The sequence below is a fragment of the Geodermatophilus sp. DF01-2 genome, from assembly GCF_004571065.1.
Classification (GTDB): domain Bacteria; phylum Actinomycetota; class Actinomycetes; order Mycobacteriales; family Geodermatophilaceae; genus Geodermatophilus.
This window is the reverse complement of sequence record NZ_SPQN01000027.1, coordinates 1-42,723: the sequence shown is the minus strand read 5'-3', so window position 1 is coordinate 42,723 and position 42,723 is coordinate 1. Positions and strand designations below refer to the sequence as shown.

At 75.6% G+C, this 42,723-nt stretch carries 38 protein-coding genes, 4 tRNA genes and 1 other RNA gene; 20 read left to right on the top strand and 23 right to left on the bottom strand.

What is annotated here, in order from left to right; genetic code table 11:
* On the bottom strand, nt 1–1,361 hold a 1,361-nt coding region (locus E4P41_RS09720; protein ID WP_135140966.1), incomplete at its 3' end, for a DNA polymerase III subunit gamma and tau.
* 139 nt (nt 1,362–1,500) lie between these two features.
* Nucleotides 1,501–1,596: signal recognition particle sRNA small type (gene ffs / locus E4P41_RS09715), an RNA gene on the bottom strand.
* Between the two features lie 204 nt (nt 1,597–1,800).
* Between ffs and E4P41_RS09710 the strand changes: the two genes are divergently transcribed.
* Nucleotides 1,801–2,742 (top strand): EamA family transporter, encoded by a 942-nt coding sequence (locus E4P41_RS09710; protein WP_135140964.1) that lies wholly within the window; start codon nt 1,801–1,803, stop codon nt 2,740–2,742.
* A 115-nt stretch (nt 2,743–2,857) separates the two neighbouring features.
* Here E4P41_RS09710 and E4P41_RS09705 read toward each other — a convergent pair.
* Nucleotides 2,858–2,942, bottom strand: a tRNA-Ser gene (locus E4P41_RS09705).
* A 154-nt stretch (nt 2,943–3,096) separates the two neighbouring features.
* Here E4P41_RS09705 and E4P41_RS09700 point away from each other — a divergent pair.
* Nucleotides 3,097–3,444 carry a hypothetical protein gene (locus E4P41_RS09700; RefSeq protein WP_135140962.1) on the top strand — a complete coding sequence of 116 codons (348 nt, stop codon included), beginning with the start codon at nt 3,097–3,099 and terminating at the stop codon, nt 3,442–3,444.
* Nucleotides 3,445–3,475: 31 nt separating this feature from the next.
* Nucleotides 3,476–5,122 (top strand): serine/threonine-protein kinase, encoded by a 1,647-nt coding sequence (locus E4P41_RS09695; protein ID WP_135140960.1) that lies wholly within the window; start codon nt 3,476–3,478, stop codon nt 5,120–5,122.
* Nucleotides 5,123–5,195: 73 nt separating this feature from the next.
* Here E4P41_RS09695 and E4P41_RS09690 read toward each other — a convergent pair.
* From E4P41_RS09690 to E4P41_RS09670, 5 genes are all read right to left on the bottom strand, one after another.
* Nucleotides 5,196–5,283, bottom strand: a tRNA-Ser gene (locus E4P41_RS09690).
* Between the two features lie 10 nt (nt 5,284–5,293).
* On the bottom strand, nt 5,294–5,758 hold the full coding sequence (locus E4P41_RS09685) for a nucleoside deaminase (RefSeq protein ID WP_135140958.1): 465 nt from the start codon (nt 5,756–5,758) through the stop codon (nt 5,294–5,296).
* A gap of 151 nt (nt 5,759–5,909) precedes the next feature.
* Complete coding sequence (locus tag E4P41_RS09680; RefSeq protein WP_135140956.1) at nt 5,910–6,569, bottom strand: HAD-IA family hydrolase; 660 nt, start codon at nt 6,567–6,569, stop codon at nt 5,910–5,912.
* Nucleotides 6,566–7,063, bottom strand: coding sequence for a tRNA adenosine deaminase-associated protein (locus E4P41_RS09675; protein WP_135140954.1), 498 nt, complete (start codon nt 7,061–7,063; stop codon nt 6,566–6,568). The genes E4P41_RS09680 and E4P41_RS09675 overlap by 4 nt, the downstream gene beginning before the upstream one ends.
* Nucleotides 7,060–7,722 (bottom strand): O-methyltransferase, encoded by a 663-nt coding sequence (locus E4P41_RS09670; RefSeq protein ID WP_135140952.1) that lies wholly within the window; start codon nt 7,720–7,722, stop codon nt 7,060–7,062. The genes E4P41_RS09675 and E4P41_RS09670 overlap by 4 nt, the downstream gene beginning before the upstream one ends.
* 43 nt (nt 7,723–7,765) lie before the next feature.
* Between E4P41_RS09670 and E4P41_RS09665 the strand changes: the two genes are divergently transcribed.
* Genes E4P41_RS09665 through E4P41_RS09655 form a run of 3 tightly spaced genes read left to right on the top strand, consistent with a single transcriptional unit; the run spans nt 7,766 to nt 9,391 of the window.
* Nucleotides 7,766–8,206, top strand: a complete 441-nt coding sequence (locus E4P41_RS09665; RefSeq protein ID WP_135140950.1) for a hotdog fold thioesterase — start codon at nt 7,766–7,768, stop codon at nt 8,204–8,206.
* Nucleotides 8,203–9,120, top strand: a complete 918-nt coding sequence (locus tag E4P41_RS09660; RefSeq protein ID WP_135140948.1) for a prephenate dehydrogenase/arogenate dehydrogenase family protein — start codon at nt 8,203–8,205, stop codon at nt 9,118–9,120. Before E4P41_RS09665 ends, E4P41_RS09660 begins: the two co-directional genes overlap by 4 nt.
* A gap of 37 nt (nt 9,121–9,157) precedes the next feature.
* Nucleotides 9,158–9,391: a DUF2630 family protein gene (locus tag E4P41_RS09655; protein WP_135140946.1), complete on the top strand. Its 234-nt coding sequence runs from the start codon at nt 9,158–9,160 to the stop codon at nt 9,389–9,391.
* 113 nt (nt 9,392–9,504) lie between these two features.
* Here E4P41_RS09655 and E4P41_RS09650 read toward each other — a convergent pair whose 3' ends face one another.
* Entirely contained in the window at nt 9,505–10,725 is a 1,221-nt protein-coding gene (locus E4P41_RS09650) for a PucR family transcriptional regulator (protein WP_135140944.1), read from the bottom strand.
* 248 nt (nt 10,726–10,973) lie between these two features.
* Here E4P41_RS09650 and E4P41_RS09645 point away from each other — a divergent pair, with 248 nt between their 5' ends.
* The 7 genes from E4P41_RS09645 to E4P41_RS23145 all read left to right on the top strand — a co-directional run bounded on the left by E4P41_RS09645 (nt 10,974) and on the right by E4P41_RS23145 (nt 18,331).
* On the top strand, nt 10,974–11,768 hold the full coding sequence (locus E4P41_RS09645) for an ABC transporter ATP-binding protein (protein ID WP_135140942.1): 795 nt from the start codon (nt 10,974–10,976) through the stop codon (nt 11,766–11,768).
* 1 nt (nt 11,769) lies between these two features.
* A complete protein-coding gene (locus tag E4P41_RS09640; RefSeq protein ID WP_245177227.1) occupies nt 11,770–12,540 on the top strand; it encodes an ABC transporter ATP-binding protein in 771 nt (256 codons plus the stop codon).
* A 36-nt stretch (nt 12,541–12,576) separates the two neighbouring features.
* Nucleotides 12,577–13,455 carry a branched-chain amino acid ABC transporter permease gene (locus E4P41_RS09635; protein WP_135140938.1) on the top strand — a complete coding sequence of 293 codons (879 nt, stop codon included), beginning with the start codon at nt 12,577–12,579 and terminating at the stop codon, nt 13,453–13,455.
* A gap of 4 nt (nt 13,456–13,459) precedes the next feature.
* Complete coding sequence (locus E4P41_RS09630) at nt 13,460–14,620, top strand: branched-chain amino acid ABC transporter permease (protein WP_135140936.1); 1,161 nt, start codon at nt 13,460–13,462, stop codon at nt 14,618–14,620.
* A gap of 62 nt (nt 14,621–14,682) precedes the next feature.
* On the top strand, nt 14,683–16,026 hold the full coding sequence (locus tag E4P41_RS09625) for an ABC transporter substrate-binding protein (RefSeq protein ID WP_245177226.1): 1,344 nt from the start codon (nt 14,683–14,685) through the stop codon (nt 16,024–16,026).
* Nucleotides 16,027–16,201: 175 nt separating this feature from the next.
* On the top strand, nt 16,202–17,179 hold the full coding sequence (locus E4P41_RS09620) for a UDP-glucuronic acid decarboxylase family protein (protein WP_135140934.1): 978 nt from the start codon (nt 16,202–16,204) through the stop codon (nt 17,177–17,179).
* Between the two features lie 507 nt (nt 17,180–17,686).
* On the top strand, nt 17,687–18,331 hold the full coding sequence (locus E4P41_RS23145; RefSeq protein ID WP_245177225.1) for a VWA domain-containing protein: 645 nt from the start codon (nt 17,687–17,689) through the stop codon (nt 18,329–18,331).
* A gap of 274 nt (nt 18,332–18,605) precedes the next feature.
* On the opposite strand, the gene E4P41_RS09610 is transcribed toward E4P41_RS23145, so the two are convergent.
* From E4P41_RS09610 to E4P41_RS09570, 9 genes are all read right to left on the bottom strand, one after another.
* The gene (locus E4P41_RS09610; protein ID WP_245177224.1) at nt 18,606–19,520 is read right to left on the bottom strand and encodes a glycosyltransferase family 9 protein; all 915 of its coding nucleotides are present in this window, start codon (nt 19,518–19,520) and stop codon (nt 18,606–18,608) included.
* Nucleotides 19,521–19,648: 128 nt separating this feature from the next.
* Nucleotides 19,649–21,037: a D-glycero-beta-D-manno-heptose 1-phosphate adenylyltransferase gene (gene rfaE2 / locus E4P41_RS09605; protein WP_245177223.1), complete on the bottom strand. Its 1,389-nt coding sequence runs from the start codon at nt 21,035–21,037 to the stop codon at nt 19,649–19,651.
* On the bottom strand, nt 21,034–21,717 hold the full coding sequence (locus E4P41_RS09600; RefSeq protein WP_135140932.1) for an SIS domain-containing protein: 684 nt from the start codon (nt 21,715–21,717) through the stop codon (nt 21,034–21,036). Before E4P41_RS09600 ends, rfaE2 begins: the two co-directional genes overlap by 4 nt.
* Nucleotides 21,714–22,928 carry a glycosyltransferase gene (locus E4P41_RS09595; protein ID WP_135140971.1) on the bottom strand — a complete coding sequence of 405 codons (1,215 nt, stop codon included), beginning with the start codon at nt 22,926–22,928 and terminating at the stop codon, nt 21,714–21,716. The genes E4P41_RS09600 and E4P41_RS09595 overlap by 4 nt, the downstream gene beginning before the upstream one ends.
* Entirely contained in the window at nt 22,928–23,908 is a 981-nt protein-coding gene (locus E4P41_RS09590; protein WP_135140930.1) for a glycosyltransferase, read from the bottom strand. Before E4P41_RS09590 ends, E4P41_RS09595 begins: the two co-directional genes overlap by 1 nt.
* Nucleotides 23,905–24,975, bottom strand: coding sequence for a glycosyltransferase family 9 protein (locus tag E4P41_RS09585; protein ID WP_135140928.1), 1,071 nt, complete (start codon nt 24,973–24,975; stop codon nt 23,905–23,907). Before E4P41_RS09585 ends, E4P41_RS09590 begins: the two co-directional genes overlap by 4 nt.
* On the bottom strand, nt 24,972–26,471 hold the full coding sequence (locus E4P41_RS09580) for an HAD-IIIA family hydrolase (protein ID WP_135140926.1): 1,500 nt from the start codon (nt 26,469–26,471) through the stop codon (nt 24,972–24,974). Before E4P41_RS09580 ends, E4P41_RS09585 begins: the two co-directional genes overlap by 4 nt.
* Nucleotides 26,472–26,673: 202 nt before the next feature.
* Nucleotides 26,674–27,189: a MarR family transcriptional regulator gene (locus tag E4P41_RS09575; protein WP_135140924.1), complete on the bottom strand. Its 516-nt coding sequence runs from the start codon at nt 27,187–27,189 to the stop codon at nt 26,674–26,676.
* Nucleotides 27,190–27,214: 25 nt separating this feature from the next.
* Nucleotides 27,215–28,150 carry a hypothetical protein gene (locus tag E4P41_RS09570; RefSeq protein WP_135140922.1) on the bottom strand — a complete coding sequence of 312 codons (936 nt, stop codon included), beginning with the start codon at nt 28,148–28,150 and terminating at the stop codon, nt 27,215–27,217.
* 388 nt (nt 28,151–28,538) lie between these two features.
* Here E4P41_RS09570 and E4P41_RS09565 point away from each other — a divergent pair, with 388 nt between their 5' ends.
* Entirely contained in the window at nt 28,539–29,855 is a 1,317-nt protein-coding gene (locus E4P41_RS09565) for an alpha-hydroxy-acid oxidizing protein (protein WP_135140920.1), read from the top strand.
* A gap of 283 nt (nt 29,856–30,138) precedes the next feature.
* Here E4P41_RS09565 and E4P41_RS09560 read toward each other — a convergent pair whose 3' ends face one another.
* The 5 genes from E4P41_RS09560 to E4P41_RS09540 form a co-directional block, all read right to left on the bottom strand.
* Nucleotides 30,139–32,922 (bottom strand): penicillin-binding protein, encoded by a 2,784-nt coding sequence (locus E4P41_RS09560; protein WP_167761007.1) that lies wholly within the window; start codon nt 32,920–32,922, stop codon nt 30,139–30,141.
* A 217-nt stretch (nt 32,923–33,139) separates the two neighbouring features.
* Nucleotides 33,140–33,949, bottom strand: coding sequence for a GAF domain-containing protein (locus E4P41_RS09555; RefSeq protein WP_135140916.1), 810 nt, complete (start codon nt 33,947–33,949; stop codon nt 33,140–33,142).
* A 207-nt stretch (nt 33,950–34,156) separates the two neighbouring features.
* Nucleotides 34,157–34,229, bottom strand: a tRNA-Arg gene (locus E4P41_RS09550).
* 21 nt (nt 34,230–34,250) lie between these two features.
* Nucleotides 34,251–34,339 (bottom strand) — tRNA-Ser (locus tag E4P41_RS09545).
* 88 nt (nt 34,340–34,427) lie between these two features.
* Nucleotides 34,428–35,636, bottom strand: a complete 1,209-nt coding sequence (locus E4P41_RS09540; protein ID WP_135140914.1) for an MFS transporter — start codon at nt 35,634–35,636, stop codon at nt 34,428–34,430.
* Between the two features lie 151 nt (nt 35,637–35,787).
* Between E4P41_RS09540 and E4P41_RS09535 the strand changes: the two genes are divergently transcribed.
* From E4P41_RS09535 to E4P41_RS09510, 6 genes are all read left to right on the top strand, one after another.
* Nucleotides 35,788–36,321, top strand: coding sequence for a CGNR zinc finger domain-containing protein (locus E4P41_RS09535; RefSeq protein WP_135140912.1), 534 nt, complete (start codon nt 35,788–35,790; stop codon nt 36,319–36,321).
* A 64-nt stretch (nt 36,322–36,385) separates the two neighbouring features.
* Complete coding sequence (locus E4P41_RS09530) at nt 36,386–37,822, top strand: phosphatase PAP2 family protein (protein WP_135140910.1); 1,437 nt, start codon at nt 36,386–36,388, stop codon at nt 37,820–37,822.
* A gap of 285 nt (nt 37,823–38,107) precedes the next feature.
* Nucleotides 38,108–39,445 carry a hypothetical protein gene (locus E4P41_RS09525; RefSeq protein WP_135140908.1) on the top strand — a complete coding sequence of 446 codons (1,338 nt, stop codon included), beginning with the start codon at nt 38,108–38,110 and terminating at the stop codon, nt 39,443–39,445.
* A 123-nt stretch (nt 39,446–39,568) separates the two neighbouring features.
* The gene (locus tag E4P41_RS09520; protein ID WP_135140906.1) at nt 39,569–40,177 is read left to right on the top strand and encodes a sugar transferase; all 609 of its coding nucleotides are present in this window, start codon (nt 39,569–39,571) and stop codon (nt 40,175–40,177) included.
* Between the two features lie 213 nt (nt 40,178–40,390).
* Nucleotides 40,391–40,939, top strand: coding sequence for a DoxX family membrane protein (locus E4P41_RS09515; protein WP_135140904.1), 549 nt, complete (start codon nt 40,391–40,393; stop codon nt 40,937–40,939).
* The gene (locus tag E4P41_RS09510) at nt 40,936–41,988 is read left to right on the top strand and encodes a PHP domain-containing protein (protein ID WP_135140969.1); all 1,053 of its coding nucleotides are present in this window, start codon (nt 40,936–40,938) and stop codon (nt 41,986–41,988) included. Before E4P41_RS09515 ends, E4P41_RS09510 begins: the two co-directional genes overlap by 4 nt.
* The last annotated feature ends 735 nt before the right edge of the window (nt 41,989–42,723 follow it).

Sequence of the window (42,723 nt, the reverse complement as noted above, 5' to 3'; positions counted from 1 at the left end):
TCCGGGGCAGGCCGGGGCGCCGGCTGCGGCGCCGCCGGGGCGCTCGGCGCCTGGGCCGCGGCCTGGGACTTGCGCACGAACTCACGCACCGGGCGGGCGGGATGCTCGGGCGCGACGGCTGCGGGCCCCGGCCGCGCCTCGCGGACCGGCGCGTCGGAGCCGGACGGCTCGGCAACCGGGCGGCCGGCGTGCTCGCCGGCGATCGACATCCGCCGCTCGATGCGCTCCAGCCGCTGCAGGGTGGCCGCCGCCGAGCCGTCGGTGCCCGGCAGCAGCATCCGGGCGCACACCAGCTCGAGCAGCAGCCGCGGAGCCGTCGTCCCACGCATCTCGGTGAGGCCGGCGTGCACCGTGTCGGCCATCCGCGACAGGGTCGCCGACCCCAGCGCCTGGGCCTGGGAGCTCATCAGGTCCAGCCGGTCGGGCGGGCAGTCCAGCAGGCCGTTGCCCCCGGCGTCCGGGACGGCGTCGAGCACGATGAGGTCGCGCAGCCGGTCGAGCAGGTCGGTGGCGAACCGGCGCGGGTCGTGCCCGGCCTCCACCACCCGGTCGACGGCGCGGAAGACGCCGGGCGGGTCGTGCGCGGCGAGAGCGTCGATCGTCTCGTCGAGCAGCGCGTCGTCGGTGACGCCGAGCAGACCCACCGCGCTCTTGTAGGTGACGCCCTCCGACCCGGCGCCGGCGAGCAGCTGGTCGAGGATCGAGAGCGAGTCGCGGACCGAGCCGCCGCCGGCGCGCACCACCAGCGGGAAGACGGTCGGCTCGACCTGCACGCCCTCGGCGGCGCAGGTCTTCTCCAGCAGGCCGCGCAGCGTCGCCGGCGGCACCAGGCGGAACGGGTAGTGGTGCGTGCGCGAGCGGATGGTGGGCAGCACCTTGTCCGGCTCGGTGGTCGCGAAGACGAAGACGAGGAACTCCGGCGGCTCCTCGACCACCTTGAGCAGGGCGTTGAAGCCCTGCGTGGTGACCATGTGCGCCTCGTCGACGATGTAGACCTTGTACCGGCTGTTCACCGGGGCGAAGAAGGCGCGTTCGCGCAGGTCACGGGCGTCGTCCACACCGCCGTGGCTGGCCGCGTCGATCTCGATGACGTCGATCGAGCCGGGCCCGTCTGGCGCCAGCGAGACGCAGGAGGTGCACACGCCGCAGGGGGTGGACGTCGGCCCCTGCTCGCAGTTCAGCGACCGGGCGAGGATCCGCGCGGAGGACGTCTTGCCGCAGCCGCGTGGGCCGCTGAAGAGATAGGCGTGGTTGATCCGCCCGCCGTCGACCGCGTTGACCAGCGGGGTGGTGACGTGCTCCTGCCCGACCACCTCGGCGAAGGTCGCCGGGCGGTACTTCCGGTAGAGCGCCAGTGCCACGCGACGAGGTTACGTGCCGGGTCGGACAGCGACGGCGCCCTCCGCCGCACCTTGCGGCGACATCGGCGATCTCACACGCGGCGGTGGTGGCCGGGCTCAGCGACGGTCGGGACGCCTCCTGGGCGCGGTGTCGCGTACAGCGAAGGACCCCTCGCGCACCCGCCAGAGCCCGCTTATCCTTGCTGCCTTCCGGCCCTGGGGAGGTTCACGGGGTGACGCCACACGAGGGGTCTGCACTCACTGTAGAGGAAGCTCGCGGAAGGTGGGCGCGCCCCTCGCTACCCTCCGTGTCATGACGCCCCGGCGCGCCCGCGTGCTCCCCCCGCCCCGCTCCTGATCCGGAGCACCGCGGGCTGACCTCCTTCCGGCACCAGCCGCCGGGACGCTGCGCCGTGCTCCGGACCGCCACCTTCCCGATCCGGACCCGCCCAGGAGCGTCATGCCCACCGCCTCGACTTCCGCCGCCGCGTCGCGCGGCTTCCCGCTGGTCGTCCTGGCGGCCCTCTGCTGGGGCACCTCCGGCGTGAGCGGCCGCATCGTCGCCGACCGCACCGACCTCGGCCCGCTCGACATCGCCTGGCACCGCATGGCCATCGGCGCCGCCGTCCTCCTCACCGGCTACCTGCTCACCCGGCGCCGGCGGACCTCGCCGGCCGTCCCGCTGACCCGGCCGGTCGCCGTCCGGCTGACCCTGGTGGCCGCCGGGCTGGCCGCCTACCAGCTGGCCTACTTCGCCGCCGTGGCGACTGCGGGGGTGAGCGTCGCGACCCTGGTGGCGCTCGGCCTGGCGCCGCTGCTCATCGCGCTCGGGACGGCGGCGCTCGGGCACGGCCGGCCGGACCGCGCGACCCTGGTCGCCCTCGCCGCCGCGCTCACCGGGCTGGTCATGCTGGTAGGGCTGACCGCCGGGGCGTCGGCCGGGACGGCGGTGCTGCTGGGCGCCCTGCTGGCCTGCGGCTCGGCGCTGGGCTATGCGGTGGTCACCCTCGCCGGAGGGGACGTCCCGGCCGGGGTGCCGGTGACCCTCGCCGGGTTCGCCGGCGGCGCACTGCTGCTGACGCCGGTCGCCCTGGCCGTCGGGCTGCGGCTCACCACCGAGCCGGTCGCCCTGGCGACGCTGCTCTACCTGGGGGCGGTGCCCAGCGCCGCGGCCTACGCGCTGTTCTTCCGCGGGCTGAAGACGGTGCCGGGCGCGGTCGCGGGGATCGTGACCCTGCTCGAGCCGGTGACCGCGACGGTGCTGGCGACGGTCTTCCTCGGGGAGCGGCTGCCGCTCGGGGCGCTGGCCGGCGGGCTGCTCGTGCTCGCGGCCGTGGCCGGGCTGTACCTGCGGCGTCCGGCCCTGGCCGAGCAGGAAACCGCCGCGGAGCCGCACGCCTGAGAAAGGCCTCCCTGCCCCCCACCGTGGAAGGACCCCGTCCTTCTCACGCCTCGCACGCTCGGCGCGAGCCTCCGGACGGGGCCGGCGTCGGGACCCTGCAGGGAGGCCGTCCCGGCGGAGGATGGGAGATTCGAACTCCCGAGGGGTTGCCCCCAACCCGCTTTCCAAGCGAGCGCCATAGGCCACTAGGCGAATCCTCCTACTGCACCCGTGAGGATACCGGGCGCGGTGTCGAGGGTCGGCCGCGGCACCCGGCTCGGCGGCGGCACGGGGTGGTTATGTGTCCGCCGGGTAGGGAAGGCTGCGTCGGGACGTCGAAACTCACGGCGCGCGGACGACAGGAGACCAGCCCCCATGAGCGAGACCGACCGGCTCCGGCCCGACGTCGTGGAGGCCATCGTCGCGGTGCTGAAGGGCGCCGACCCCTCCGAGCTGCCGGCCACGGCCACCAAGGAGGAGAAGGACGCCGCCAAGGATCGCTACCTGTCGGAGTTCGTCGCCGAGCGGAGCAAGCGTGATCGGCAGACCCGCGCCTGGGAACTACTGCTGACCCGCAGCTACGACGAGCCCCCGACGTGGCAGCGTCTCTTCGACGACCTCTCCACCGACGTCGTCCAGGAGCTCGGCGAGCTCTACGACGTCCTGCCGGCCGGCGCCCAGGAGGAGTACGCCCGCCGGTACGGCGTCCCGACGGGCGTCTGACCGGCGCCGACGGCGCACACGGGGACGCGCCGTGAGCGGACCCGGCCACCTCGTCGCGGGGCGCTACCGGCTGCTCTCCCGCGTCGGCGGAGGCGGCATGGGCGCGGTCTGGCTGGCGTCCGATCAGATCCTGGGCCGCAACGTCGCCGTCAAGCAGGTCCTGCCGCCACCCGGCGCCGACGCCACCGTCGTCGACCAGCAGCGCCAGCGCGCGCTGCGGGAGGGCCGGATCGCCGCCCGGCTCTCGCACCCGCACGCCATCTCGGTCTACGACGTCGCGCTCGAGGACGGTTCGCCGTGGCTGGTGATGGAGTATCTGCCCTCCCGCAGCCTGGCCGAGGTGCTGCACGAGGACGGCGTGCTGCGGGTGGACCAGGTCGCGCAGATCGGCGCGCAGGTCGCCGACGCGCTGGCCGCCACCCACGCGGCCGGGATCGTGCATCGCGACGTCAAGCCGGCCAACGTGCTCATCGGGCAGGGGCCGCGGGTCGAGGGCCTGGTCAAGATCACCGACTTCGGCATCTCGCACGCCCGCGACGACGTCACGCTGACCCAGACCGGGCAGATCACCGGGACCCCGGCCTTCCTCGCCCCCGAGGTGGCGCGTGGCGGGGAGGTGACTCCGGAGAGCGATGTCTTCTCCCTCGGCGCGACGCTCTACACCTGCCTGGAGGGACGGCCGCCGTTCGGGATGGACGACAACGCGCTGCGCCTGCTGCACCGGGTCGCGGGTGGCGAGCCCATCCCGCCGCGTCGGGCCGGCTCGATGACCGGCGCCCTGACGCGCATGCTGGCCACCGACCCCGCACGGCGGCCGACGACGGCCGAGGTCCGCGACGAGCTGGCGCGGCTCGCGGCCGGACGGGACGGCGACCCGACCACCGTGCTGCTGGCGCGGACGAGGCTGCGGTCGTCGGCCGACCGGGAGCGGACGGAGGAGCTGGGCACCGGGGCGCTCCCGGCCGTGGGTGGTGGAACCGTGCGCACGGGAGTCGTGGGCGCCGGGGCCGCCGCCCACGGCCGGAACCGGGACAACGCCGTCCGGCGCGACCCGGCCGCGGCCTCCACGCCGCCTTCGGCTCACGCTCCCCGGCCTACGCCGGCCGTTCCCCCGCGGCGACGCCGCCGTGAGCCGCTGATCGCCGCGGTACTGCTGCTCGCCGTGCTCCTGGCCGGCGGCGGGACGCTGTGGCTCACCACCCGCAGCGACGGCACCGGGACGAGCGCCGACGCGCCGGCCCCCTCGCCCGCGCCCGCCGGCGACGAGCAGCCCGACGACGCCTCTCCGCCGGAGACCTCGGACCCCGGGCCGACCACGGACGACGGTGCACCGGACGGCGACCCGCCGTCCGACGACCCGGCCGCCGTCGTGGAGACGACGCTGGACCGGTACTACGGCCTGCTCCCCGACGACCCCGACGCCGCCTACGCGTTGACCGGGCCCTACCTGCGGTCGGTGGCCAGCCTCGGGTACTACCGCGACTTCTGGGAGCCCTGGGCAGAGGTGGAGCTGCAGGAGGTGCGCGAGGTCCAGCAGCCCGAGGACGGTGTCATCACCGGCACGACCGAGGTCGCATTCACCGGCGACGACGGCGGCCGGCAGGTCGAGGTGCACGACATCCGCCTGCTGCAGGACGACGACGGCGACTGGCTGGTCGACCTGGACCTGATCGCCTGACCACCCGCCCGGACGACGTCGGCGGCGCCCGGCCGGGCCACCTGCCCGGGCGGACGCCGCCGTCGGATCCTGCTGGCGGTGGCGGTGGGATTTGAACCCACGGAGGCTTGCACCTCACACGCTTTCGAGGCGTGCTCCTTCGGCCGCTCGGACACGCCACCGTCGATGAGACTACAGGCCCCGCTGGCGACGGAAGAATGCACGTAGCAGCGTGGCGGACTCCTCGGCCCGGACACCGCCGGTGACCTGTGGCCGGTGGTTGAGCCGGCGGTCGCGGACCACGTCCCACAGCGACCCGGCCGCGCCGGCCTTCGGGTCGTCGGCGCCGTAGACGACTCGCTCGACCCGGGCCAGCACGCTGGCGCCGGCGCACATGGTGCAGGGCTCGAGGGTGACGACGAGCGTCGTCCCGGTCAGCCGCCAGCCGTCGCCGTGCGCATGGGCCGCGGCGCGCAACGCCAGCACCTCGGCGTGCGCGGTCGGGTCGCCCCGCTTCTCCCGCTCGTTGGCCGCCTCCGCGAGCACGGCGCCGTCCGGACCCAGGACGACGGCGCCGATCGGCGTGTCCCCCCACCCGACGGCGGCCGCGGCCAGCTCCAGCGCGCGGCCCATCGCGGCGTCGACGTCCACGGTCACCGGATGTCCCCCGACACGCTCGTGCTTTGCCCACCGCCGTGGGCAGAGCACGAAGAGAGGGGCGGGCACCTCTCCCGCGGATGCTCGTGCTCTGCCCAGCAGGGTGGGCAGAGCACGAGCATCCGCAGGGAGAGGTGTGCCGGGGACGGGCTCACGGCGCCGGACCGTCCAGCAGGTCGAGGCCCACGAGTGCGGACAGCTCGGCCAGCGCGGCGGCCGGGTCGACCACCTTGATGGTGTGCATGCCCATCCCCCGGGCCGGCTTGAGGTTGATGCCGAGGTCGTCGAGGTAGGCGCAGTCCGAGGCCTGCACCGGGCGGCCGGCTGCCTCCGACAGCCGGGTCAGCGCCCGGCGGTAGATCTCCGGCTCCGGCTTGCGCACGCCCTCGACCGAGGACTCCACCACGGCGTCGAACAGCTCCAGCAGCTCCCCCAGCCGGCCGGTGCGCTCCATCGGCGCGACGTTGTTCGACAGCAGCGCCAGCGGCAGCCCCGCGGCCCGCAGCCGCCGCACCGCCTCGACCATCGCGGGCCGCACGTCGCCGGCCAGCGCGGCCAGCACCCGTCGGGCGTCCAGACTGTGACCGGCGGCGAGCGCCTCGGCCTCGAACGCGTCGGCGAACCCGGCGGCGTCCAGCTCGTTGCGCTCGAACCGCGCCCAGGCATTGGTGTCCGGGTCGGTGCTGTTCAGCCGCCGGATCAGCCCCTCGGGCAGCCCGGCCTCCGCCTCGTAGGCGGCGAACGCGAGCATCGGGCTCTCGGTGATCACCCCGCCGAGGTCGAAGACGACGGCGGTGGCCGCCGCGGTCACGGCCCCACCGCCGAGGCCAGCTCGTCGGCGAAGCCCAGCCGGGCGGCGATCGCGGCGACCATCTCGTCGGCCCACAGGTCGTCGGCGGTCACGATCGGCCGGAGCTGCTCGGCGGGCAGCCCGTCGTCGGCGAACACGTCCAGATCACCGCCGGGCCAGCCGGTCTCGTCGTCGTCGAAGGCCCCCTCGGCGTCGACCGCGATGCCGTAGCGCTCCACCACCTCGGCGGCGAGCAGCCACTCCTGCATGGTGGCGTCGGAGATCAGCGCCCGGACCAGCCCGCCGGGCCCGTGCCGCAGGACGACGAAGTACAGCCGGGAGTCCACGACCACGACGAAGGGGCCGGGCCAGCTCTCGGCGGCCGGGTCGCCCAGCGCCCGCTCCAGCACCGGAAGCTCGTCGCCGGCGTCCGCGGCCAGCAGCTCCACCTGCCAGCCCCCGCCCGGCCGGCTGACCCGTACCGCCCAGCTGGCCTGCCCGGCCGGATCGCTCATCGCCTGCGGAGCATGGTCAGGCCGTCGGCGAGCGGCAGCAGCACCGTCTCCCAGCGCGGGTCGGTGGCCAGCGCGACGTTGAGCTCGGCGATCGCCCGCTGCGCGTCGGTCTCCGGAGCAAACACGTGACCACTGGCCAGGGTGTTGTCGAGCAGGACGACGCCGTTCCCCGTCATCCGGGGGTGCAGCTGCTCGACGTAGTCGGCGTAGCCCTCCTTGTCGGCGTCGACGAAGGCGAGGTCGAAGGTCGGCTCGGCCGGCAGCGCGCGCAGCGAGTCGTGCGCGTCGCCCAGCCGCAGCTCGATGCGGTCGGCCAGCCCGGCGCGCGCCCAGTACCGCCGGGCGACCGCCGTCCACTCCTCGCTGACGTCCAGGCAGAGCAACCAGCCGTCCGCGGGCAGCCCGCGGGCGACGCACAGCGCCGAGTAGCCGGTGAAGGTGCCGATCTCGACGGCCCGGCGGGCGCCGAGGGCGCGGGTCAGCAGCTGCATGAACGCTCCCTGCTCGGGAGCGATCTGGAAGGTCGGCGACGCCTCCCCCCGGTCGGCGAGGGCCGCGGTCTCGGCCAGCAGGTCGGCGGCCACGTCGTCGGGCGGCTCGGAGGCGGCCCGGACGTAGTCGCCCAGCTCCGGGGTGAGGAGGAAGGATCGGGGCGTCATGGGACGTGGGGACGCAGGAGCGCGGGGGACATAGCCTCCGATCATGGCCGATCCCGCTCCGGACGACGGATCCGACGTCGCCCCCGCGCTCTTCTCCCGGCTGGCCGCCGACCCGCTTGCCGGCCTCCTGGGGATCGTCCTGGAGCAGGTCCGGCCCGGGTACGCCCGCGCCGTGATGACCGTCGGCCCGCAGCTGCTCAACGCCGTGGGCATGGCGCACGGCGGCGCGACGATGGCGCTGCTCGACGTCGTCCACGCGGCGGTCAGCAACAGTCACGGCACGGTCGCCGTGGCCCAGGACGTGCACACCGAGTTCCTGGCCGCCGGCCGACCGGGCGACGTGCTCACCGCCGAGGGCATCGAGGTGCACCGCAGCCGCCGCACCGCCGTGTACCGCATCGACGCCCGCGCCCAGGACGGCCGGCTCGTCGCGACCGCCCTGGCCCGGGTCTTCCGCACCGAGCGCGCGTGGGAGCCGGCATGATCTCCTTCCCGGTGCCGACGATGCCCGCTCCCCCGGTCGGCGTCATCGGGCTCGGCCAGCTCGGCGGTTCGCTGGCCGCCGCGCTCGCCGCGGCCGGGCGAACGGTGACCGGCTGGGACGTCGACCCCGCCGCCCGGGAGGCCGCCGCCGCGCGCGGGGTGCGGATCGCCCGCGACATGACCGGCGTCGTCGTCCTCGCCGTTCCACTGCCGGCGATGGTCGGCGCGCTCGAGGGGCTCGGCGTCGACCCGGACGCCACCGTCACCGACCTGGGCTCGGTCAAGGGGCCGGTGCTCACCGAGCTGGGGCCGGCGCTGGGCGGCCGCTACGTCGGGGGGCATCCCATGTGCGGCACCGAGCGCTCCGGGCACGAGGCGACCGACCCCGGCCTGTTCACCGGCGCCCGCTGGGCGCTGTGCCTGGAGCCGGGCACCGAGCTGCCGCGCTGGCTGCGGGTGGCCGAGGTCGCGCTGGCGGTCGGCGCCGAGGTGGTGCCGGCGACCGCGGCCGAGCACGACGACGCCGTCGCCGCGGTCAGCCACGTCCCGCACCTGCTGGCCGCCGCCCTGGCCGCCGCCGCCGGGGAGGCCGGTCCGCTCGCCCTCGCCCTGGCCGCCGGCAGCTTCCGCGACGGCACGCGGGTGATCGGCAGCGATCCCGGCTTCGTCACCGCGATGGTGCAGGGCAACGCCGGCCCGACGGCCGCCGCGCTGGCCCGGGTGCTGGAGCAGCTGGCCCGCCCATGGCCGGAGCTGGTCGCCGCCGGGCACTCCGTGCGCACGGGCACGCCCGCGGGACGGCGCCCGGTCCGGGTGCCGCTGGAGCGGGCGGCGCTGCTGTCGCTCGGCCGGGCCGGCGGGGCGGTCACCCGTCGGCTGGCCGCCTTCGTGGAGGGGCACGTGCCGGAGCGCTGACCGGTTTCGCCTGCGGCGCGGCGGGCAGGGAGCGGGCATGGACGACAGCGAGATCCGCAGCCGCATCGAGGCGCTCGTCGAGGAGGAGCACCGACTGCGCGAGAGCGGCGAGCACACCGACGAACAGCGCGCCCGGCTCCGGCAGGTCGAGGAGGAGCGCGACCAGCTCTGGGACCTGCTCCGCCAGCGGGACGCCAAGCGCCAGTACGGCGAGGACCCCGACGAGGCCTCCCCCCGCCCGGAGCAGCAGGTCGAGGGCTACCTGCAGTGATATGAGTGGACCGTCCTCGGCGTCCCCGAGTCTGCGAGGTGCCCGGAGAGGGGCGGCCCCCCTGCAGGGTCCCGCCGCGAGCTTGCGAGTGGCGGGGGGCAGGGGGTCCTGTTTCAGGCGGGGTGGCGGGCCGGGCGCTGCGTCCCCGCCCCGAGCAGCGCCAGCTGCCACAGCAGCCGGGCACGCGGGTCGGTGACCTTGTGCCCGGTGACCGACTCGATCCGCCGCAGCCGGTGCATGACCGTGTTGCGGTGGCAGTACAGCTCGTCGGCGGCCCGGGTCGGTGACCCATCGGCGGCCAGGAACGCCGCCAGGGTGTCCAGCAGCACGACCTGCTCGTCCTCGGGCAGCTCCAGCAGCCGGCCGAGTGAGCGGTCGACCAGCCGGGAGCTGATCTCCGGGGAGTTGCTCAGCAGCGCCTCGGGCAACCGGTCGTCGATGGTCACGACCCGGCGGTCGCCCGAGGGCAGCGTGCGCGCCGCCGTCTCGGCCAGCCGGTACGCCCCGGCCGCGGCCGCCGCGCCCTCCACGACGTCGGACACCCCGACCGGACCGGTCGCCATCGCGCTGAGCCAGGTCAGCACGTCGGTCGTCCGGCGGACACCCAACATCAGCACGCCGACCTGCGCGCCCGACCGGGTTCCCCACACCGAGCGCACCCCGCGGCGGGCCAGCCCCGGGCCGGGGTCGGCGAGGGTCGGCTCCCCGGAGCTGTCCGACGGAGCGACCACCGCGAGCAGCCGGCCCTCCAGTGACACCCCGAGCAGCTCCGACGCGCTCCGGACGAACGCCGGGTCGCCACCGCGGCCGTCGAGCAGCCCGTCGAGCACCCGTTGCCGGGCCGCGTCACCGGCCGCGGCCAGCCGGCGCTGCTCCTCCCGGTAGCCCTCGGCCACCGCCCCGCACTCCACGTCGTTGGTGCGCCAGACCGAACCGGCCACCTCCAGCAGCAGCGTGTCGTGCCCGGTGCCGCGGTCCTGCGAGACGGCCAGCAGCGTCTCCCAGGTGACCTGGCCGCCGAGCCGGTAGGCACGCAGCACCGCCTCGAGCGGGACGCCCTGCGCGGCGCGGCGACGGCCGACGTCGTGCGCCTTGGCCTGCATCGTCACCGGATCGCCGGACGTGGCCCCGATCAGGCCGCGGACGCCGCGCTCCAGGCCGGCCCGGACGGAGCGGCGCAGCTCCGACGCGTCGGCCACGGCCAGGTCGCGGTAGGCGGGCTCGGTGCGGAGCAGCACCTCCACCATCCGGTCGGTCATCGCGTCGAGCCGGTCGAACAGGTGGGGGGCCAGCTCGCCCAGGCGGGCGGCCACCTCCGGGCGGAACCGCTGCACTCGACCTCCTCGACCATGGCTCTCCGCACAGAGCACAACATGGTCCGGTGATCGGTGTGCGGACAGCCCATTGTGGCCGTCCTCACTGGACGGCAAGCTCTTCAGGACGTAGCCGTGACCCAATCGTCGCCCACCGCTGGGCGGCCTCCCCGGACCCCAGAGGAGACGTGGGCCCCTTGGCGCAGCCGCCAACGACTGCCGGCAGCAGGACACCGCACCAGAACCGACCGCCCACCGCACGGCTGGAGATGACCGGCATCAGCGTCGCCTTCGGCGGCGTCTCCGCACTCTCCGACGTGTCGCTGACCGTCGAGCCCGGCCAGGTGCACGGCCTCATCGGCCCCAACGGCGCGGGCAAGACGACGCTGTTCAACGTGGCCTGCGGGCTGGTCCGCCCGGACGAGGGCCGCATCGTGTGGAACGGCTCGGAACTGCGCCGGCTGCGGCCCAGCCGGCTCACCCGCCTCGGCATCTCCCGCACCCTGCAGGGTGTCGGTCTCTTCCGTGGGCTCACCGTGCTGGAGAACGTCATGGTCGGCGCCCACCGGCACGCGAAGGCCGGGTTCTTCTCCGCGCTGTTCGCCGTCCCGACGTCGGACAAGGACGACGCCCGGCTGCGCGCGCGGGCCATGACGGCGCTGGAGGAGCTCGACGCAACCGGCTACGCGACCCGTTACCCCGACTCGCTGCCGTACCCGGTGCAGAAGCGGGTCGCGCTCGCCCGGGCGCTGGTGGCCGACCCCGAGCTGCTGCTGCTCGACGAGCCGGCCAGCGGCCTAGGCGAGGACGAGATGCACGAGCTCGGCGACCTCATCCGCACCCTCTCCGGCCGGATGAGCGTGCTGCTCGTCGAGCACCACATGGACCTGGTCATGCGGGTCTGCGACCGGATCACCGTCCTGGACTCCGGTGAGCAGATCGCCGCCGGCACCCCGGCGGAGGTGCAGGCCAACCCGGCCGTCACCGAGGCCTACCTGGGTGACGAGGTGGACGTCGCCACGGATGCCGCGGCCCTCGCCGCAGCCGACGGACGGGAGGGCTGACGTGGCCGGGGCGACCAGCGCATCCAGCGCCGCCGGCGGGACGGCCACGGGTTCGGCGACCGCCGTCCCCGTGCTGGAGGTCACCGACCTGTCCGCCTCCTACGGCCCGGTGAAGGCCCTCGACGGCGTCTCGCTGCGCGCGGAGACCGGGCGCATCACCGCCGTCCTCGGCGCCAACGGGGCCGGCAAGACGACGCTGCTGCGCACGATCAGCGGGCTGGTGCGCAGCACCGGCGGCCGGGTCCGGTTGGGCGACGAGGACATCACCCGGGCCCCGGTCGAGGCGATGGTGCAGAAGGGCATGGCGCACGTGCCCGAGGGCCGCGGCGTCATCGCCGAGCTCACCGTCGACGAGAATCTCCGCGTCGGGTCGCTGTTCCGCGGCAAGGTCGGCCGGGCGGAGTTCGACCGGGTCTACGACCTGTTCCCCCGGATCGCCGAGCGGCGGGGCAACCCGGCGCACACCCTCTCCGGAGGGGAACGGCAGATGCTGGTCATCGGCCGCGCGCTGCTGGCCCGGCCGCGCATCCTGCTGCTCGACGAGCCGTCCCTGGGGCTGGCCCCGCGGATCGTCGCGCAGATCTTCGGCCTGCTGCGCCAGCTGGTCGACGAGGAGGACCTCTCGGTCCTGCTGGTCGAGCAGAACGCGCGCAGTGCCCTCTCGGTCGCCGACGTGGGCGTCGTGCTCAACCTCGGCCGCGTCGTCGTGACCGACGAGGCCTCCCGGCTCATCGCCGACGAGGACCTCCGGCACGCCTACCTCGGCTTCTAGCGCCCCCGACCATCTGCACAGGAAGGCAGCTCGCTCGTGCTGCAGTTCGTCAACGTCACCCTCAACGGGTTGGTCCAGGGCATGATCTTCGCGGCCTTCGCCCTCGCCCTGGTGCTCATCTGGCGGTCCACCCGCATCGTCAACTTCGCGCAGGGCTCGATGGCCGCGGCCACGACGTTCATCGCGCTGGCGATCATCCAGGCCGGGCAGTCCTACTGGGTGGCCCTCGTGGTCGCGCTGCTCAGCGGCTTCCTGATCGGGGCGGTGATCGAGCGGGTGGTCATCCGGCCGGTGGAGGGCGGGCCGGAGCTCAACGCGGTCATCGTCACCCTCGGCCTGTTCGTCGCCATCCAGGCGCTCATCGCGATCGTCTTCGGCTCCTCCTTCCAGTCCTTCACGACCCCCTTCGGGCTCCGCGGGTTCACCTTCGGTGACACGACGATCCTGCTGACCCCCAACAGTCTGTACGTGATCGGCGCGGTGCTGGTGACGATGCTGGCGCTGATCGCCCTGTTCCGGTTCACCCGGGTCGGCCTGGCGATGCGCGCGTCGGCATTCGGGCAGGAGGTGGCCCGGCTGCTGGGCGTCCGCGTCGGGCGGATGCTCACCCTGGGCTGGGGGCTGGCCGCCGTCGTGGGCTCGCTGTCCGGCCTGCTCATCGCCGGCGGCGGGCTGGTCTATCCCGCCTACATGGACGTCATCATCGTCTCCGGCTTCGTCGCCGCGGTGCTCGGCGGGCTCGACTCGCCGATCGGCGCGGTCGTGGGCGGGTTGCTGCTGGGCCTCGTGCTGAGCTACGTCGCCGGCTACCTGAGCCCAGCGCTGGTGAACATGTCCGCACTGGCGATCCTGGTGGTCGTGCTCCTCGTCCGGCCCGGCGGGCTGTTCTCGAGCAGCACCGCACGGAGGGCCTGATCCGATGAGTCAGCCACAGGAGAAGACCGCCGCCTCCGCGGGGGAGATGACCTCCGAGTCTCCCGTCGAGGCCACCACTGCCGCCAACGCACCCTCGGGCCCCGCGAGCGCGAGGCGCTCGCTGCTGCCCGGCAACACGCTGCTGCGCCACCTGGTGATCCTGGCCGTCTGTGCGGTCGGCGCCGTGGCCCTGCTCGAACTGACCAGCCCGTTCCGCAACTCGCAGTTCGCCGTCCTGGCGTACTACGCCATCGCCGCCGGCGGACTGACCGTGCTGACCGGGCTGAACGGGCAGATCTCGCTGGGCCACGGCGCCCTCATGGCGGTCGGCGCCTACACCACCGCGCTGCTCCTCGGCGCCGAAGAGCCCCTGCCGCTGGCCGTGGTCTTCCTGGCCGCCGTTGGGATCACCCTCCTGCTCGGCGCCGTCGTCGGCGTGGCGGCGGCCCGGCTGCACGGCCCCTACCTGGCCGGCGCGACGCTCGCCCTGGCCGTCGGCCTGCCGGGCCTGGCGCTGTACTACGACGACGTGCTCGGCGGTGAGCAGGGGCTGCGGGTCCAGTCGCCGCGGGCGCCCGAGTGGTTCCAGGGCTTCATCGGCTTCGTGTCGGGCAACAACGCCACCACGACGAAGTGGCTGGCCTACGTGGGCGTCATCTGCCTCCTGCTCACCTTCTTCCTGCTGGCCAACCTGGCCCGCAGCCGGGTCGGCCGCACCTGGCGGGCCGTGCGGGACGAGGAGGTCGCCGCGGAGCTGGCCGGCATCGACCTGGGCGCCTGGCGGGTGCTGGCCTTCGTCGTCAGCGCGGCCTGCGCCGGCCTGGCCGGCGCCGTGCTGGGCGTGGTGATCCGGCTGGCCGCTCCGAGCGGTTTCACGATCGTGCTCTCCATCGCCCTGCTGACCGCGATCGTCATCGGCGGACTGGGCAGCCTGCTCGGCGCGTTGCTCGGCTCGGCGCTGCTGGTCTTCCTCCCGCCGTTCGTCACCAACCTCGGTGCCGACCTCGGGCTGAACAACACCGAGGCCGCCCAGCTGGCCCCGTTCATCTACGGCGTGGTGCTGATCATCGTGATGATCGCCGCCCCGGCCGGGTTCGTCGGGACGATCCGGCTGCGGTGGTTGCAGGCCCGCGGCAAGCGTGCCGCCCGCACCGCCCAGGGCTGAGACCCCCCTCCCCCACACAGACCCCCGGCGGTTGCCGTCCGGGAACGCAAGAAGGAGAACCGTTGACCAGATCCTCCCGGCGCCTGACCCGGCTCCTCGCCGCGGCCACCGTCACCTCCGCCCTCGCCGCCTGCGGTGGCGGTGGCGACGGCGGCGGCGGTGGCGGTGGCGGTGAGAACGAGGCCTCCGACATCGGCGTCACCGCGGACACCATCCGGATCGGCTCGCACTATCCGCTGACCGGCGTCGCGGCGCCCGGCTACAGCGAGATCCCGACCGGCGCCCAGTGCTACTTCGAGTTCGTGAACGACGCCGGCGGCGTCTACGACCGGCAGATCGAGTTCATCTACCGCGACGACGCCTACAACCCGACCCAGACCGTCCAGGTGGTCAACGAGCTCGTCCTGCAGGACGAGATCTTCGCGATGATGGGGGGTCTGGGCACCCCCACGCACCGGGCGGTGCTGGACTTCCTCAACGGCGAGGGCGTCCCCGACCTGTTCGTCGCCTCCGGATCGCTGCTCTGGGACAACCCGGAGGAGTACCCGTACACCTTCGGCTGGCAGCCGGACTACGAGATCGAGGGCAAGTTCATCGGCAACTACATCGCCGAGAACTTCCCCGACGCCCGGGTCGGCCTGTTCCTCCAGGACGACGACTTCGGCGAGGACGGCAGGGCCGGCCTCGAGGGGTACATCGAGGACCAGATCGTCGCCGTCGAGACCTACGTGCCGGGCAACACCGACGTCGGCCCGCAGATCGCCGCGCTGCAGGCCGCCGGGGCCGACCTCGTCGTCAGCTTCAGCGTGCCGAGCTACACCGCGCTCGGGCAGCTGGCCGCCCTGCGGCTGGGCTACCAGCCGCAGTGGTTCTACTCCAACGTCGGCTCGGACCCGACGCTGGTCGGCTCGCTGCTGGCCAACTTCTCCGAGGGCGCGGTCAGCGACGCCAGCCTGCTCGACGGGGCGATCACCACCGAGTACATCCCCACCGTCGACCAGACCGACAACCCGTGGGTGCAGCTGTGGCAGCGGGTGTGGGACGAGTGCTCCACCGCCGAGGGCGAGCTCACCAACTTCCGGATCTACGGGATGAACCAGGCCTACACCACGGTGCAGGCGCTCCAGGCCGCCGGGCAGAACCCGACCCGGGACGGCCTGGTCGCGGCCGTGGAGCAGGCCGGCGGTGACTTCCAGGGGTCGTGGTACGCGCCGTTCCGTTACTCCGCCGACCGGCACGCCGGCATCAGCGGCATGCAGGTCAGCCGGATCACCGGGAACACCTCGGAGGAGCTGACGCCGGTGCTCATCACCGACAACGGTGAGGACGTCGACATCGAGGAGTCCGACAACGAGCCGACCACTCCCCCGGAGGACGGCATCCCGGACGTCGAGCCGGTCGAGTAACCCAGCAGCACCCCGGCGGGCCGCCGGTCTCCCCTCGCGGAGGCCGGCGGCCCGTCGCCGTCCGGGCCCCACGGGACCGCCGGAACACTTAGAGGCCGAAGTGTGCGGTGACGATCATGGGGTAGGAGCCGCCCCGGCGCGCACGGGCGCGCGTCCCGGCTGGATGGGAGCAGGCATGGTGCGCGCGGCACGGACGATCCGACGGGCGGTGGTGACCGGAGGAGCCGGCTTCCTCGGCTCCCATCTCTGCGAACACCTGCTCGAGCGGGACGTCGAGGTGGTCTGCCTCGACAACTTCCTCACCGGCTCCCCGCAGAACGTCGTCCACCTGGTGGAGCACCCCGGTTTCCGGCTGGTCCGCTGCGACGTCACCGACTACGTGCACGTGTCCGGCCCGGTGGACCTCGTGCTGCACTTCGCCTCGCCGGCCAGCCCCCTGGACTACCTGAAGATGCCGATCGAGACGCTCAAGGTCGGCAGCCTCGGCACCCTGCACACCCTGGGGCTCGCCCACGAGAAGGGCGCCCGGTACGTGCTCGCCTCCACCTCCGAGGTGTACGGCGACCCCCTGGTGCACCCCCAGGGCGAGGAGTACTGGGGCAACGTCAACCCGGTCGGCCCGCGCGGCGTCTACGACGAGGCCAAGCGCTTCAGCGAGGCCATGACCACCGCCTACCGGACGTCGAAGGGCACCGACACCGGCATCGTCCGGATCTTCAACACCTACGGCCCGCGGATGCGCCCGGACGACGGCCGCGCCATCCCGGCGTTCGTCGCCCAGGCGCTCTCCGGGCGCCCGTTGACCGTCGCCGGCGACGGCTCGCAGACCCGGTCGATCTGCTACGTCGACGACACCGTGCGCGGCATCCTCGCGATGGCCTTCTCCGGGGAGCCGGGCCCGGTCAACATCGGCAACCCCGACGAGCTGTCGATGCTGCGGCTGGCCGAGTGGATCGTCGAGCTGACCGGGTCCTCGTCGGAGATCTCCTACATCGACCTCCCGGTGGACGACCCGAAGGTCCGCCGTCCCGACACCACCCGCGCCGAGCAGCTGCTCGGCTGGCGGCCGACGGTGTCTTCGGAGGAGGGCCTGCGGCGCACGGTGGCCTGGTTCGCCGAGCAGCAGGAGACCGTCGCCGTCCGGGCCGGGTGATCCACGGGGGGTCAGCGATCGCATCTACTGTGTAGTGGGCGGTCGCGGGGTCGCCGGAGACCCTGACCACGTCGACGGGAGAGCTGCACACGATGGGCCGCCACGCCGCCAGCTCTGCCGCGCGGTGGCCGGTGCAGGTCACGCCCCAGGTCCTCGTCGCGCTCGCGGTGGCCGCGGTGGTGCTGCTGGCCGGCGGGCTCACGTGGTGGGTCGTCGACGCCGGGAGAGGCGAATGCGAGCGCACCGAGGTGGTGCGGGTGACCGTGACTCCCGAGCTCGCCCCCGTCGCCGAGCGGGTGCTCGCCGACGCGGAGGGGCTGCGGCCCGAGGACTGCGCGGACGCCGAGGTGACCGCCCAGCAGCCGGTGCAGACGGTCGGCGACCTCGGCGCGCTGGACGCCGCGGACCTGCCGCACCTGTGGGTGCCCGACTCCTCGCTGTGGACGACCCGCACCGCAGAGGCCGACCTGGAGGCCGCCGCAGCCGCTGGAGCTGGACCCGGCGGAGATGCAGGCGCTGCTCGCCCAGCTGGCGGAGCTGGCCGCGCCGTCCCGCATCCTCACCGTCGTCGACGTCTCCACCTCCATGGAGGCCCCGGCGGGCGACGGCACGCGGGCCACGCTGGCCCGGGACGCCGCCAAGAGCACGCTCACGCTGGTACCGGGCGACTTCGCCCTGGGGCTGTGGTACTTCGCCGCCGAGCTGGACGGCGACCGCGACTGGACCGAGGCGGTGCCCACCCGCCCCCTCGAGGCCGAGGTCGACGGCAGTACGCAGCGCGCCGTGCTCGGCGAGCAGCTGGAGACGATTCCCGACCGGCTGAGCCCCGGGGGCACCGGCCTCCACGACACGACGCTGGCAGCGGTGCGGGCGGCCCGCTCGGACTTCGACCCGACCGCGGTGAACAGCGTGCTGGTTGTCACCGACGGCACGAACGAGGACGACGGCATCGCCCTGGACGAGCTGCTGGACACGCTGCGCGCGGAGGCCGACCCCGACCGGCCGGTCAAGGTCATCGGCGTCGCCCTCGGCCCGGACGCCGACCTGGGTGCGCTCGATCAGATCGCCGAGGCGACCGGCGGCGCCGCCTACTCCGCGGTCGACCCGACCGACCTGCAGACGGTTCTGTTCGACGCCCTCCGGCAGCGCTGAGGATCGAGGGCGCCGCTGCGGCGCCCGGCCGGGCACGGCAGCCCTCTCCCCCAGCACGCTCAGGCGCTGAGTGCAGCTGCACTCAGCGCCTGAGGACGCCATGACCCACACCCCGGGTGTGCGCCTTCGTGGGGGTGGAGCCCCGGGCCGCCGAGTGGCCGAGTGGCCGGGCGCCGTCCCCGACCGCCGCCGAGTCCCGCCAGCACCTCGACACCCGCGGACGCTCTCCCCTGCCTCGCATGGTGAACAGGGGAGAGCGCCGACAGGAAGAAGGTCAGGTGCGGGCCAGCAACCCGTCCAGGGCTGCGGTGACCTCGTCGACGGTGACCTCGTCCAGCGCCGGGTCGAGCTCGGCGCTCCACGGGTCGCCGGTGCCGTCCCCGTGCCAGAGGACGACGTGCTGCGGCCGCGGCGGCGGACCCCACAGCGCCGGCGACACCGGCCCGAACAGCACCACCGAGGGACGGCGGTAGGCGGTCGCCAGGTGGGCCATGCCGGTGTCGCCGCTGACGACGACCCCGGCGCCGGCGACCACGGCGGCCAGTTCGAGGATCGTCGTCCGGCCGGCCAGGACCGCCTCCTCCCCCAGCCCGGCACCCTCGGCCACCGCACGGGCCAGCGCCACCTCGGCCGGGCCGCCGGTGACGCGGACCTCCAGTCCGCGGGCGGCCAGGTGCCGGGCGACCGCGGCGAACCGGTCGGCGGGCCAGCGCCGGCCCGGGAACGCCGCCCCGGGGTGCACCAGGGCCACGCCGGCGGGCGCCGGTGCGGGCACGTTCGGGACGGCGAGGTCGAGGGCGTCCGGGTCGGCGTCGACGCCCAGCCCCTCCGCGACCAGTCGGCACCAGCGCCGCACCTCGTGCTCGTCGGGGTACCAGGTCGGGCCGGGGTAGCCGGGGCTGGCGAAGGTGAGCAGCCGCTCGGGGTGCAGGTCGGCCACGACGACGTGCGAGGCCGGGCCCTTGCCGTGCAGGTCGACGGCGAGCTCCGGCGGGGGGCCGGCCCAGTCCAGCGGCTCGAGCTCGCGGGCGGGCAGCACCTCGTCGACCGCGTCGACCAGCGCGGCCAGCGGCTCGAGCGCCGCGGTCGTGGCGAGCACCAGCCGATGGTCCGGCACCGCCGCCCGGACCGCCCGGATGGCCGACACCCCGGTCAGCAGGTCGCCGAGCCCCAGCGGCCGGAGCACCACGGCGGTCGGCCGGCCCCGCTGCAGGGGCCCGCGCCGAGCCTCGACCGGCCTCCCTGCAGAGGCCCGCCGCGAGCCTGCGAGTGGCGGAGGGAAGGGGGGTCCTTCAAGGGGGGCGAGGGGGTCCTTACTCACACCCGGGAGCGCTGGACCAGGGCCGTCGTGGAGTGCCCGTCGAGGTAGGGCAGCACGACGGCCTGGCCGCCCCAGCGCCGCAGCACCGCCGCCTCGGGCAGGTGGGCGCCGGCGTAGTCGCCCCCCTTGGCCCACACGTCCGGACGCAGCCGCTCGATCACCTCGGCCGGGGTGTCCTCGCCGAACACGACGACGGCGTCGACGAACTCCAGCGCCTCCAGCACCCGCGCCCGGTCGGCCGCGGTCACCAGCGGACGCGACGGGCCCTTGAGCCGGCGCACCGAGTCGTCGGAGTTGATGCACACCACCAGGCAGTCGCCCAGCCCGCGGGCGGCCCGCAGCGTCGCGACGTGGCCGGGGTGCAGCAGGTCGAAGCAGCCGCCGGTGGCCACGACGGTGCCGCCGGCGGCGCGGACCCGTGCGAGCACGCCGTCCACCCCCGGCTCGGCCACCACGTTCGGCCCGGCAGCCGTGTCGAGGTCCCACGCCGAGGCACCCCCGCGGGCCACGAAGGCCGAAGCATTCGCCACCGCGGCCGCCACCGCCTCGCCGGTCACCGCACCGTCGGCCAACGCCAGCACCGCTGCCGCCGCGAAGGAGTCGCCCGCCCCGCACGGGTCGCCGCCGGTCACCGGCACCGCCGGCACCACCATCGGCGCGCCCTCGCCGTAGGAGAGCAGCACCCCCCGAGCACCCAGGGTCACCGCGACCGCGCCGACGCCCCAGTGCCGGATGAGCGCCTCGGCCCGGGCGCCGACCGCGGCCAGGCCGTCGCCGTCGGCCACCACCCCGGTGGCCGCCGCCACGCGGGCGGCCTCGACGCCGTTGGGCGTGACCAGGCGCACGCTCGGCACCGGGTCGGCGCCGCGGGGGTGCGGGTCCCAGACGACCGGCCCGCCGGCTTCGGCCAGCACCGCCCGCACGGCGGCGTCCGCCGTCGTCCCCCGGCCGTAGTCGGCCACCAGCACGGCCGCGGCGTCGCGGATGGCCTCCGCGGCCTCGGCGGGCAGCGCACCGAGTACCGCCACCGGCGCGCCGCTGTCGATCCGCACCACCGAGTGGTCGCCCACCCGGACCCGCCGCTTCACGGCCGTCCCGCCGCCGGAAGGGATCTCGACCAGCCGTACGCGACCGGCCAGGAGGGCCCTCAGCCGGTCGGCGTCCCCGTCGTCGGCCATCGGCGTGACCAGGACGACCTCGCGGCGGGTGGCCCGGGCCGCGATCACCGCTGCCAGTGCCGCGCCGCCGGGGCGCTCGCGGGTCTCGACGTCCTCCACGACCGGCACGGGCGCGTCCGGGGTGAGCCGGGACGCCGTGCCGACCAGGTCGACGTCGAGCAGGGCGTCCCCGACGACGACGATTGCTCGCCCACCCACCCCGCTCACGGGGCGGCCTCCAGGCGGGTCGCGGAGGGCACGCGCGCGGGCTCGGCGAGCACGGCGGCGTCGAAGGACGCGCAGACCAGGTGCAGCGCGACCAGGTGGCACTCCTGCACGGTCGCCGTCCACGGGGAGTCGATGCACACCGCGTCGTCGGCTGCGGCGGCCAGCGGGTTGGGCGCCGGGCCGGTCATCGCGAGCACGGTGATACCGCACTCGCGGGCCCGCCGGGCGGCAGCGACGGCGTTGGGGCTGCGGCCGGAGGTCGACAGAAGCACCAGCACGTCGCCGGCCCGCCCGTGGGCCTCGACCTGGCGGGCGAAGAGCTCGTCGGCCGGGTAGTCGTTGGCGATGGCCGTCAACGACGACGTCTCGGCGGTCAGACAGATCGCCGAGAACGGCGGCCGGTCGGCCCGGTAGCGGCCGACCAGCTCGGCGGTCAGGTGCTGCGCCTGGGCCGCGCTGCCCCCGTTGCCCGCGGCCAGCAGCCGGCCACGCGATTCTCCGGACAGCACGTCGGCGATCTGCCGGCCCCAGCCGTCCAGCGTGTCGAGCTGTCCGTTCAGGGAGCCGAGGGCGGCGGTCAGCGACGCGACGTGGTCGGCCCCGGTGAGGTGGGTGCAGGTGTCCGGCGAGACGACCTCGCCGGCCGAGTGGGGAGCCTCGGACAGGGGGGCAGGGCTCATCGGGCGACCTCCACGGGACGGCGGCTGGCCAGGACCTGCCGGTAGACGGTGTCGGTGTCGGCCACCACCCGGGCCCACCGGTAGCGGTCGCGGGCGCGACGCACCCCGGCCGCCCCGTAGGCGGCCCGGCGGGCGTCGTCGACCAGCAGCGCGGCGAGCACCTCGCCCAGCCGGGCCGGGTCCCGGGGCGGGACCAGGTCGCCGGTGACGCCGTCGGCGACGGAGTCCTGCAGGCCGCCCACGGCGGTGGCCACCACCGGCCGTCCGCAGGCCATGGCCTCCAGCGGGGTGATGCCGAACGGTTCGTACCAGGGGACGGCGAGCACCACGTCGGCCGAGCGGACCCACGCCGGGACGTCGGCCCGCGCCACCGCGCCGGTGAACACCAGCCGGTCGGCGACGCCCAGGGAGGCGGCGACCTCCCGCAGCCGGCGCACCTCCGGGTCGTCGTCCAGCTGCGCGGCCGACGGCCCACCGACGACGACCAGCTCCACGTCGGGGACGGCGGCCAGCGCGCGGACGGCGTCCTCCTGCCCCTTGCGCTCGACCAGCCGGCCGAGGACCAGCAGCCGCTTCCGGTCGCCGCGCGGCGCGACAGGGCCGCGGGGGGTGAAGACGGCGGTGTCCACGCCACACGGCACGATCGACACCCGATCGCTGTCCAGGCCCAGCCGGCGCAGCTCGAAGACCTCGTCGGAGCAGGTGGCGATGACGTGTGCGACCGTGCGACACAGTGACCGCTCCCGGTCCACCCGCTGCGGCGGCGAGGTGTCCGCGGCACCCTGGTGCCGGCGCTTGACCGACCCGAGGGCGTGGAAGGTCTGCACGATCGGGATTCCCGCCCGCCCCGCGCCGGCGGCGGCGACCGCGGCCAGCCCGCTCATCCAGAAGTGCGCGTGCACCAGGTCCGGCGGGCGCTGCGCCCACTCCCGCCGCAGCACCGAGGCGAACTCGGGCATGTGCCGCAGCAGGTCGTCCTTGGGCAGCACCCGCGCCGGGCCCGCGGTCACGTGCGCGACGTCGTAGCCGTCGGCGGTCGTCATGCGGTGGGGCTGGTCCGGGTCCTCCCGGCGGGTGTGCACGGTGACCTCGTGCCCGCGCCGGGCCAGGCCCGCGGCCAGCGCGGCGACGTGCACGTTCTGCCCGCCGGCGTCCACTCCGCCGATGGCGGCGAGCGGGCTGGCGTGCTCGGAGACCAGGTCGAGCTTCATCACCGGGTCACCTCCTCGAGTAGTGCATCCCAATCCCCCAGGAACCGGTGGAGCCCGTACCGCTCCAGCGCAGCGGCGCGAGCCGCCTTGCCGGCCAGCCGGGCGGCGTCCTCGTCGTGCAGGTACGTGCGGACGGCCGCCCAGAGTCGCTCCGGACGGGTGGAGAGGACACCCGCCTCGGCCGGCACCGCCTCGACCGCCTCGGTGGTGGCCAAGGCCACCACCGGCAGGCCCAGGTGCATCGCCTCGAGCAGGGAGAGCCCGAGAGAGGTCCAGCGGACCGGATGCACGTACACCCGGCGACGGGCGAGCTCGGCGTGCATCGCCGCCTGCGGCGGGTCGTCGTGCAGCGCGACGCGGTCGGGGCCGAGGCCGTACCGCTCGTACAGGCCGGCCAGGCCCATGCCGAAGACGTCGACGGGTGCTACGGCAGCCAGCCCGGGCAGCAGGTCGGCGCCGACCGTGCGGCCGCGACGGACCGGCTCGTTGGTGACGACGGCCGCGCGGGCCAGCTCACCGGTGTAGCGCTCGCCGGGGTCGACGACGCCGTGCTCGATGACCGTCGTCGGTGCGCGACCGTTGTCGTAGAAGAGCTGGTTGAAGTGGGTGACGTGCGCGATCGGGATGTCCGACCGGTCGGCCAGCGGATGGCGGGTGTGCGGAACCGGTCCGTCACCCGGCTCCAGGCCGGGCGCGTTGTGCTCGAGGAAGACGGCGGGCAGATCACGGCCGGGCTCGCGGCCCAGCCACTCGCGCACCAGCTCCAGGTCGCGGGTGCGCTGCAGGACGACGGCGTCGACGTCCTCCTCACGGAGGATTTCCGGGGTCACCTCGCGGGCCGACGCCGGCCAGTCCCAGGTGCGCGCGCGGCCGAGCCCGTCGGGGCCGCGATCGGGGGTGACCGGCAGCAGGTACTCGTGCCGGCCCTGGACGAACGCCGTCGTCCACGAGCCGTGCACGTGCCAGAGCAGGACCTTCACGCAGCGAGCACCTTCCCGACAGCCGCGACGACGTCGTCCGCGGTCACCGACGTGAGGCAGGGGTGGCCGGGCACCGGGCACTCGCGGGCCCGGGTCAGCCGGCAGGGGGCGTCCTGGTCGCCGAGCAGCACGGTCGGCACCCCGTAGGGCGCCCACCGCGCCGCCGGGACGACCGGGGAGAACAGCGAGACGACCGGCGTCCCGACGGCGGCGGCCAGGTGCGCCGGGCCGGTGTTGCCCACGACGACCGCGGCGGCGCCGTCGAGCAGCGCCGCCATCTGGACGAGCGAGGTGTCCCCGCCGAGGTCGACGCCCCGGGTGCCGGCGACGGCCGCGGTGAGCTCCCGTTCCCCCGGACCGCCGGTGACCAGCACCCGGTGACCGGCGTCGGCCAGCGCCTCGACCGCCTCGGCGCAGCGGCGCACGGGCCAGGCGCGGGCCGGGACGCTGGCGCCGGGATGGAGCACGACGTATCCCGGCGACGGATCCACCCCCGTCCCACGTGCCAGCTCACCGCGAGTACGGGTGTCACCCAACCGGGAGAGCACGTCGGCTGCTGCGGGCAGGGGTCGGCGCACGGCGAGCCGGCCGTCGTCGCCGGCCGGCAGGTCGAAGCCCGCGGCGCGGGCGAGGGACAGGGCCCGCTCGGGCTCGGGCAGGTCGTCGCGCACCCGGTGGCGGACGTCGAGCAGCGACCCGGGGTAGTCGACGCTGATCGCGGAGATCCGTGGCACGCCGGCGGTGCGCAGCACCAGCGCCAGGGGCAGGGGCGACTGGTGGAAGGAGGTGGAGACGACCGCCTCGTCGGGCGCGAGGGCGCGGACCCGGTCGGTCAGCGCGGCGAGGTCGGCGGGGTCGACCGGCGGCGGGTCGCCGAGGATCCACGGGCAGGACCAGGTCCACACCTCGTCCACGCCGGGCAGCAGGCCGGCGGCCTCCGCGCCGGCGGGACCGGCGAGGAAGACGACCCGGTCGGCGCCGGCGGCCACGGCCCGCACCAGCGGCCCCTGGACGAGGACGTCGCCGACCGAGTCCAGCCGGGCCACGAGGACCGTGCGGGCGCTCACCACCGACCCGCCAGGAGGTCGTCGACCGCCTCGGTCAGGGTGGCCGCCCGGTGGGACGCCGCGCTCACCTCGGCCCGCCGCGTCACCGGGGTCGGGACGAGGATGCTCGAGGCACCGGCGGCGGCCGCGGCCTCGACGTCGGCGCCGATGTCCCCGATGACCACGCAGCGGGCCGGATCGACATCGAGCTCGGCGCAGGCGGCCTTGACCATCCCGGGGGCGGGCTTGCGGCAGGTGCAGCCGTCGTCCGGGCCGTGCGGGCAGACCTGCACGGTGTCGAAGGGGCCGAGCAGGTCGCCGAGCCGGGCCATGCAGGCGTCGACCTGGTCGCGGGTGATCAGCCCGCGGGCGACGCCGGACTGGTTGCTGACCACACCGACCCGGACCCCACGGGCGCGCAACGCGTCCACCGCCTCGCGCGCCCCGGGCACCGGCGTCACCAGCGCCGGGTCGCCGTTGTACGGATAGTCGCGCACCAGGGTGCCGTCGCGGTCGAACAGGACCAGGTCGGGCAGCCCGCGCCAGGGCCGCACCCGCCGGTGCCGCACGGCGCCGCGGAGGAAGTGCCAGGTCGCCAGCGGGGGGATGAGCGCACTGGTGGCGAGCATGGTCGTGACCTCGGCGCGGTCGCGCGGGCCGGGCGCGATGCGGGCCCGGGCGAACTCCGCGGTGCCGGCGGCCCAGGCGAGAGCGGCCAGGGCCGCAGCCCGGGGACGACGCGCGACGGTGAGGCCGACGGCGGCCAGGGCGGCCGCGGCCACGGCCAGGTGCTGCGGACGGCGGCCCAGCGGAGCGTCGGCACGCTCGCGCCAGTCGCGCCCGTGCAGCCGCCGCATGAGGACGTCGTCGGCGTTGCCGGCCTGCACCCGCACGCTGACCCAGCGGTCGACCGGCCGCACCGGGTGGGTGATCCAGCGCTGCCCGCGGACCAGCCGGGCGCCGGTGTCCATGACCCGGAGCGCCAGGTCGGAGTCCTCGCGGAAGGCGCGGGGAAAGCGCTCGTCGAAGCCGCCGACCGCGGCCAGCGCGGCGCGGCGGTAGGCGAGGTCGGCGGTGATCCAGGAACTGGTGGCCAGCCCGGCGGTGCCGCGCTCCCAGTCCGTGGGCCGGCGGTCCTCCGGCAGCGGCACGCGAACCCGGCCCTGGCTGCCGGCGACGTCGCCCGGCAGGCCGGAGAGGTCCTCGGCCAGCCGCTGGTACCAGTCGGGGTCGGGCACCACGTCGTCGTCGAGGAAGGCCACCCACTCGGTGCGCACGCTGCGCCAGCCGAGGTTGCGCGCGCGGGCCGGGCCACCGCCGCCGGTGCGCACCACGCGGACGGGCGGCAGGCCCGGCCGGTCAGGGCGCAGGGGGTCGCCGGTGGGGCGGTCGTCGACCAGGACCAGCTCGGCGGGACGCGGCCCGGGGGCCTGGGCGAGGGCGTCGAGCAGCACGTCGAGGGACGGCCGGCCGACGGTCGGCACGACCACGGAGCACTGCCCGATCCCCACCTGCATGATCGCGTCCTGCCCTGCCCGACCGGACGGGAAACACTACGGGCTTGAAGTGTCCCCGGACGCGGTCCCGGACGCGGTGCGCCCGGCCCCCTGCACGGTCCCTGGCCCCGCTCCGAGGCTCGCGCCGAGCTTGCGAGGCGTGAGGAAAGACGGGTCCTTCGACGAGCGGTGAGGAGGACGGGGTCCTTCTTCTTCTTCTTCTTCAGCGGCGGGAGCGGGCCGCCGCGGAGACCCGCGCGAGCGCGTCGGTGACGACGGCGGCGTCGTCCCCCAACAGAGTGAGCAGGTGGGCCACCAACCCGTCGTGGGTGGGCCGGGCCTCCTCGACCTTGGCCCGCCCGGCCGGGGTCAGCCGCGCGTGCAGCAGCCGGCGGTCGCCGGAGGAACGCTCGCGGACCACCAGGCCCTCGGCCACCAGGCGGGTGACGGTGCTGGTCACCCCGGCGCGGGAGAGGCCCAGCGCCTCGGCGACCTCGCCCATCGTGGCCCGCTCGCCGGGCGCCTCGGCGATCCGCCGCAGCGCCTCGTAGCCGGTGAGCGAGAGGTCGTGCCGACGGTGCAGCGCGGAGTCCACGCGGCGGGTGATGCGGTCGTGCACCTGCACGATGCGCAGCCAGGTCTCGGCGGGGCCGGGCGCCGCTCCCGGGACGTCGGCCACGTCGCCGGGCACGTGCTCGGCGGGGAGATCCGGAGCGAGGGCGTCCTCGGGGCGGGGCACCCGTCCATCGTCGCCGACGCAGCGCTCAGGCGCTCCCGAAGGGCGCAGGTCCCCCCGGGCGGGCTCCCGGCCGCCGCCCCCCGGAGACGACGGCGAGGCCCACACCCGCGGCGAGCAGCGCACTGCCCGCGGCCAGCAGCGGCCACAGGACGCCGCCGTCCGGCAGGGGCAGCGGCGTCGCCGCTGCGGCGACCTGCAGGGCGACGGCGGCGCTCGACGCCGACTCGCCGCCCACCAGCTCGAGGACCGCCTGCCCGGCGGAGGTGCCGGTGGGGATGCGGACGGCGGTCTCGACCGAGCCGTCCGGACTCGCGACGACCGAGGTGAGGACGGCGTCGGCCACCCGGACGGTCACCGGCTCACCGGGGCCGAAGCCCTTCCCGCGCAGGGTGACCTCCTGGCCGGCGACGACCTCCCGCGCCGAGACGGTGACGGCGGGCGGCTCTCCCGCGGCGTCGACCGGACCGACGCTGCCCGGGTCGGGCAGGCCCGGGACCGGCATCGGCACGACCTCGCCGTCCGGCGCGGGCCCGGCCACGGCCGGTGGCGTGCCGCCGGGGGTCGGCACCACGCCGGCGCCGGTGGGCGGGGCGATGGCCGCGCAGTCCTCGTGGGCCGGCCGGGTGAAGCTGTAGCCGACGAGCTCGTCGACGTAGCCGGCGCCCGAGCCGTCGAGCGGCACGTACTCCAGGTACGGGTCGATGGTCTCGCCCCAGTCGACGGGGCCGGTGCTCAGCACGACGACGGCGCCGGGTCCCACCTCGGCGCTGGCCTCTCCTCCGGGGAGGCGGCTGGTCGCCAGGGTGACGGCGTAGCCGGCCGTGCCGCCGGTGACCTCGACGACGACACCGCCCGGGCGGCAGCTGGGGCCGTGGGTGACGCGGGCGTCGGGGCGGGCGGGGTCGTCGACGGCGGCTGCGGGGCCGGCGACGGCGATGCCCGCGCAGAGGAGCGTGCCCACCAGTGCGCCGAGGGTCGCGACGGACCTCCCGGCGGCAGTCGCGGGACCGGTGTGGCGGACGACGAGCGAGGAGCGGACCGGGGCGCGCGGTCGGGCCCGTCGACGAGGCCTGGTGGCGACCGGCACGTGCACTTCCCCCTGGATCTGCGCCGGGACACCTGCGGTGTGCCGGTGACGACCATGATGCCGTGCGTGACGCCTCGTGGACCGGGGGCTGCCGACGGGTCTCGCGTGTCGCTGCGGCGTGTCGGCAGAAATGCTGCCGGGAACCGGCCGTCGGGACGTGACCGGGCTCGCGCGGTCACGCAGAGACGGAGCACGGTCCGGCACGTGGTCGACGAGCGCGGACGAGGAGCGCACGTGGCGGAGCGCTCACTACGGTGTCCGGGTGGACTCAGCAACAGGCACCGGTCGCCGCCGGCAGGACGAGGTCTACCGCGCGGGGGTGTACGGCCACCGGCCGCGGGTGCCCACCGCCGCCCGGGCCCTGCAGCGCCGCGCGCGGGAGCGCCTGAGCGCCCGCGCCTATGCCTACGTCGCGGGCGGCGCCGGGGACGAGGCGACGCAGCGGGCCAACCGCGCGGCGTTCGACCGGTGGGCCGTCGTCCCCCGGGTGCTGCGGGACGTGAGCGTCCGGGACACGTCGGTGGAGCTGTTCGGCCGGCGGCTGCCCGCCCCTCTCCTCCTCGGCCCGGTGGGGGCGCTCGAGCTGGTGCACCCCGCGGCCGACCTGGCGGTGGCCCGGGCGGCGGCGGGGCTGGGCGTGCCGATGGTCTTCTCCAACCAGGCGTCGGTGCCGATGGAGGAGTGCGCCGCAGTGATGGGCTCGTCGCCGCGGTGGTTCCAGCTGTACTGGTCGACGTCGGACGAGCTGGTGGAGAGCCTGGTCGGCCGCGCGGAGGCCAGCGGGTGCGACGTACTGGTGGTCACCCTCGACACCACGATGCTCGGCTGGCGACCCCGCGACCTCGACCTGGGCCATCTGCCGTTCGCGCTCGGCAAGGGCATCGCGCAGTACACCTCCGACCCGGTGTTCCGGCGGCTGGTCGAGCAGCGGGCGGCGGCGTCGGCGGCCCCCGCGCCGGCCGAGCCGGGCGCCGCCGCCGGCCGGGACCGTCAGCCGCGGCCCACGGTCGCGGCGGTGCGAGCGCTGGTCGGGATGGCGCGGGCCTGGCCCGGTCCCCTCCTGGACAACCTGCGCTCGCCCCTGCCCCGGGCCGCCGTCGAGACGTTCCTGTCCATCTACTCGCGGCCCTCGATCACCTGGGCCGACCTCGCCTGGCTGCGGGCCCGCACCCGCCTGCCGATCGTGCTCAAGGGGGTGCTGCACCCCGACGACGCTCGTCGTGCGCTCGACGAGGGGGTGGACGGCGTGGTGGTGAGCACGCACGGCGGCCGGCAGGTGGACCGCTCGATCGCCGCGCTGGACGCGCTGCCCGACGTGGTGGCTGCGGTGGGCGACCGCGCGCCGGTGCTGCTCGACAGCGGGGTGCGCAGCGGCGCCGACGTCCTCACCGCGGTGGCGCTCGGCGCGCGGGCGGTGCTGCTCGGCCGGCCGTTCGCCTGGGGGCTGGGGTTGGCCGGCGAGGATGGCGTGCGGCAGGTGCTCTCGGATGTGCTGGGCGAGTTCGACCTGACGCTCGGGCTCAGCGGTCACACGACGGTCGGGCAGCTCACCCCCGAGGTGCTGCGCCGGGTCGGCTGACCCCCCGCCCTACCGACACGCCGAGCCGGGCTTGACCCTGCGGAGTGGCGTGGGTCACAGTTGGTCTCGGGCGGGGGAAGCCGGCAACGAGTGGCCTCCCACTGCTGGGAGGACCGACCAACGCGGCCAGACCGTCAGGACCGGCCCCCCGCCCCTCAACGCCTCGTCGGACGCCGGCGTCGGTCGCAGCCTTCCCCCAGCACGCCCTCTTCTCCACGGACGCGCGTGCTCTGCATGCGGTGGCATGCGGCGCCAGCGTCGGTAGGTGGGGGTGTCGGGCGGGTCAGACGGCCACGGGGCCGCGATCCGCCGGCGGGGCGGTCGGCTGCGGGGACGGCGTGGGGGCCGGAGCCGGAGCTGGGGACGGCGTGGAGGCCGGAGTCGGCTGCGGGGACGGCGCAGGTCCCGGCGTGGGGGTCGACCCGGATGCCGGGCTCGGCTGCGGAGAGGGCTCCGGCTCGGGAGCCGGCGTCGGGCTCGGCGTGGGAGCCGGTGCGGGTTCCGGAGTCGGTGCCGGTGCGGGCTCCGGCTGCGGGGCCGGGCTCGGCTGCGGAGACGGCTCAGGCGCCGGCGACGGAGCGGGCGCCGACGACGGGGTGGGCGCGGGTTCCGGAGCCGGTCCCGGCTCGGGCGACGGCTCCGGCTCGGGAGCCGGTGCGGGAGCCGGTGCGGGTTCGGGAGCCGGCTCCGGCTCGGGAGCCGGTGCGGGCTCGGGAGCAGCTTCGGGAGCCGGCTCGGGTTCGGGAGCCGGCTCGGACTCGGGCGACGGCTCCGGCTCGGGCTCCGGTGGCGGCGGGGGCGCCCACCGGGAGCCGTTGCTCACCTGCACGGTGATCGTGCTGTCGGTGTCCACCACCGTGCCCGGCCGTGGGTCCATGGCCAGGACGACGCCCGGCGCGCGCCCGCTGTCCACCCGCACGAGCGAGACGCCCAGCCCCGCCGCGCCGAGCAGGGAGCGGCAGCGGTCGGCGAACGAGCCGACACACCCCCCGGGCAGCGTCTGGAACGACCCGGCGACGTACCGGGGATCTGCGGGCGGGAACGGCACCGGCTCCCGCTCGACGAGGATCGGGGCGACCGCATCGCGCCAGATCTCCGCCGCCCTCCCGCTGCTCAGCCCGACGTCCCGGTTGGCCACCGGGTCGTAGACCATCACGCTGGCCGCGATCCGCGGCGTGTATCCGGCGAACGCGACGGAGTAGTCGTCCTGCGTCGTCCCGGTCTTGCCGGCGATCTCATAGCCCGGAACGTGGGCCCGGCGGCCGGTCTGCCCGGGGTTGCCGGGCTCGACGACCTCGACCAGCGCCTGGGTGAGCGTGTGCGCGAGGTCGGGGTCGACCACCTCCGGCGTGCACCGGTCGGCCGGCAGCAGCGGAGCGCCGTCCGGACCGGTCAGCGGCTCCCCGTTCCGGTCGAGCACCGCGTCGACCGGGGTGGGCGCACAGCGGGTGCCGCTGGCCGCCAGGGTCGCGTAGGAGTTGGCGAGGGCCAGTGGGCTGGTCGGCTCGGCGCCGAAGGTGAACGAGCCCCGGTTCTGGGCGACGATCGTGTCGGCGATCGGGTCCAGGGAGGTGAGGCCCAGCCGCTGGGCCATCCGCACCGGGCCCTCGACGCTGCCCAGCTGGTCCTCCAGCGCGAGGAAGTAGGTGTTGGAGGACATGTAGAGGGCTTCCTCCATGTCCAGCCGGCGGGGGTAGCTGCCGGCGTTGCCGACCTCGTACCAGCCGTCGCCGTCCCGGTAGACGCGGGAGACGTAGGGGTCCGAGGTGGTGATCTCGTGCTCGAGTCCGAAGCCGGCCTCCAGCGCCGCGGCCGCGGTGAACACCTTGTACGTCGACCCGGCGCCCTGACCGGCGGCGAGGTTGAGGTTGACCGTGGTCTGGGCCGGGTCGGACTCGTCGAGCCCGTACAACCGGTTCACCGACATGGCCAGCACCCGACCGGTGCCCGGCTCGACCGCCGTGTAGATGCCGGCCCGCGGGTCGCCCATCGCCAGGGCCTCGAGGACCGCGGCGTCCCCGGCGCGCTGCATCGCCGGGTCGAGGGTCGTCCGGATGGTCAGCCCGCCGGTCTCCAACTGCCGCCGGGTCAGGCCGACGGTCTCGGTGAGGTACTGCAGGACGTAGTCGCAGAAGAACCCACCGATCAGCGCCTCGGTGCAGCCGCGCGGCGGCGTACCCCCGGGCTGCAGCACGACCGGCTCACGGCGGGCCTCCGCGGCGGCAGCCTCGTCGATCATGCCGAGCTCGAGCATCCGGCCGATGACCACGTCCCGACGGGCGGTGGCCGCCTCGGGGTCGACGAACGGGTCGTACCGACTCGGGCTCTGCACCAGCCCGGCCAGGGTGGCGGCCTGGGCGAGGGTGAGCTCGGACGGCGGCACGGAGAAGTAGGTCTGCGCGGCGGCGTGCACCCCGTACGCGCCGGCGCCGAAGTACACCCGGTTGAGGTAGCGGGTGAGGATCTCGTCCTTCGTGTAGCGCTCCTCCAGGCCCAGGGCCAGCTGCGCCTCGGTGAGCTTGCGGCCGAGGTTCTCGGCGACGGCCGCCTGTCGCTGCTCCGGCGTCCGCGCCGTCTGCAGCCGGATCTGCTTGACCAGCTGCTGGGTCAGCGTGGAGCCGCCCTCGACCACCGTGCCCGCGGCGACGTTGCGCACCAGCGCCCGCAGCAGGCCCTCGCCGTCCACCCCGCCGTGCTCGTAGAAGCGGGAGTCCTCGATGGCGACCAGCGCGTCCTTCATCACCGGGGCGATCGCGTCACTGGGCACGACCGTGCGGTTGCGCCGGTACAGCTCGGTGATCAGCGAGCCGTCCGCGGCGAGCACCTTCGTGGTGCCGACGGCCGTGCGGTCGAGGAGCTCGGCCTCGACCGGGTGCAGCACTCCGGCGGTCGACCGCGTGGCCACGCCGGCCCCGGCGACCCAGGGCAGGGCCAGCGCCGCCGTCAGCGCGCCGGCCACGACGACCGCGACCCCCAGCCGGGCCAGGGCCGCGCTGCGGCGCCTCCGCCAGGGTCCGGCCGCCTCGACTCCGGGCAGCGGCAGACCGGTGGTGGGACGGCGACGCACGCGGAAGACCTCCAGGGCTGGACGGCGGTGTACCTGTGTCTCCTGCCCACGGTCCCCCCGTCCTCACGCGTCGGTCGACCCCGTCACGAGATCTCAATGTGAGGTGATCGAGCACCCGGACCTGCGAACACGTGGCCATCGCCCCTGATCGCCACGTGTTCGCAGGTCTCGCCGGGCGGGAACGCCCGCCGGCGGTCCGTCGCGGAGCACGCGACCGTCAGGCGGTGGCGACCGCCCGCAGGACGTCGACCTTCGCGGCCCGCCGCGCCGGGCCGATCGTGGCCAGCACACCGGCCAGCGCCGCCGCGACCACGCCGGCGCCGGTCGCGACGAGGATGCGCACGACGTCGCGGGCGGTGGCCTCCAGCGGCTGGTCGACGGTCAGGTGCGCGGCGACCTGGCCGAGCGCGGCGACCCGGCGTTCCAGCAGGGCCATCGCCTGCGCGCGCTCGCACTCCTCGGCGCGCAGCGCGGCGCGGGTGCGCTCGAGCCGGACGGCGAGGCCGATGATGGCCGCGGCGGTGCGCAGCGCGGCCTGCTCGGCGGCCGACCAGGTCCGCTCCCTCGTGCACCCGTCGAAGCCGACGTGCCTCCACCACTCGCCGTCGACGAACACCGGGACGACGACACAGGAGATCACCCCCTGCGGCTCGAACAGCGCCCGCTCCTGCGGCGGGAAGTCCCGCACCGAGCCGGCGATCACGTCACCGCCACCGAGGACCTCCTGCCAGCGCCGGAAGTCGGGCTCGTACGGCATGGCCTGCAGCTGCGGATCGTCGCCCGCGACGGGGATCCCGGGTACGTCCCACTCCCCGATGCTGCGGCTGCACAGCAGGCGCTGCTCGTCCACCACGTGGTCGGCGACGAAGACCCGGCTCACCTCGGCGGCCCGGCCGAACGCGCCGAGGATCTCGTGCAGCTGCTGGCGCCACTCGCCCTCCCCGTCGAGGAGGCGCTCGGTGGCCGAGCGGGCCGCGTCGAGGATCGCGTCGCGCCGGAGCAACTCTCGGGAGGGGCTCTCGGTCACCGTTCGCGTCCGGACACGGGCGCACGGTAGCCGTCGAAGCTTTACATCAGGCTGCCAGCGGCCGCAACTCGGGCGGTGGCGTCCCGTCTCCAGGGCCCGCCACGCCGCTGCCGAGACCCTCGACACCGAGACGGGCACCCCTCCGGACACACCGCGGCCCCGCCCTCCGCGAGGAGGACGGGGCCGCGGTGCTGTCTCGACCGGACGTGCACCCGAAGGGATTCGAACCCCTAACCTTCTGATCCGTAGTCAGATGCTCTATCCGTTGAGCTACGGGTGCGGGCTGTTCAGTTGTCGTGCGCGGAGGCTCCGGGATTTGAACCCGGGATGGGGATTAACCCAAACCGCATTAGCAGTGCGGCGCCATAGACCGGACTAGGCGAAGCCTCCCGGGGTCCGAGTTCCCCCCGGAACCACCGAGGACAGAGACTACCAGCGCCCCACGAGGCCCCGGCAGCCCGGGCCCCCGTCCGCACGGTCAGGCCGCGACCGGCTCCGAGGCGGCCGGACGGCGGACCGGGCGGCGGCCGGGCACCAGGGTCACCAGCACCGCGAGCGCGGCCCCGGCGACGGCGAGCAGCAGGCTGCCGCTCACCCCGGCGGAGCTCTCGATCAGCGCGCCGCCGAGCGCGGCACCGACCGCCGACGCGCCGGTGGCCATCGTGGACAGCCAGGTGAAGGCCTCCGTGGTGGCGTGCGCCGGGGCGATCGCACCGACCAGCGAGTTCTGCACGGTCAGCGTCGGCGCGATCGCCGTCCCGCCCAGGAAGAGCAGGGCGCCGAGCACCCACGGGTCGGACGCCGCGGCGAGCGGGGCCAGACCGATCGCGACGCCGAGCAGCAGCCACCGGTACTGCCGCGGCAGCGAGGCGCTGACCACCCGGGCGCCGAACCACAGCCCGCCGGCGACCGAGCCCAGCGACCACAGGGCCAGCAGGACGCCGGACATGCCGGGCGAGCCGGCGGCGTCGGCGAACGCGGGGACGGCGACCTCGAGCGCGCCGAAGCCGAGCATCAGCGCCGCGCCGCTGAGCAGCACCCGCGGCATGCCGGGGGTGAGCACCGTGGCGAACGGGCTGGTCCGTTGCGCGGCCGGCACCGGCGTCCAGCTGCGCATCGCCGTCGACGTCGCGATGCCGAGCGCGCCGGCCACGGCGAGCGCCCCGGCCACCGCGACCGCCCACGCCGGCGCGGCCAGCACCGCCAGCGCGGCGACGAAAGTCGGGCCGGCCACGAAGACCAGCTCGGTGGCGGTGGCATCCAGCGCGAAGGCGGTGCCGCGCACCCGCGGGTCGACCCGGGACCACAGCGCGCGCACCGTGCCGGACACCAGCGGCGTCGCGGCGCCGGCGGCGGCCGAGGCGGCGACGATCGCGGCCGTCGGGGCGCCCCCGAGGACGACGGCCACGAGCAGGGTCAGCAGCAACGGGTAGGCGCCGGCCTGGGCCAGCAGGACCGGCCGCGGGGTGCGGCGGTCGGCCAGCCGGCCGAGGACCGGCGCCATCCCGGCCATCGCCAGGCCGTAGGTCGCCGCCGCGAGGCCGGCGACGGCGTAGGAACCGGTCTGCTGCTGCACCATGAGCAGCAGCGCGAGCGGGACCATGGCCGAGGGAAGCCGGCCGGCGAAACCGGCGACGAGCAGCACCGGGGCGGACGGCAGGCGCCAGACGGACAGGTACGAACGCACGACGGACTCACTTCGGGGTAGCACGCGAAACGGGAAGAGTAGGGGGTCAAACACCGTTGACTCCCTACACGTTACGGACGGGTCGGTAGGCGGTCAAGTGGGTTACGGCGCCTACGGCGTGTCCGCGGCACATCAGCGGTAGGGGATTGGCATGGACTACGACACCTACGGGTCCACCGCGGTCGAGCTGGCCATCGACCTGGCCAACGCCGACCGGGACGCCGGGCCGGACTGGGCCGCGGCCTTCCTGCGCGCCCACGACGAGTGGTTCGAGCCGGGCAGCGACGTCGACCTCTCCCCCGCCGAGGCCGACCAGGCCGCCACGACCGCCGGCCTGGTGCGGGCGGTCGCCGTCGCCACCACACAGGCCGAGGTGATCGAACGGCTCAACGCCCTGCTGGCGCTGGCCCGCCCCCAGCCCTACGCCACCGACCACGACGGCGAGCTGCACCTGCACTACGCCCGCCGCGCAGCGCCCGCGCTCGAACAGCTGACGACGACGGTCGCGATGGGCCTGGCCCAGGTCGTCGTCCAGCACGGGTGGCAGCGGCTCGGCGTCTGCTCGGCCGAGGGCTGCGACGACGTCTACGTCGACACCTCGCGCAACGCCAGTCGCCGCTACTGCTCCAACACCTGCGCCAGCCGCTCGACCGTCGCCGCCTACCGAGCCCGCCGCAAGGTCTGAGCGGAGTCGCTCGAGCGCGGAAACCGTCACCGAGCGACTCCGACACGCACTACCGTCCGGCCTCATGCGGGGCGCCCGGCACTGGGACGCCCGCCTGCACTCCTTCGTCGGCGGGCTGCCGACCACCCCCGCCGACCCCTGGCTGCGCCGGCTCACCACCGTCGCCGACCACGGGCGAGTCTGGATGGTCGCCGGGGCGCTGCTGGCCCTGCGGCGCGGCGCGCTGCGGCGGGGCGCCGTCCGGGGGCTGGGCTCGATGGCGGCGTCGAGCGCGGTGGTCAACGCCGTCCTCAAGCCGGTCTTCGGCCGCCGGCGTCCCGATCTCGACGCCCACCCGGTGCACCGGCTCCTGCACCGGCCGTTGACCACGCATTCCTTTCCCAGCGGGCACTCCTCCTCGGCCGGGGCCTTCGTCACCGGCGTCGCGCTGGAGTGCCCGGCGGCGGGTGCTGCGCTCGCACCGCTGGCGCTCGCGGTCGGCTACTCGCGGGTGCACGTGGGCGTGCACTACCCCGGGGACGTCGTCGCCGGCCTGGCCGTCGGCGCGGCGGTCGCCGCGGGCAGCCGGCACTGGCGGCGGGTGCGGCCCACGGCGCCGGCCCGGGTGCGGACGGCGCGTCGCGCACCGGCGCTACCCGACGGCGAGGGCCTGGTCGTCGCCGTCAACCCGCGCTCGGGCCCTGCGGACTACCACCCGGCCGAGGAGGTCCGCCGGCTGCTGCCCCGCGCCGAGACGTGGAAGCTCACCGCGGATGCGACGGTGGCGGGCCTGCTGGAGGAGGCCGTCCGGTCGGGGCGGGCCCGGGCGATCGGCGTCGCCGGTGGGGACGGCAGCGTCGCGGCGGCCGCGGCGGTGGCGATCGGGCACGGCCTGCCGCTGGCGGTGCTGCCCGCCGGCACGCTCGACCACTTCGCCCGCGACGTCGGCGTGCACACCCTCGAGCACGCCGCCGCGGCCGTCGTCTCCGGGCAGGCGGTCGAGGTGGACGTCGCCGAGGTCAACGGGACGCCGTTCCTCAACACCGCCAGCATCGGCAACTACCCGGAGATGGTGCGCCGCCGCGACGCGCTGGCCGGCCGGCTGGGCCGGTGGGCGGCGATGACGGTGGCCACGGCGCAGACCCTCCGCCGGGGGATGCCGGTGTCGCTGCTGCTCGACGGGCGACCGGTGTCGGTGTGGATCCTCTTCGTCGGCAACTGCCGGTACACCCCGCGCGGGCTGGCCCCCGCCTGGCGGCCGCGACTCGAGGACGGGCTGCTCGACGTCCAGTACCTGCGCGCCGACGTACCGTTCAGCCGCATCCGCGCCGTCCTCGGCTCGCTGCTCGGCATCAGTCACCGTGTCTCCGGCTACACCGACAGCCAGGCCGAGCGGGTGCGGGTGGTGTCCCGTTCGGGCCCGCAGGAGGTGGCCTACGACGGCGAGACCGGGGAGGCGGCCACCGAGTTCCTGTTCTGCAAGCGCGCGACGCTGACGGTCTACTGCTGCCGCACGGAGTGAGCCGCCAGCGCGCCCACGAGGTCGGGACCCAAGAGACACGGGCGGTCACGGACGGTCAGCGCGTGCCGTGCATCAGGGCCGTCGGACCCGGAGGGGTTGCCCGACCCCCGGCTCGCCCGGATGGTCCCTCTGGTGAGCCGGCCGGCCCCCTCCGCGGGCCGGTGCCGGACGTGCCGGTAGGAAGGGGGCGGGTCGCAGGTGGGTGGGCTGCGGGCGAGGGCACGTGGCCCCGCACTGCCCGCGGCCACCGGCCCCATCCCCTGGTCCTGGTGCCGCCGGTCGGTCGTGGCGGTGCTGCTCCTCGCCGGCGCATGGGCGCTGCTGGCGCTCCTCGCCGATCCGGCCCGGGCCGCGGGCGGCGCCACACCTCTCCCCGACACCCCGCCTGCCGCCGGCGCGCCGGGCTCCGACCTGGGCGCGATGGGCTCGGACCGGGCCGACGAGGCGCCTGCCGCACCGGACCATGCGAACGGCAGCACGGGCACCCCGGTCCCGGACGCCGACGGAGAGCAGGTGCCCGACTCCGCCGACCCGGAGCCCGCGTCCGGATCCGAGCCTGACGGCGACACCCCGGCCGCCGACGACCCGCCTCCGGCGGCGGGAAGCGGAACTCCGCCCGCCAGCGGGACGCCGCCCAGCACCCAGGCTGACGCCCGGGACCCGGCCTCCCCGGAGACGCCGGCCACGGACCCCGCCGCACCCGACCCCGCTGCACCCGACCCCGCTGCACCGGGCACCGCCGTCACCGGCGCGGAGCCCACGCCCGCACCCGCCCCTGCGCCTTCCGGCCCGGTCAGGCCCGCCCCCGCCGACCCTGCACCCGCCCCGGCCCCGGAGGCCCCCGCGTCCGGGAGCACGACCGAGCCCCAGCCGACCGAGCCCCAGTCCACGGAGCCCGAGGGCACGGCGCCCCAGCCCACCGAGCCCCAGCCCACCGAGCCCGAGGGCACGGCGCCCCAGCCCACCGAGCCCGAGGGCACGGCGCCCCAGCCCACCGAGCCAGAGGGCACGGCGCCCCAGCCCACCGAGCCCCAGCCCACCGAGCCCGAGGGCACGGCGCCCCAGCCCACCGAGCCCCAGCCCACCGAGCCCGAGGGCACGGCGCCCCAGCCCACGGAGCCCGAGGGCACGGAGCCCCGGCCGGCGGAGGCCTCCAAGCCGCAGGAGTCGTCCGCGGAGCACGAGGCGTCCGGCGGGGCGCCGCTCCCGCCGTGCGGCGAGATCTCGTCGCACCCCACGCCCGCGTCCGGCACCGCCGTCGGTGGTGGCGACGCGTCCGGGGCACGGTCGGACCGCCCGGCCCGCGGGCCGACGTCCCCGGCTGCCCCGTCCCCGCCCACCGCGGATCCCCAGGAGCCGGCCCCGCTGGCCCCGGTCCCCCCGGTCCCCCCGGTCGACCGGTCGGTGCCGGCCGCCCCGCCGGCGCCCGCCTCGCCCGGGACGAGCGCGGGCGGCAACCCGGCGGGGACCGCGCACGCCCACGACGGCAGCGGGCTGCAGCTCGTCGCGATGGTCGGCGCCTTCCGGGCCACTGCGCTCACCCACGCCTGGATGCAGACCACGGCCGACCTGGCCGCCCGCGTCGTCACCGCCGCCGACCGGCCCGGGGCCCGGCCCGACTGAGCCGGCGCGCCGTCCCGGCGACACCCCTCCGGTGGCCGGGACGCGCCTCCTCCGGAATCCCCCCGGGTTCCGCCCCAGCCTCCACAGCGCGCTGTTGACGCGCCTCGCCCCAGGGACCATCAGATGAAGCAGCCCCCGTACCAGCACCGCACCGCCGCCTCCCGAACCGGCGGACGAGCCGGCCACGCCGGCGCCCGGAGGAGACCGCCCGGCCCCGTCCTCCCCCTCGCCGCGGGCGGGACCGCGGTGGGCGCCACGGCCGTCGCCTGGGCAGCAGGTTTCCCCGCCGTCCCGGTGGTCGCGACGCTCTCCGCCGCGGTCGCCGTCGGCGCGGTAGCCGCGCGGCGACGGACCCGCCGCCGGGCAGTCACGGGGCTGCCCGGCGGCCGGCGGCCGGCGCGGCGCGCTGCCGCGGACCGGGTCGTGGCCGCCCTCGCCGTCCTGCTCGTGCTCCCCGTGCTCCTCGCCGTGGCCCTGGCCGTGGCGCTGACCAGCCGCGGCCCGGTCCTGCTCCGCCGGGCGCGGCCGGGGGCCGTGCCGAGGCTGACCTTCCGGTGCACCGACCGGCGAGGGCGCACCACCCGGCTGGGGTGGCTGCTCCAGCGGTCCTCGCTCGACGTGCTGCCGACGCTGCTCGACGTGGTCGCCGGCCGGATGGCATTCCCCGGCCCTCCGCTGCCCCTTTCCGGGACGGCACCCGCCCGCGCCCTCCGGCGTGCAGCAATCCGCTGATCTCCCCGGTCCTGCGACCGGCCGTCCAGCAGTGGGGCGCCGAACGGCCCGCGCCAGCGACCGGGGAGCCGTACCCGGCGCCGCCCGCCCGGAGCGGCCGCGTCCGTTGACCCAGCGGAGTGCCGGCGACCTCACTACGGTCCGATCAAGGGTGTCCCGGCGTGGAGCGGGGCACTGAGCCGACGACAGCTCCCTGACGGAAAGAGGTTCCCCATGTTGGTCCGCCGGATCGCCCGGCCACTGCTCGCGTCGTCGTTCGTCTACGGCGGCATCGACACCCTGCGGAACCCGCAGACCAGGGTGCCGGGCGCCACGCCCGTCGTCGACCAGATCGCGGAGCAGGCGGACAAGCAGCTGCCGGTCCAGGTGCCCCGGGACGTCGAGCAGTGGGTCAAGGTCGACGCCGGGGTGAAGGTGGCCGCCGGCTTGCTGCTCGCGCTCGGCAAGCTGCCCCGGCTGTCGGCGCTGGCCCTGTCGGCCAGCATCGTGCCGACGACGCTGGCCGGGCACCGCTTCTGGGAGCACGACGACCCCAAGGAGCGCTTCGGGCAGATGTCGCACTTCCTCAAGAACCTCGGCCTGCTCGGCGGGCTGCTGATCGCCGCCGTCGACACCGAGGGCAGGCCGTCGGTCGGCTACCGGGCCCGCCGCGCTGCGCAGCGGGCCGCCGACGCAACCGAGAAGAACATCGAGAAGGCCCAGAAGCGAGCTGCCAAGGCGCAGAAGAAGGCCGAGAAGAAGTACAAGAAGGCCTCCCGCTGAGCGACCCGCTCCCGCCCGCGGCCGCGCTCCGGAGGATCGCCTTCCTCTTGGAGCGCGCCCGCGAGCCCACGCACCGGGTCTCGGCGTTCCGCACCGCGGCCGCCGTCGTCGACACCCTGGGCCCCGACGAGCTGGACCGGCGGATCCGCACGCGGACCCTCACCGACCTGCGCGGCATCGGGCCCAAGACCGGCGCGGCGATCGCGCAGGCGCACGCCGGCGAGGTGCCCGAGTACCTGGCCCGCCTCGAGGAGACCTACGGCGACCTGCTGCCGCTGGCCGACGACGTCGCCGAGCTCCGCAGCCGCCTGCGCGGCGACCTGCACGTCCACTCCGACTGGTCGGACGGCGGCAGCCCGATCCGCGAGATGGCCGAGGCCGCCATCGGGCTGGGCCACGACTACATGGCGCTGACCGACCACTCGCCCCGGCTCACCGTCGCCAACGGGCTCTCCCCCGAGCGGCTGGAGCGCCAGCTGGACGTCGTCGCCGCGCTCAACGAGGAGCTCAGCCCCTTCCGCATCCTCACCGGCATCGAGTGCGACATCAACGTCGACGGCAGCCTCGACCAGACCGACGAGCTGCTCGGCCGGCTCGACGTCGTCGTCGCCAGCGTGCACTCCGACCTGCGGGCCGAGTCCGCCGCGATGACCGAGCGGATGCTCGCAGCGGTCGCCAACCCGTACACCGACGTCCTCGGCCACTGCACCGGGCGGCTGCTGGTCCCCCGCGAGCAGCGGGAGGGACGGCGGCAGCGGCCGCGGCCGGAGAGCACCTTCGACGCCGAGGCGGTCTTCTCCGCCTGCGTCGAGCACGGCACCGCGGTGGAGATCAACTCCCGCCCCGAACGGCTCGACCCGCCGCTGCGACTGCTCAACCTCGCCGTCGAGCTGGGCTGCGAGTTCGCCATCGACACCGACGCGCACGCGCCCGGCCAGCTCGACTGGCAGGGCAACGGCTGCGAGCGGGCTGTCGAGTGCGGTGTCCGGACCGAGCACGTGGTCAACAGCCGGACCGCCGACGAGCTGCTGGACTGGACCGCCGGATGAGCCGGTGCCGCCGGCAGCCGGCCGTGCAGGACTCGCGAGGACGGCGCCGTGCACGCCCCCGGGGCCCCGGTCAGCAGGCCAGCCGGCGCATTCCCCAACTTCGGGGATCACGGGGCGACCTTCCGTCGAGGTGTCGTTGACGCCAGGATGGAATGGCGCGCGTCGTCCTGGGCCGATCTCCGAACCGCGCGACGAGGCGCGGGCCAGCTCCTGGGAGGGTCTATGAGCTGGGTGTGGCTGCTCGGAGCCGGGTGGCTGGTGCTCGCCGTCATCGCGGCGATCCCGATCGGCCGGTCGATCCGGCTCGCTGACCAGGGGGACGAAGCCGCGTACGGCCGGAGGCCCGGGCGCCGGCCGGGGGAGCCTCCCTCGAGGGTCGACGAGCGCCCGCCGCCGGGGATGTGCACCGTCCGGCCACAGTCGGTGTTGCGTCGGCCCGCGAAGCTGCCCTCGCCCCGTACACCCGAGTTCCCGGAGCGGAGGACCGACTGGTGACGCCCGCTGCTCGTTGCCCGACCGCACGCCCACTGGTTCCGGCACGGTGCGGCCGACCCGTTCAGCAGTGCCACGCTCCATGCCTGCCGCTGCGGCGCCGTCCGACCGGCGCCCTGACCGGAAAATAGCCACCCGCACTGGGGCTCGGCGAGCGCGCTGCAGCGGACCTCGGCGGCAATCGGCGAGGTCGGCTCGAGTGTGGGGTCAGGCTGCTGCGGTGAGGGTGACGGTGTAGCCGAG

What these genes read in the sequence shown, in the direction of transcription:
- E4P41_RS09665 (WP_135140950.1), top strand. Translation starts at nt 7,766, where the DNA reads ATGGCCGATCCCGCTCCGGACGACGGATCCGACGTCGCCCCCGCGCTC.
- E4P41_RS09595 (WP_135140971.1), bottom strand. Translation starts at nt 22,928, where the DNA reads ATGAAGCTCGACCTGGTCTCCGAGCACGCCAGCCCGCTCGCCGCCATC.
- E4P41_RS09645 (WP_135140942.1), top strand. Translation starts at nt 10,974, where the DNA reads ATGACCGGCATCAGCGTCGCCTTCGGCGGCGTCTCCGCACTCTCCGAC.
- E4P41_RS09700 (WP_135140962.1), top strand. Translation starts at nt 3,097, where the DNA reads ATGAGCGAGACCGACCGGCTCCGGCCCGACGTCGTGGAGGCCATCGTC.
- E4P41_RS09675 (WP_135140954.1), bottom strand. Translation starts at nt 7,063, where the DNA reads ATGAGCGATCCGGCCGGGCAGGCCAGCTGGGCGGTACGGGTCAGCCGG.
- E4P41_RS23145 (WP_245177225.1), top strand. Translation starts at nt 17,687, where the DNA reads ATGCAGGCGCTGCTCGCCCAGCTGGCGGAGCTGGCCGCGCCGTCCCGC.
- E4P41_RS09535 (WP_135140912.1), top strand. Translation starts at nt 35,788, where the DNA reads ATGGACTACGACACCTACGGGTCCACCGCGGTCGAGCTGGCCATCGAC.
- E4P41_RS09520 (WP_135140906.1), top strand. Translation starts at nt 39,569, where the DNA reads ATGAAGCAGCCCCCGTACCAGCACCGCACCGCCGCCTCCCGAACCGGC.
- E4P41_RS09630 (WP_135140936.1), top strand. Translation starts at nt 13,460, where the DNA reads ATGAGTCAGCCACAGGAGAAGACCGCCGCCTCCGCGGGGGAGATGACC.
- E4P41_RS09620 (WP_135140934.1), top strand. Translation starts at nt 16,202, where the DNA reads ATGGTGCGCGCGGCACGGACGATCCGACGGGCGGTGGTGACCGGAGGA.
- E4P41_RS09655 (WP_135140946.1), top strand. Translation starts at nt 9,158, where the DNA reads ATGGACGACAGCGAGATCCGCAGCCGCATCGAGGCGCTCGTCGAGGAG.
- E4P41_RS09530 (WP_135140910.1), top strand. Translation starts at nt 36,386, where the DNA reads ATGCGGGGCGCCCGGCACTGGGACGCCCGCCTGCACTCCTTCGTCGGC.
- E4P41_RS09580 (WP_135140926.1), bottom strand. Translation starts at nt 26,471, where the DNA reads ATGCAGGTGGGGATCGGGCAGTGCTCCGTGGTCGTGCCGACCGTCGGC.
- E4P41_RS09660 (WP_135140948.1), top strand. Translation starts at nt 8,203, where the DNA reads ATGATCTCCTTCCCGGTGCCGACGATGCCCGCTCCCCCGGTCGGCGTC.
- E4P41_RS09600 (WP_135140932.1), bottom strand. Translation starts at nt 21,717, where the DNA reads ATGAGCCCTGCCCCCCTGTCCGAGGCTCCCCACTCGGCCGGCGAGGTC.
- E4P41_RS09515 (WP_135140904.1), top strand. Translation starts at nt 40,391, where the DNA reads ATGTTGGTCCGCCGGATCGCCCGGCCACTGCTCGCGTCGTCGTTCGTC.
- E4P41_RS09710 (WP_135140964.1), top strand. Translation starts at nt 1,801, where the DNA reads ATGCCCACCGCCTCGACTTCCGCCGCCGCGTCGCGCGGCTTCCCGCTG.
- E4P41_RS09670 (WP_135140952.1), bottom strand. Translation starts at nt 7,722, where the DNA reads ATGACGCCCCGATCCTTCCTCCTCACCCCGGAGCTGGGCGACTACGTC.